Source organism: Providencia sp. PROV109 (assembly GCF_033681625.1).
GTDB lineage: Bacteria > Pseudomonadota > Gammaproteobacteria > Enterobacterales > Enterobacteriaceae > Providencia > Providencia hangzhouensis.
This window is the reverse complement of the sequence record NZ_CP096320.1, coordinates 1,614,803-1,672,473: the sequence shown is the minus strand read 5'-3', so window position 1 is coordinate 1,672,473 and position 57,671 is coordinate 1,614,803. Positions and strand designations below refer to the sequence as shown.

Annotated in this window: 46 protein-coding genes (1 of these 46 cut by a window edge); 24 read left to right on the top strand and 22 right to left on the bottom strand. The window is 39.9% G+C overall.

Annotation, left to right across the window (positions count from 1 at the left end):
• From M1F25_RS07650 to M1F25_RS07630, 5 genes are all read left to right on the top strand, one after another.
• A protein-coding gene (locus tag M1F25_RS07650) for a type I secretion system permease/ATPase (protein WP_140170793.1) crosses the window boundary here: on the top strand, positions 1 to 767 show its final stretch. The gene continues 1,333 nt to the left of window position 1, outside the view; the window shows 767 of its 2,100 coding nt (coding positions 1,334-2,100); its start codon lies off the left edge, out of view; it ends in the stop codon at positions 765 to 767.
• Between the two features lie 169 nt (positions 768 to 936).
• On the top strand, positions 937 to 1,230 hold the full coding sequence (gene ybfE, locus M1F25_RS07645) for a LexA regulated protein (protein ID WP_004256256.1): 294 nt from the start codon (positions 937 to 939) through the stop codon (positions 1,228 to 1,230).
• A gap of 154 nt (positions 1,231 to 1,384) precedes the next feature.
• The gene (gene fldA / locus M1F25_RS07640; RefSeq protein ID WP_004256261.1) at positions 1,385 to 1,912 is read left to right on the top strand and encodes a flavodoxin FldA; all 528 of its coding nucleotides are present in this window, start codon (positions 1,385 to 1,387) and stop codon (positions 1,910 to 1,912) included.
• Between the two features lie 269 nt (positions 1,913 to 2,181).
• Positions 2,182 to 2,631, top strand: a complete 450-nt coding sequence (fur, locus tag M1F25_RS07635; protein WP_004256285.1) for a ferric iron uptake transcriptional regulator — start codon at positions 2,182 to 2,184, stop codon at positions 2,629 to 2,631.
• A 636-nt stretch (positions 2,632 to 3,267) separates the two neighbouring features.
• Positions 3,268 to 3,801, top strand: coding sequence for a bactofilin family protein (locus M1F25_RS07630; RefSeq protein WP_226616972.1), 534 nt, complete (start codon positions 3,268 to 3,270; stop codon positions 3,799 to 3,801).
• Between the two features lie 175 nt (positions 3,802 to 3,976).
• Here the strand turns inward: M1F25_RS07630 and chiP are convergent, their stop codons facing one another.
• Together chiP and ansB are read right to left on the bottom strand one after the other, a co-directional pair.
• The gene (chiP, locus tag M1F25_RS07625; RefSeq protein ID WP_136134456.1) at positions 3,977 to 5,374 is read right to left on the bottom strand and encodes a chitoporin ChiP; all 1,398 of its coding nucleotides are present in this window, start codon (positions 5,372 to 5,374) and stop codon (positions 3,977 to 3,979) included.
• A 537-nt stretch (positions 5,375 to 5,911) separates the two neighbouring features.
• The gene (ansB, locus tag M1F25_RS07620) at positions 5,912 to 6,955 is read right to left on the bottom strand and encodes an L-asparaginase 2 (protein WP_181489553.1); all 1,044 of its coding nucleotides are present in this window, start codon (positions 6,953 to 6,955) and stop codon (positions 5,912 to 5,914) included.
• A gap of 194 nt (positions 6,956 to 7,149) precedes the next feature.
• Here ansB and ycaO point away from each other — a divergent pair, with 194 nt between their 5' ends.
• Positions 7,150 to 8,904 carry a 30S ribosomal protein S12 methylthiotransferase accessory factor YcaO gene (gene ycaO, locus M1F25_RS07615; RefSeq protein WP_181489552.1) on the top strand — a complete coding sequence of 585 codons (1,755 nt, stop codon included), beginning with the start codon at positions 7,150 to 7,152 and terminating at the stop codon, positions 8,902 to 8,904.
• 67 nt (positions 8,905 to 8,971) lie between these two features.
• Here the strand turns inward: ycaO and M1F25_RS07610 are convergent, their stop codons facing one another.
• The 3 genes from M1F25_RS07610 to M1F25_RS07600 are packed head-to-tail and all read right to left on the bottom strand — an operon-like array spanning position 8,972 to position 12,850.
• Positions 8,972 to 10,567, bottom strand: coding sequence for a UxaA family hydrolase (locus M1F25_RS07610; RefSeq protein WP_181489551.1), 1,596 nt, complete (start codon positions 10,565 to 10,567; stop codon positions 8,972 to 8,974).
• Between the two features lie 24 nt (positions 10,568 to 10,591).
• On the bottom strand, positions 10,592 to 11,905 hold the full coding sequence (locus M1F25_RS07605) for an MFS transporter (RefSeq protein WP_181489550.1): 1,314 nt from the start codon (positions 11,903 to 11,905) through the stop codon (positions 10,592 to 10,594).
• A 51-nt stretch (positions 11,906 to 11,956) separates the two neighbouring features.
• Entirely contained in the window at positions 11,957 to 12,850 is an 894-nt protein-coding gene (locus tag M1F25_RS07600) for a dihydrodipicolinate synthase family protein (protein ID WP_181489549.1), read from the bottom strand.
• Positions 12,851 to 13,195: 345 nt separating this feature from the next.
• On the opposite strand from M1F25_RS07600, the gene M1F25_RS07595 reads away from it, so the two are divergent.
• The 4 genes from M1F25_RS07595 (at position 13,196) to pflA (ending at position 18,721) form a co-directional block, all read left to right on the top strand.
• Positions 13,196 to 13,969 (top strand): IclR family transcriptional regulator, encoded by a 774-nt coding sequence (locus tag M1F25_RS07595; protein ID WP_094960677.1) that lies wholly within the window; start codon positions 13,196 to 13,198, stop codon positions 13,967 to 13,969.
• A 462-nt stretch (positions 13,970 to 14,431) separates the two neighbouring features.
• On the top strand, positions 14,432 to 15,289 hold the full coding sequence (focA, locus tag M1F25_RS07590; RefSeq protein ID WP_004256299.1) for a formate transporter FocA: 858 nt from the start codon (positions 14,432 to 14,434) through the stop codon (positions 15,287 to 15,289).
• A gap of 70 nt (positions 15,290 to 15,359) precedes the next feature.
• Positions 15,360 to 17,642: a formate C-acetyltransferase gene (gene pflB / locus M1F25_RS07585; RefSeq protein ID WP_004256301.1), complete on the top strand. Its 2,283-nt coding sequence runs from the start codon at positions 15,360 to 15,362 to the stop codon at positions 17,640 to 17,642.
• A 281-nt stretch (positions 17,643 to 17,923) separates the two neighbouring features.
• A complete protein-coding gene (gene pflA, locus M1F25_RS07580; RefSeq protein ID WP_004256303.1) occupies positions 17,924 to 18,721 on the top strand; it encodes a pyruvate formate lyase 1-activating protein in 798 nt (265 codons plus the stop codon).
• Between the two features lie 47 nt (positions 18,722 to 18,768).
• On the opposite strand, the gene M1F25_RS07575 is transcribed toward pflA, so the two are convergent.
• A complete protein-coding gene (locus M1F25_RS07575) occupies positions 18,769 to 19,191 on the bottom strand; it encodes a DUF2000 domain-containing protein (RefSeq protein WP_004256305.1) in 423 nt (140 codons plus the stop codon).
• Between the two features lie 149 nt (positions 19,192 to 19,340).
• Here M1F25_RS07575 and M1F25_RS07570 point away from each other — a divergent pair, with 149 nt between their 5' ends.
• The 3 genes from M1F25_RS07570 to M1F25_RS07560 all read left to right on the top strand — a co-directional run bounded on the left by M1F25_RS07570 (position 19,341) and on the right by M1F25_RS07560 (position 22,007).
• The gene (locus M1F25_RS07570; RefSeq protein ID WP_004256307.1) at positions 19,341 to 19,808 is read left to right on the top strand and encodes an Lrp/AsnC family transcriptional regulator; all 468 of its coding nucleotides are present in this window, start codon (positions 19,341 to 19,343) and stop codon (positions 19,806 to 19,808) included.
• A gap of 347 nt (positions 19,809 to 20,155) precedes the next feature.
• A complete protein-coding gene (locus tag M1F25_RS07565; RefSeq protein ID WP_004256309.1) occupies positions 20,156 to 20,962 on the top strand; it encodes a BPSS1780 family membrane protein in 807 nt (268 codons plus the stop codon).
• A 151-nt stretch (positions 20,963 to 21,113) separates the two neighbouring features.
• Positions 21,114 to 22,007: a LysR substrate-binding domain-containing protein gene (locus M1F25_RS07560; RefSeq protein WP_004256323.1), complete on the top strand. Its 894-nt coding sequence runs from the start codon at positions 21,114 to 21,116 to the stop codon at positions 22,005 to 22,007.
• On the opposite strand, the gene M1F25_RS07555 is transcribed toward M1F25_RS07560, so the two are convergent.
• From M1F25_RS07555 to lrp, 6 genes are all read right to left on the bottom strand, one after another.
• Positions 21,993 to 22,721, bottom strand: coding sequence for a sulfite exporter TauE/SafE family protein (locus tag M1F25_RS07555; protein WP_181489548.1), 729 nt, complete (start codon positions 22,719 to 22,721; stop codon positions 21,993 to 21,995). The genes M1F25_RS07560 and M1F25_RS07555 overlap by 15 nt on opposite strands.
• Positions 22,722 to 22,904: 183 nt before the next feature.
• Positions 22,905 to 24,197, bottom strand: a complete 1,293-nt coding sequence (serS, locus tag M1F25_RS07550) for a serine--tRNA ligase (protein ID WP_004256329.1) — start codon at positions 24,195 to 24,197, stop codon at positions 22,905 to 22,907.
• Between the two features lie 108 nt (positions 24,198 to 24,305).
• The gene (locus M1F25_RS07545) at positions 24,306 to 25,649 is read right to left on the bottom strand and encodes a replication-associated recombination protein A (protein ID WP_004256330.1); all 1,344 of its coding nucleotides are present in this window, start codon (positions 25,647 to 25,649) and stop codon (positions 24,306 to 24,308) included.
• Between the two features lie 86 nt (positions 25,650 to 25,735).
• The gene (gene lolA / locus M1F25_RS07540; protein WP_004256331.1) at positions 25,736 to 26,356 is read right to left on the bottom strand and encodes an outer membrane lipoprotein chaperone LolA; all 621 of its coding nucleotides are present in this window, start codon (positions 26,354 to 26,356) and stop codon (positions 25,736 to 25,738) included.
• 88 nt (positions 26,357 to 26,444) lie between these two features.
• A complete protein-coding gene (locus M1F25_RS07535; protein ID WP_181489547.1) occupies positions 26,445 to 30,101 on the bottom strand; it encodes a DNA translocase FtsK 4TM domain-containing protein in 3,657 nt (1,218 codons plus the stop codon).
• Positions 30,102 to 30,525: 424 nt separating this feature from the next.
• The gene (gene lrp, locus M1F25_RS07530) at positions 30,526 to 31,020 is read right to left on the bottom strand and encodes a leucine-responsive transcriptional regulator Lrp (RefSeq protein ID WP_004256338.1); all 495 of its coding nucleotides are present in this window, start codon (positions 31,018 to 31,020) and stop codon (positions 30,526 to 30,528) included.
• 535 nt (positions 31,021 to 31,555) lie between these two features.
• Here lrp and trxB point away from each other — a divergent pair.
• The 6 genes from trxB (at position 31,556) to infA (ending at position 39,371) form a co-directional block, all read left to right on the top strand.
• The gene (gene trxB, locus M1F25_RS07525) at positions 31,556 to 32,515 is read left to right on the top strand and encodes a thioredoxin-disulfide reductase (protein ID WP_004256339.1); all 960 of its coding nucleotides are present in this window, start codon (positions 31,556 to 31,558) and stop codon (positions 32,513 to 32,515) included.
• Positions 32,516 to 32,697: 182 nt separating this feature from the next.
• On the top strand, positions 32,698 to 34,377 hold the full coding sequence (locus M1F25_RS07520; RefSeq protein ID WP_181489546.1) for a DUF4153 domain-containing protein: 1,680 nt from the start codon (positions 32,698 to 32,700) through the stop codon (positions 34,375 to 34,377).
• A 413-nt stretch (positions 34,378 to 34,790) separates the two neighbouring features.
• Positions 34,791 to 36,557 (top strand): heme ABC transporter permease/ATP-binding protein CydD, encoded by a 1,767-nt coding sequence (gene cydD / locus M1F25_RS07515; protein WP_181489545.1) that lies wholly within the window; start codon positions 34,791 to 34,793, stop codon positions 36,555 to 36,557.
• 2 nt (positions 36,558 to 36,559) lie between these two features.
• Complete coding sequence (cydC, locus tag M1F25_RS07510; protein ID WP_181489544.1) at positions 36,560 to 38,302, top strand: heme ABC transporter ATP-binding protein/permease CydC; 1,743 nt, start codon at positions 36,560 to 36,562, stop codon at positions 38,300 to 38,302.
• 7 nt (positions 38,303 to 38,309) lie between these two features.
• Entirely contained in the window at positions 38,310 to 39,011 is a 702-nt protein-coding gene (aat, locus tag M1F25_RS07505; RefSeq protein WP_004256353.1) for a leucyl/phenylalanyl-tRNA--protein transferase, read from the top strand.
• A 141-nt stretch (positions 39,012 to 39,152) separates the two neighbouring features.
• Entirely contained in the window at positions 39,153 to 39,371 is a 219-nt protein-coding gene (gene infA, locus M1F25_RS07500) for a translation initiation factor IF-1 (RefSeq protein WP_004244560.1), read from the top strand.
• Positions 39,372 to 39,431: 60 nt separating this feature from the next.
• On the opposite strand, the gene clpA is transcribed toward infA, so the two are convergent.
• Together clpA and clpS are read right to left on the bottom strand one after the other, a co-directional pair.
• Positions 39,432 to 41,714 (bottom strand): ATP-dependent Clp protease ATP-binding subunit ClpA, encoded by a 2,283-nt coding sequence (gene clpA / locus M1F25_RS07495; protein WP_004256354.1) that lies wholly within the window; start codon positions 41,712 to 41,714, stop codon positions 39,432 to 39,434.
• A 31-nt stretch (positions 41,715 to 41,745) separates the two neighbouring features.
• Positions 41,746 to 42,081 carry an ATP-dependent Clp protease adapter ClpS gene (gene clpS / locus M1F25_RS07490; protein ID WP_377145624.1) on the bottom strand — a complete coding sequence of 112 codons (336 nt, stop codon included), beginning with the start codon at positions 42,079 to 42,081 and terminating at the stop codon, positions 41,746 to 41,748.
• A gap of 378 nt (positions 42,082 to 42,459) precedes the next feature.
• Here clpS and cspD point away from each other — a divergent pair, with 378 nt between their 5' ends.
• Complete coding sequence (cspD, locus tag M1F25_RS07485; RefSeq protein WP_004256359.1) at positions 42,460 to 42,705, top strand: cold shock domain-containing protein CspD; 246 nt, start codon at positions 42,460 to 42,462, stop codon at positions 42,703 to 42,705.
• Between the two features lie 73 nt (positions 42,706 to 42,778).
• On the opposite strand, the gene M1F25_RS07480 is transcribed toward cspD, so the two are convergent.
• The 5 genes from M1F25_RS07480 to M1F25_RS07460 form a co-directional block, all read right to left on the bottom strand.
• Entirely contained in the window at positions 42,779 to 43,729 is a 951-nt protein-coding gene (locus M1F25_RS07480) for a DUF1177 domain-containing protein (protein WP_181489543.1), read from the bottom strand.
• A 251-nt stretch (positions 43,730 to 43,980) separates the two neighbouring features.
• Positions 43,981 to 44,733, bottom strand: coding sequence for an IclR family transcriptional regulator (locus M1F25_RS07475; protein WP_172767347.1), 753 nt, complete (start codon positions 44,731 to 44,733; stop codon positions 43,981 to 43,983).
• On the bottom strand, positions 44,730 to 45,563 hold the full coding sequence (locus M1F25_RS07470; RefSeq protein ID WP_004256366.1) for a nitrilase-related carbon-nitrogen hydrolase: 834 nt from the start codon (positions 45,561 to 45,563) through the stop codon (positions 44,730 to 44,732). The genes M1F25_RS07475 and M1F25_RS07470 overlap by 4 nt, the downstream gene beginning before the upstream one ends.
• A 10-nt stretch (positions 45,564 to 45,573) precedes the next feature.
• Positions 45,574 to 46,920, bottom strand: coding sequence for a purine-cytosine permease family protein (locus M1F25_RS07465; protein WP_004256368.1), 1,347 nt, complete (start codon positions 46,918 to 46,920; stop codon positions 45,574 to 45,576).
• 436 nt (positions 46,921 to 47,356) lie between these two features.
• Positions 47,357 to 48,052 carry a FadR/GntR family transcriptional regulator gene (locus M1F25_RS07460; protein WP_036957917.1) on the bottom strand — a complete coding sequence of 232 codons (696 nt, stop codon included), beginning with the start codon at positions 48,050 to 48,052 and terminating at the stop codon, positions 47,357 to 47,359.
• 201 nt (positions 48,053 to 48,253) lie between these two features.
• Between M1F25_RS07460 and M1F25_RS07455 the strand changes: the two genes are divergently transcribed.
• The 3 genes from M1F25_RS07455 to M1F25_RS07445 all read left to right on the top strand — a co-directional run bounded on the left by M1F25_RS07455 (position 48,254) and on the right by M1F25_RS07445 (position 51,359).
• Positions 48,254 to 48,937: an RraA family protein gene (locus M1F25_RS07455; RefSeq protein ID WP_094960666.1), complete on the top strand. Its 684-nt coding sequence runs from the start codon at positions 48,254 to 48,256 to the stop codon at positions 48,935 to 48,937.
• A 65-nt stretch (positions 48,938 to 49,002) separates the two neighbouring features.
• Positions 49,003 to 50,265 carry an MFS transporter gene (locus M1F25_RS07450; RefSeq protein WP_094960665.1) on the top strand — a complete coding sequence of 421 codons (1,263 nt, stop codon included), beginning with the start codon at positions 49,003 to 49,005 and terminating at the stop codon, positions 50,263 to 50,265.
• 29 nt (positions 50,266 to 50,294) lie between these two features.
• The gene (locus tag M1F25_RS07445) at positions 50,295 to 51,359 is read left to right on the top strand and encodes a mannonate dehydratase (RefSeq protein ID WP_181489542.1); all 1,065 of its coding nucleotides are present in this window, start codon (positions 50,295 to 50,297) and stop codon (positions 51,357 to 51,359) included.
• A 63-nt stretch (positions 51,360 to 51,422) separates the two neighbouring features.
• Here M1F25_RS07445 and macB read toward each other — a convergent pair whose 3' ends face one another.
• The 3 genes from macB to M1F25_RS07430 form a co-directional block, all read right to left on the bottom strand.
• Positions 51,423 to 53,366 carry a macrolide ABC transporter ATP-binding protein/permease MacB gene (gene macB / locus M1F25_RS07440; protein ID WP_181489541.1) on the bottom strand — a complete coding sequence of 648 codons (1,944 nt, stop codon included), beginning with the start codon at positions 53,364 to 53,366 and terminating at the stop codon, positions 51,423 to 51,425.
• Between the two features lie 2 nt (positions 53,367 to 53,368).
• On the bottom strand, positions 53,369 to 54,475 hold the full coding sequence (macA, locus tag M1F25_RS07435) for a macrolide transporter subunit MacA (RefSeq protein ID WP_094960663.1): 1,107 nt from the start codon (positions 54,473 to 54,475) through the stop codon (positions 53,369 to 53,371).
• Between the two features lie 214 nt (positions 54,476 to 54,689).
• Positions 54,690 to 56,354: a DUF2813 domain-containing protein gene (locus M1F25_RS07430; RefSeq protein WP_094960662.1), complete on the bottom strand. Its 1,665-nt coding sequence runs from the start codon at positions 56,352 to 56,354 to the stop codon at positions 54,690 to 54,692.
• A gap of 402 nt (positions 56,355 to 56,756) precedes the next feature.
• Here M1F25_RS07430 and M1F25_RS07425 point away from each other — a divergent pair, with 402 nt between their 5' ends.
• Positions 56,757 to 57,656 (top strand): lysine exporter LysO family protein, encoded by a 900-nt coding sequence (locus tag M1F25_RS07425; RefSeq protein ID WP_004256402.1) that lies wholly within the window; start codon positions 56,757 to 56,759, stop codon positions 57,654 to 57,656.
• The last annotated feature ends 15 nt before the right edge of the window (positions 57,657 to 57,671 follow it).

The window sequence follows — 57,671 nt, the reverse complement described above, 5'->3', positions numbered from 1 at the left end:
AAAATGAACGTAAAGGGATTGCAAACACTTCAAATATTCACGGAAAAATAGAGTTTCAAAACATCCGATTTCGTTATCAACCTGATACGCCTGAAGTTATCAATAATTTGTCATTAATGGTTAATTCTGGTGAATTTATTGGGATTACTGGCCCTTCTGGTTCTGGAAAAAGCACCTTAACGAAATTATTACAACGACTTTATGTACCACAACATGGGCAAGTTATTGTTGATGGCATGGATTTAGCTGTCGCAGATACTGTGTCATTACGCCGAAAAATGAGCGTTGTATTACAAGAAAGCACTTTATTCGTCGGTTCTATCGCAGAGAATATCCGTTTAAGCCACCCGCAAGCGACTAACGAACAAGTTATTCACGCAGCAAAATTAGCTGGAGCATATGACTTTATTATGGCATTGCCTGATAATTTTAATTATCCCTTATCAGAAAAAGGCTTGAACCTTTCAGGTGGTCAACGTCAAAGAATTGCACTTGCGCGCGCTTTACTCACCGAACCAGACATTTTAATTCTCGATGAAGCCACTTCTGCGCTCGATTACGAGTCAGAAGCTGCCATTATGGAAAATATGCCTTTAATTACGCAAGGAAGAACAGTCATTAGTATTGCTCACCGACTCAACACGATTATGCATGCTGATAGGATATGTGTTATTTGCCAAGGAGAAGTACACGAAATGGATACACACGAAAACTTGCTCAAATCAAATGGCTTATACGCCAATTTATGGCGCCAACAAACGCAATAACACGGATAAAAAAGCATCACACCTATAGCAAGTGGTGCTTTTTTACTAAAAGCGCTCATTTTACAACCGATTAAACCAAATCATCGTAGATGAAGCTATAGCACAAGGGGATTAGCTAGGGTATCATGGCGCGCTGAATTACTGGCACACCCTTTTAGCAGTTATAGACATGGCAAAAGAACAAACGGATCGAACTACACTAGATTTGTTCGCTGAGGAACGAAGGCCTGGGCGACCTAAAACAAGCCCGCTATCACGGGATGAACAACTGAGGATCAACAAACGCAACCAACTGAAACGAGATAAAGTGAAAGGATTGCGTAGAGTTGAATTGAAACTGAACGAAGAAGCTGTCGTGATATTGAATCAGTTAGCTGAAGATAAAAATATAAGCCGTAGTGAATTGATCGAAGAAATTTTGATGTCACAACTTGAGCATGTTAACACATCAATACTCAAATAACGTTATCTTGATAAATCACACAAATTTGACAGACTTAGCATCATTTTTTCGCCAGAATAAGGCGTAATATTCTATCTATTTTCGTTCTAAATGGGCTCTAGAAGGCGAATTTTCACCTCTAGTCCTCTTAGAAAAACAAGAGGTTAATCACTTTATGGCAGTCATAGGCATTTTCTTCGGAAGTGACACAGGTAACACAGAAAATATTGCCAAAATGATCCAAGAAAGATTGGGCAAAGATGTAGCAGAAGTTCACGATATCGCAAAATGCAGTAAAGAAGATATTGAAGCTTTTGATATTCTACTTCTCGGTATTCCAACTTGGTATTATGGTGAAGCTCAATGTGATTGGGATGATTTCTTCCCTACTCTCGAAGAAATTGATTTCGAAGGTAAACTTGTCGCCTTATTTGGTTGTGGAGACCAGGAAGACTACGCTGAATATTTCTGTGATGCTATGGGTACGATCCGCGATATTATTGAGCCTCGTGGTGCTGTTATTGTTGGTCATTGGCCAACAGAAGGTTATCACTTTGAAGTATCCAAAGGTATGGCAGATGACAACCACTTTATTGGTTTAGCTATTGATGAAGATCGTCAACCTGAGCTAACTGATGAACGTGTTGATGCATGGGTAAAACAAATCTCTGAAGAAATGTCTTTAGCTGAAATTTTAGGCTAATAGGTCATATAAAGAAACCTTACCCATAGATTGCACCACTGTCTTGTACAAAATGAATCACTTAAGCCAGTGGCGTAATCTAAAATAACCGATAAGGTATCCTAATAGGATAGGTTCTCAAGAGATTATCAAAATAATGAGACAATGCATGGTTTCTATTTTTATTTTCCATGCCTATAATTGTAAATCAGTTTAGAAGACAACTGTATTGATGTTAAAAATGTCTCATTATTGTTAAATTTATGATTTAAGATACAGGACAAACCCGCATGACAGACAACAACAAAGCATTGAAAAATGCTGGACTCAAAGTCACTCTTCCAAGATTAAAAATTTTGGAAGTACTTCAAGAGCCTGAGTGCCACCACGTCAGTGCGGAAGATCTCTATAAAAAGCTGATCGATATGGGCGAAGAGATCGGGTTAGCAACCGTATACCGCGTGTTAAACCAATTTGATGATGCAGGTATCGTAACCCGTCACAACTTCGAGGGTGGTAAATCTGTATTCGAGTTAACTCAGCAACATCACCATGACCATTTAATCTGTTTAGATTGTGGAAAAGTGATTGAGTTTACTGACGAATCCATTGAAACTCGCCAAAAAAATATCGCTGCTCGCCATGGCATTAAACTATCTAACCATAGTTTATATCTATATGGCCATTGCGCAGATGGTGATTGCCGTGATAATGCTGACGCACACGAAGCAAAAGAGTAATAGTATTCAACCATCGCTGATAAAACGTAATGGTTAAAAAATACCAAAACCCTGATAATAAACTTTATCAGGGTTTTTTATTTCAAATATCCATATTTTTTCACTCAATTAGTGATAATTTATAATGAGTAACTTAAATTTAACTATTTATCACTACAATTTTTAGTTAATAAAAAATTTTCCTAGAAACTATAATAGTTGCAATTCAAATCAAAACCCTTATATTATTTCACTGATGAATATATTCTATCATCTAGAATTATACTTATATATCAAAGTGATATATAAATAACATTATAGATGTTTTCTAATTTTTCATACTATATAAAAATTATTTTATTTCCTTTCTATTATTTTAACTATAATTTAGAAAGTTGATGATTCAAATGTAGCCATAAAGTTAAAATACACTTTAAATGCACAATTACATTTATTGACTAAACTAATTACGTATTTTAGTAATTTGTAAGAGATTATCTGATGAAAAAAACATATCTTTTTCTCAACACAAGTTTTTTCTTCTGGTTTCTTACTTTAATAGGGTGGTTTTTTAGCTATTTATCTATCACCTTATTTTCGTTCGTATTATCAGTGCTATTCTTGATCTTATACTTCAATCAAAAAAAGGTAAGTAAAATGTTCACCAAAAGACAAAACAAGCCCACGCCTACATCGACGTCCCCTTCTATAAGTAATGAGCCTGAAGTGACTGCAAAGATAGAAGAACAAATTACACTATCAACGCCTACTATTAGTGAAGAAAAATCGAATACGGTTATCTCTAGGGACGTTATTTTTGAAGGGAATATTACCTCTAATGAGCAAGTACATATCTATGGAAAAGTCATTGGAAATATAACAGGAAAAGATAATACTGTTAAAGTCATGTTAAACGGCCAAGTCACGGGAAATATTACCTGTAAAGAGCTGGTAGTTAATGGGCGTATTGAAGGTGAGTGCTTATCTGATACTATTTGTATTGAAAATAATGGCGAAATCCACGGTACTATCCATTACAGTAGCTTATCGATTAAAAAGGGTGGGGTTTTATCTGGCCATGCTCAAATTAAAAATCCTCCTCATCAATCGGAAAAAGTTACCATATTAAAAGATAAGCTAAAACAAGACGCTATCATACCCAATGAAAGTGTAAATAACGCTTCTTTGTAGTCACCATAAAAATAAGGTGAATATACCCACCTTATTTTCAATTTTTATATCAGTATTTACACTTATTAAAACATCTCATTAATATTAAAATATATAGCAAACCTCTTTCCTATCTAGGCAAATGACTGCCATAGTTCCCCTATAGCAGTCATTTGTTACTAAAATATTTTCTACTCTAGAATACAGTAAATGGCATCATTACCATAAACTTAATATCTTTTTCATCTTGGAAAATATTTCCATAACCACCACCATAACTCGGAATATCTGTATGATTATCATATTTGGTAAAATGTAGCTTAAATAGCGTATCTTTTGCTCTACCTGACTGCACGGTATATAAAATATCAAAGTTCCATGCACTTTCTTTTAAGCGTACATCTTGAGCATATTGGCTATTCGTACTTGGTTTAGCATCCCAACCATAAATATATGAGGTTCCGACTTTCCATCCAGCTAAATCCCAATTTTTTAAATCATACATAACACCAGCCATAACGGCTTTTTCATTATTAGCATTCCAGTCTGAACGGCCATCCCACCAAATATCCATGCGGCCATTTGATGTTGCCCAACCAGGGGTCATACGCTGTAGGAAATAACCTTGATTACCTTTAGCTTTTACATAGGTTCCCTCTAATTTAAAATCAAATTCATCGTAGGTGTAACCTAATGTCATCGCTTGCAACCAAGCTAAACCGTCATAAACATCATTAACTCCGCCGTCTGAAACTTTGTCTTTTGCCCCATAAAATTGATAAGACATACGTAAATCACGGTCTACAACAGGAACAGCATAGGAAACCTTGGCAAAATATTGGTCCATATAGCTTTTTGCTTGCCCATATGCCCCTTCAAGAACTAAGTTGTTTTTAAAGTCATATTTGAAACCAATTGATTGTAAATAGCTGATCCCAGTTTTACCATCCGCTTCACGAAAATCATACATACTGCGGTACCAAGGTGCTTTATAGCGGTCGGTCCACATATAGGACATGCTGAGTTCACCATTTTGCTCAAAATCAAACACCCCGCCCACCTCTAATCCACGGTATGTTCCAGGCATATAACTCCAATGGGATGCTAATAGCGTTTGCCCCGTTGGTTGAATATAGCCGCCTCTCCCCCAGAAAGGGCCATATTTCAATTTTGCAGCCGCTTTATAAAAAGTCACACCACTACGATCCCCTGTCCATTTTTCATCCCAACGTGATTTTGCGTCACTAAAACCGATTTCATTTGGTGCAGCAGGCCCACTGTTCGATAGCTCAATAGCTGTAAAACCCGCTAAATCAAGCCCAATAATGTCCTGAAAATAGCCGGATGAGAAATCTAGGCTGGCATTAAACGTTGAGTGTTTAAGATTATCCGCATACTTTTTATATTTATCACTATTAGGGTCTAAATCTTTACGTGAACGATCTCGTTGCCAGTAGTAAAGGCCACCAGTAAGTTTTGAATCTTCAAAAAATTGCTCCGCATGCATGATTGGCTGGTAACCAATAGGTAGCATCGCTATTGCGATTTTTAAGACGAGCAATTTCCTGCCAGTATTGACATTTTTATTAACCATTCTTGTATTCCTCTAATATTTTTTAATTTTATTTTTCGGCCGAAATACGATTTAACTTTCCATTTAAATCTAAATATTCACAATGAGTTATGCCTCTTGCGATGTATTTAGCCTATTTTTTGCAACGCGAATTATCAACACAGATACAGGCTTTGTTGCCAAAATATGATCAACGACACATTAATTTTAATTAATTGCCATTATCACCAGTGATGACCTTGCTAAAAATAAAATGTAATAAATTGATAAATATAAAAAATATATAGAGAATACACATAAGAAAGGGTTTAAGATAAAATCAATAAATTAACTGTTTGTACCTTAATTTTTCCTATTTTGTAGGAATTCTCAAAGTTCTATCACCACATTGACCTAATTGCCTTAAAAAAGCTCAGATTACTGAGTCAAATAATTAGGATAAATGTTGTTGTACTGAAAAATAACATACGTAAGTATAAAATTTCTTAACAAACAATAAAGCTAACGGGGTACAAGCTACTGCACCCCGCTGTATTAAATTAATACTTGTTTTGATAATTAATATTTTTCGAATAATGCCTGAATTTGCTGAGGATCTTTAGTCTGAGTTAAGGCTAACTGAAGCAATACACGCGCTTTTTGCGGGTTCAACCTTTCTGAAGCAACAAAACCATATAAGTTATCATCCACTTCGGCATTTCTTGTCGTATAACCTGTTGGTACACGGCTTGAACGAACAACAACCACGTCTTCTTTCGCTGCTTTTGCTAAAGCGTCAAATACCACTTTATACATATTACCGTTACCCACACCTGCGCTTACAATCCCTTCAACCCCTTCTTCTCTCAAAGCTTTCACCGGAGCCGCTGATGCATTGGCATAATTGTAAACAATGCCTACCGCAGGGAGCTTTTCGAGTTTACTGACATCGAATGCCGCTTTGTCACCACGAGGTTGCGCTGCTTGGAAATAAGTGACTTTACCATCATGAATAAAACCTTCTGCCCCACCATTAACTGCATCAAATGCCTGTACTTCAGTGGTGCTCATTTTCATCACATTACGGCCTTGTACGACTTTATCGTTCATTGCCATCAGAACACCGCGCTCTCCAGCAGACTTATCCGTCGCTAAAACTACTGCATTATACAGGTTCAAAGGACCATCAGCGCCCAAAGCTGTTGAAGGACGCATTGCACCAACCAAAACAATTGGCTTTTTACATTGCGTGGTTAAATCAAGGAAAAATGCCGTTTCTTCTAAAGTATCAGTACCATGAGTGATTACAAAACCATCTGTTTTATCGCAATCTTGGTTAATTTTTTTCGCGAGGCTCAGCCAGACTTGGTCATTCATATCTTGTGAGCCAATATTCACCAATTGCTCACCACTTAAATTGGCAATTTTTTTGGTTTCTGGCACTGCATTAATTAAAGCATCAATCCCTACTTTACCCGCTTGATAACTGGAAGATGTGGCTGAATCACCGCCACCTGCTATCGTTCCCCCTGTCGCCAATACTGTAATATTAGGTTGAGCGATAGCGGATACGGCAAACAGTGAAACCAATGTCGCCAAAAGCGCTTTATTTCTGTTTTTCATCCTATTTTCCTTTCATTAATAAACTTCAGTTATTATGTGGAATTATGCTGAATTTTATGTGACCTATACAATTATTTTAGGATAAATAATGAATTTTAAGATGATTTATCTGTGAATAAATAAAAAGCGTGAGGCTTGCGACAAAAATCCGTATCATAAGCCGTTTGAAACACTCTATTCACAAGTGACTGACAATGAGCCAAACTTTTATTCCCGGCAAAGATGCCGCTCTTGAAGATTCTATCGATGCATTTCAAACCAAATTAAAGAAATTAGGGTTTGATATTGAAGAAGCCTCTTGGTTAAACCCTGTACCCAACGTTTGGTCTGTACATATCCGCGATAAAGCGTGTCCCCTTTGCTTTACTAATGGTAAAGGAGCGAGCAAAAAAGCCGCATTAGCCTCAGCGCTTGGTGAGTATTTTGAGCGTTTATCAACGAATTACTTCTTTGCGGACTTTTACCTTGGTAAATCTATCGCTGAAGGGGATTTTGTTCATTACCCTAATGAAAAATGGTTTCCACTAACCGAAGATGATAGTTTACCTGAAGGGTTATTAGACAATTGTTTGATTAAATTTTATGACCCCGATAACGCCTTAGCCGCCAGCCAATTAATTGACTTACAATCCGGCAATGAAGAACGTGGTATCTGCGCCCTGCCATTTACCCGCCAATCAGACAATCAAACCGTATATATTCCAATGAATATCGTTGGCAACCTATATGTTTCCAACGGAATGTCTGCGGGAAATACCGCCAACGAAGCGCGTGTACAAGGCCTTTCCGAAGTCTTTGAACGCTTTGTTAAAAATAAAATCATTGCTGAAAGTATTAGCTTACCGGCTATCCCTGCTGACGTCATGGCTCGTTATCCTGCGGTAGTTGAAGCCGTTGAAACCTTAGAAAAAGAAGGTTTTCCAATTTTCTGTTATGACGCATCACTAGGCGGCCAATACCCTGTAATTTGTGTGGTTTTGTTCAATCCACAGAACGGGACTTGTTTTGCCTCATTTGGTGCTCATCCTGACTTTGGTGTTGCCCTTGAACGTACAGTCACCGAATTGCTACAAGGCCGTGGCTTAAAAGACCTCGATGTATTTAATGCACCGACCTTTGATGACGAAGAAGTGGCTGAACACACAAACCTTGAAACTCACTTTATTGATTCAAGCGGTTTAATTAGCTGGGATTTATTTAAAGATGATGCCGATTATGCCTTTGCAGATTGGAGCTTTAAAGGCACAACTCAAGAAGAATTTGCAACGCTTATTAGTATTTTCAATACATTAGATGCTGAAGTCTATATTGCAGATTATAACCATTTGGGTGTCTACGCTTGCCGTATTTTAGTCCCAGGTATGTCTGATATTTACCCAGTAGAAGACTTACATATCGCCAATAACGCGATGGGCGCTTATTTACGTGACACGATTATCAACCTACCTGATAGCCAATGGGAAAAACAAGATTATCTTGCACTTATCGAGCAATTAGATGATGACGGTTTAGATGATTTTACCCGTGTTCGTGAATTACTTGGGTTGGCTGTAGGTAAAGACAATGGGTGGAGTAACCTGCGTATTGGCGAACTAAAATCCATGTTGGCACTGGCTGGTGGTGATCTCGAGCAAGCACTTGCTTGGGTTGAATGGACACAAGACTTCAATAGCTCGGTATTTACTGCTGAGCGTGCAAATTATTATCGTTGCTTGCAAACCCTGTTGTTGTTATCCCAAGAAGAAGAACGTGATCCTGCACAATACTACAACGCCTTTGTACGTATGTATGGTCAAGAGGCAGTAAATGCTGCATCAGCCGCTATCGCTGGGGAATCATGCTTCTATGGCTTGTGGTCTATTGACGAAGAACTTAAAGCACTTCCTGCGCATCAAGCCTTGCTGGCTGCTTATGAAAAGCTGCAAAAAGCAAAGCGTGATAATGCATAATGTGAATTAAATCGTTGACGGGGAACTTGCCCCGTCAACATTTTCACAATTTATTGGTTTATATTAATTATAAATCCAATGAACGTTTCCATAATAAGAAATCAAACTGTTCTAATCGGTCCGCTTGAACCTGATAGTCACCGCTTGCCGTTTCAATCACCCGTTCAAATAACCCTTTACTAATTGTTGGTAGTGGAACCCCATCAATAATTGGCCCGCAATCATAATCAATTATGTCTGACAGACGCTCTGCAATGGCACTATTAGTCGATATTTTTAAAACTGGCACAATCGGGTTCCCTGTAGGAGTTCCAAGTCCTGTTGAAAAAATAACCACATTACACCCCGCAGCAACAAGGCCGGTAACCGCATCAACATCATTACCCGGCGTGCAAACTAATGATAACCCGCTGTCAGGCATAGGCTCCGCATAATCACACACCGCACTAATCGGCGACGTTCCGCCTTTTTTAGCCGCTCCAGTCGATTTAATTGCATCTGTTATTAGTCCATCTGCAATATTACCGGGGCTCGGGTTATCGGCAATCGTAGTATTAAAGAAATTCGCTGTCTTTTCATAACGCTCCATCAAGTCCAAGAATTTTTTCTTATCCTCAAAAGACACGCACCGTTTCACCATGTCCCCTTCTGCACCACACAATTCAGGGAATTCAGCTAAACCTGATGCGCCCCCCAAGGTCACTAACCAATCAGAAACTAGCCCCATCGCAGGATTACCCGAAATACCAGAAAAACCGTCAGAAGCGCCACATTTCACACCGAGTTTTAAATGAGACAACGGAACATCCACACGGGACTGTGGTTCGACAGCCTTCATGCACTCATAAGTTTGCTTCAAAGCGGTTTGCATCATTTCTTCTTCGCTATTCCATTCTTGCTGGCGGAAGTAAAGTGCAGGCTTATTAAAATTGGAGTTTCGAGCAGCAAGTGACTCTTTAAACATTTTGCGCTGTGCTTTTTCGCAGCCCAAACTAAACACCGTAATACCAATCACATTAGGGTGATCTGCATAGGCAGCAAGCACATCACACATTGTCTTACTGTCAGAAGTCGCCCCACCACAACCACTCGTGACCGTAATGCAACGCACACCTTCTATATGTGGGAATAATTTAGGTTTTGCGCCTTCCCTTTGCTCGCCTGCGGTTAAATCTAACGCAAAGTTTTTCAAACTATTATTGGTATAACCTAATGCCTCATTTAAGGCATCAGTGAGCTTTGTTACATTGCGGTTTTCACAAAATACTAATGGAAAGATTAACCAATAGTTTGCAGTTCCCACTCGCCCATCTTCACGTATATAGCCTTTAAATGTACGTCCTTGATATGCCGATACATCTGGCGCATTCCACTCATATGGCGCATCTTGCTCTAAAGAAACCGGAGCTGCATAGTGGCGAATATTATCGACTGTGATAACTTCACCTTTTGCGATTGGCTTTGTGGCTTTTCCTACTGCAGTACCATACATCGAAACAATACCATCAACGGGTATCGCTTCCATGGCGAACTTGTGTTTTGCTTTCACATCGGTCACTAGGGTCACTTCTTCACTTCCCCAGTGGTAGATATCGCCTGCTTGCAGGTCTTTCAAAGCAACAATTAAGTTGTCGCTCTCATCAATTTTGAGAATTTTTTGCATGTCACACCTTCCTAAAAATTGTCATTAGTTAGATGACAATGCTTTGAGGTTGTTGTTATGAGTGTTTTTTTTAAGTAATGCGATTAAAACGGCACAACCGACGGTGATCACCGCTAATGTCACGATACCTGCGGTATTGCTATTCATCATTTTATCGACTTCCACGCGAATGATTGGTGCGAGGAATGAACAGAATGCCCCCATGGTGGTACAGAAACCAATTCCTGCTGCTAATGCAGGACCACTTAATAACTGAGGTGGAAACGTCCAAAACACCGGTTGAACGGATAAAAAACCAACAGCGCTTAAACATAACGCCGCAATAGCAAAAACAGGGCTCGCAAATGCTGACAATGCCAAACCTAATGCTGCGGCTAACATACACAGAACTGAGATTTCGATACGACGAGTTGGATGACGGTCGGCAAAACGAGGAATGTAATACACTCCAAATGCAGAACAAGCCCAAGGTATTGCCGCAACTAAGGATTGTTTAAAACCTAAGCTTTCCCCCATTAAGGACGCAACTTGGGAAGGCAGAAAGAACATCAAACCGTATACTGAAATTTGGATCGTGCCGTAAATCAGTGCAAGGTGCCAAACTTTGATATTTTTTAGTGCAGATAATACTGATGTGGTTTCAGTTTTTGCATTTTCTTTAGCTAATTGTTCAGTTAGGGCTTTTTTCTCTTCTTCGGTTAAAAAACGGGCTTTTTCAGGGCTATCATCCAAATAAAAGAAGGCAAAAACACCAATCACAACAGCGGGAAGGCCTTCAATGACAAACATCCAGAACCAACCCGGCCGACCTAACCAACCATGCAATTCCAGTAACGCGCCAGATAATGGCGAGCCCAGAGTCAACGCCAAAGGTACGCCTAAAACAAAGATTCCAATTACAGACCCGCGTACATTATTGGGGAAATAAATGGAAGCTAATAATAGAATACCTGGATAAAAACCGGCTTCCCCCAACCCCAATAAGAAACGTAAAATAATAAATTGCGTCTCATTGGTGACAAAACCTGTCATTGCAGACAGAACGCCCCAGATAACTGTCGTAATACTTAGCCATTTTTGCGCCCCTATTTTGTTTAAAATCAGGTTTGCAGGGATGCCAAACAATGCATAAGCAGCAAAGAAAATCCCTGCGCCGAATGCAAAAGCAGAATCGGATAAACCAATGTCGACTTGCATCGCATCTTTAGCAAAACCGACATTCACACGGTCAATAAATGCAACAAAATACAAAATAAACATCAGAGGTACTAAACGTTTCCACGATTTGGCTATCGCAGAATTTAAAACAGGATTGTTATAAGCTTTCGTTGTCGCCATGATATTTTTCCCTGTTGGTAAGATGTTCTATTGTGTTTGATTCAGGAAAGGTCAGAGCGGTGAATCAGCAAGGGTTAATAACTGCTGAAGTTGCTCAATCTGTATATTGTTCAAGCCAATAAATGGCGCTGTACAATAGTCTGAATAAACCACACCTTTTAGCTGCAATGCTTTTTTAAAGGTTGGGATAAATGGTGCATTGACACCATATATAGCCATCAATTGGTCTACTCGTTGTTGGTGTTTTGCCACTAATGCTAAATCACCCTGGATAAACGCCTGCATCCACGATGCAAAAAACTGTGGAACAATATTTGAAAGCCCACCAATGCAACCATTTCCCCCCGATAAAACCACATGAGCAAAGTTATTATCGTAACCTGCATATACCTCAAAATGAGGTAAGCGGGTTTTCACCGTTTCAATCACTTGGGCGGTATGAGTCGTGTCAGGAATGGTATCTTTCAACCCGATGATATTGGGATATTTATCCGCTAAACGTAGGCAAACATCTGGAGAGACAGAATAACCTGTTCGTTCAGGGAAGTTATAAATGAAAATGTTAGCAGATGTTTTGGCTGCTATCGTGCTGTAAAAACGGAAAACACCTTCATCATCCAGCGGAAAATAATATGGGCTAATGATCATCACCCCATCGATTCCTTTTTCATATGCATAGTTAGCCAATTCAACCGACTCTTGCACATCAAGGCGGCTTGCTCCTGCATAAACACGCATTTCCTCCTTTGGGTAACGACCACATAGGTCGATTAGTGTTTTTGAGCTCTGCATATTAAGTGCAAAAAATTCCCCCGTGCTTCCCATTGTGACAAAACCGGAAACTTTGCCTTTCAATGAATCATAAACACGTATGTTTTGTTCTATATCCACCCGACCTTTGTCATCAAAGATGGTCACTACTGGAGTGATATAACGACTTTCCATACCGGTAATCTCCTTACCCATTAATGTTCATATATACAAACCGTATTCATAAATAAAAACAATAAACAAGAAATCATGAATTATGGATTGAGTCAAATTTATCCAATTTATATATAAATCTCACATAATTATTTGATTAAAAAGAATTTAAAGAAAAGAAATAGCAATTAGACTGGCTAAAAAATGATTTTTTTATTACTAAATTTTGAACAGAATCACGTCTTTATTGCGACTTGAGCCATTAACAGGTATGACCAATTTGAGATTAAACGTATTCCTGAGATGATTTACATAGTGGTATTTTAAACCTAAAATAGCGACAAAATTAATCAGTGAGGTGGTTTAATGTCTACGGGGCACATGCCGACAATTCGGGTATTAGAAATACTGCAAGTTTTATCGGCTGAAAATACTGGGCTTTCTTTGACACAACTTTCTGATAAAACACAAATCTTAAAGGGGACTATTTATCCTATCTTAAAAACGTTGGTTGAACATCGATATATTAATTATGATGACAATAGCCAGCTGTATTATTTAGGTATCGCCTGCTCACTCCTTTCCCGCTCATTTTTCGAAAAATCCTATTGGCTAAAAATGGTTCATCGGGAAATGGTACATATTGTTGATGAATGCAATGAAGTGTGTCAAATGGGGATTTTAGACGGTGCCGATGTACTATACATTGATAAAGTCCAATCAGCCCAAAAGGTCCAATTAATCTCTAATATTGGTACTCGTTTGCCTGCTATTTACTCGGCACTTGGTAAGGCCATGATTTTTAACTACAGTGACCAACAAATTTCCGAGCTTTATCCTTCAGGTTTTACCCCGTTAACCCAATACAGTGTGCAAACTTTGGCTGAACTGCGCCTACAGCTTAACGCAGTTCGTGAAAATAATTATGCCGTTGATAATAAAGAAATAAATGAAGAAACGACCTGCTATGCTGTTGCATTGCGTCAGCGGGATAAAATCATAGCTGCAATTAGTGTGTCTATCCCAACTTTCCGCATTGATGAATCCAAAGTGAACCAAGTCATCAAAACACTTTTAGCAAGTCGTGAACGTATTGAGCAAGAATTGAACACACTCGAAGATATTGAGTTTTATACCTAGCCATAACATTAAAAGCTGTTTGATTAGTTAACATATATCACTTTCATTTGTAGATTCATTTATACGAATCTTTTATTATTTACATTATTGTTAGATAAATATTGCAGAAATAAGGTTTGGTTAAGGAATATATATCGGAATCCCCCCGAATTAAATAGGGTATTATGCAAACATAAGTTAAATTATATGCCAAAAGGATCATATTCATCTTAAATAGTTAACATTTACGCGTATATTTTTACTTATTTTAATGCTCAAAACTGACTTTATAAAAATTTTTAATAAATTTTAAAAAATATTTATACCTTATATATCAACAAGATAGATTTAAATTTAACAATTTACTAACCATTTTCACCGCTCTCTCTAGAGAGTTCATGATCCATATCAAATTTATCAATTCACCCCTTTGTTACTATTATTGCGTGCTATAATTAATCAACTTTGTAAGAGAGTGTTGGTATGAAAGCTGACAACCCTTTTAATTTATTGCCACCTGCTGTAATGGCGCAAGTCGCAGATGATGCCTCTTTTTATAAGGCAAATAAACATCCTGCAATTACTTACTTGTCAGCATTCACTGCCGGTATTTTTATCTCTATCGCGTTTGTATTCTATATCACAGCAACAACCGGGGCAGCTGAAGCGCCTTATGGTTTCACTAAACTTATTGGCGGGATTTGTTTCTCCTTAGGTCTGATGTTAGTGGTTGTATGTGGCGCAGATCTTTTCACCTCCACCGTACTCACTATCGTCTCAAAAGCCACAGGAAGAATTACTTGGGGGCAAATGTTCCGTAACTGGTTTAATGTCTATATTGGTAACTTAATTGGTGCGTTATTCTTTGTTGCACTGATTTGGTTTGCAGGACAATACACCGCAGCCAATGGTCAATGGGGGTTAAATGTATTACAAACCACCAGCCATAAATTACACCATACCTTTATTGAAGCGGTTACATTAGGAATTTTAGCAAACTTAATGGTTTGCCTTGCGGTTTGGATGAGTTACTCCGGCCGTAGTTTAACTGATAAACTGGTCGTTCTAGTGTTACCTGTCGCGATGTTCGTAGCGAGCGGTTTTGAGCATAGTATCGCAAACATGTTCATGATCCCGTTAGGCATTATGATTAAAGAGTTCGCCCCCGCTGAATATTGGTCTCAAATAAATATGTCTCCTGACCAATTTTCACACCTAACGGTTGGTAACTTTATTACAGATAACTTAATTCCAGTCACTATCGGAAATATTATTGGCGGTGCGATTTTAGTCGGCCTCATTTATTGGTTTATGCATTTACGTAGTGGCCAAAAACATTAATAGCCACTGACACACACGAAAAGATTTATTAAGATCCCTAAAAGATCCATTGTTAAAAGGTAAAAGTATCATGTCCGAGTTAAATGAAAAATTCGCTTTAGCATGGCAAGGTTTTAACCAAGGTGACTGGCAGAATAACGTCAACGTACGTGACTTCATCCAGAAAAACTACACTCCATATGAAGGTGATGAATCTTTCTTAGCAGGCTCTACTCCAGCAACTGACACGTTGTGGGATAAAGTCATGGAAGGGATCAAAATCGAAAACCGCACTCATGCGCCAGTTGATTTTGACACTGATGTCGCTTCAACCATCACTTCTCATGATGCAGGTTACATTACTAAAGAATTAGAAAAAGTCGTTGGCTTGCAAACTGACGCACCTCTGAAACGTGGTCTTATCCCATTCGGTGGTATCAAAATGGTTGAAGGCTCATGCAAAGCTTACGACCGTACTTTAGATCCAGAAATCAAAAAAATCTTCACTGAATACCGTAAAACTCACAACCAAGGTGTTTTCGACGTTTACACGCCAGACATCTTAAAATGCCGTAAATCAGGTATCTTAACTGGTCTACCTGATGCATATGGTCGTGGTCGTATCATCGGTGACTACCGTCGTGTTGCACTGTACGGTATTGATTTCCTGATGAAAGACAAATTTAACCAATTCACCTCTTTGCAAGAAAGATTAGAAAAAGGTGAAGACCTACAAATGACTATCCAACTGCGCGAAGAAATTGCTGAACAGCACCGTGCATTGGGTCAAATGAAAGAAATGGCTGCAAAATACGGTTACGATATTTCTGCACCAGCAACAAACGCACAAGAAGCAGTACAGTGGACTTACTTCGGTTACTTAGCCGCTGTTAAATCACAAAACGGTGCTGCAATGTCATTTGGTCGTGTTTCTACCTTCTTAGACGTGTATATCCAACGTGACTTAGAAGCAGGTAAAATCACCGAACAACAAGCGCAAGAATTGATTGACCACTTAGTCATGAAACTGCGTATGGTACGTTTCTTACGTACTCCTGAATACGATGAGCTGTTCTCTGGTGACCCAATCTGGGCAACTGAATCATTAGCAGGTATGGGCCTTGATGGCCGTACTCTGGTAACGAAAAGCACATTCCGTTTCCTGAACACACTGTATACCATGGGCCCATCTCCTGAGCCAAACATGACTATCCTGTGGTCAGAAAAACTGCCAATGAATTTCAAAAAATTCGCAGCTAAAGTGTCTATCGATACCTCATCAGTTCAGTATGAAAATGATGACCTGATGCGTCCAGACTTCAATAACGATGACTACGCAATTGCATGTTGCGTCAGCCCAATGATTGTTGGTAAACAAATGCAGTTCTTCGGTGCTCGCGCAAACTTAGCGAAAACCATGCTGTATACCATCAACGGTGGTGTTGATGAAAAACTGAAAATGCAAGTTGGTCCTAAACATGCACCAATCATGGACGAAGTCTTAGATTTCGATACTGTGATGAACCAAATGGACCACTTCATGGATTGGTTAGCAACTCAGTACGTCACTGCACTGAACTGCATCCACTTCATGCACGATAAATACAGCTATGAAGCTTCGCTGATGGCGTTACATGACCGTGATGTTTATCGCACCATGGCTTGTGGTATTGCGGGTCTATCTGTTGCTGCTGACTCACTGTCTGCAATCAAATATGCGAAAGTTAAACCAATTCGTGATGAAGACGGTATCGCTATCGACTTCGAAATCGAAGGTGAATATCCACAATTTGGTAACAACGACTCTCGTGTAGATGATATCGCGTGTGACTTAGTTGAACGTTTCATGAAGAAAATTCAGAAACTGCCTACTTACCGTAACGCGGTACCAACTCAGTCAATTCTGACCATCACATCTAACGTTGTGTATGGTAAGAAAACAGGTAATACACCAGATGGCCGTCGTGCAGGTGCACCATTCGGACCAGGTGCAAACCCAATGCACGGTCGTGACCAAAAAGGTGCGGTAGCTTCACTGACTTCTGTTGCTAAACTGCCATTTGCTTACGCGAAAGATGGTATTTCTTATACTTTCTCTATCGTACCAAATGCGTTAGGTAAAGATGATGATGTTCGTAAAACGAACTTAGCGGGTCTGATGGATGGTTACTTCCACCACGAAGCGTCTATCGAAGGCGGCCAGCACCTGAACGTTAACGTTATGAACCGTGAAATGCTGTTAGATGCAATGGAAAACCCAGAGAAGTACCCACAACTGACTATCCGTGTATCTGGTTATGCTGTACGTTTCAACTCACTGACTAAAGAACAACAGCAAGACGTTATTACTCGTACTTTCACCAGTACAATGTAATAATTAGCTTATTAAAATAAAGTAAATTAAAGACCCCGCTTTACGGGGTCTGAGGTTGTTGACAAAGCGGGATAAAAGCGTGATTTTTCCCGCTTTGTGTTATCAGCCGAAAATCAATAAATTGATTTTCCTAGTTTATTTTCAAAACCTATTCGACTTGCCGCCAAACATAATATGTTTGTCAGCAGTCTGAGCCCCCTCAAGGGGGCTTTTTATCTATACCAGCAACGATATTTTTGCTCTAAAGTTTGCGGTATGAAGGATATTTTGGAGTGCCTGCTATGTCTATCGATGATACTAAAACCAAAACAATAGCAACGACTAATGTGACAGAAACCCCAACCACACTCGGCCGTATTCATTCGTTTGAATCATGCGGAACCGTTGATGGTCCTGGGATCCGTTTTATTGTGTTTTTCCAAGGCTGCTTAATGCGCTGCCTGTATTGCCATAACCGCGATACTTGGGATACCCACGGTGGCAATATTGTTACCGTTGAAGAATTAATGAAAGAAGCCGTAACCTATCGCCACTTTATGAATGCGACTGGCGGAGGTGTTACCGCCTCAGGCGGAGAAGCTATCTTACAAGCTGAATTTGTACGTGACTGGTTCCGTGCCTGTAAAAAAGAAAATATTCATACTTGCCTTGATACCAATGGATTCGTGCGCCGCTACGACCCAGTGATTGATGAACTGATGGATGTCACTGACTTAGTGATGTTAGATTTAAAGCAAATCGATGATGAAATTCATCAAAAATTAGTGGGTGTTTCTAACCATCGTACTTTGGAATTTGCTCGTTACCTTGCCAAACGCAACCAGAAAACTTGGGTACGCTATGTTGTCGTGCCGGGTTGGAGTGATGATGACCATTCAGTACATTTACTGGGCGAATTTACCAAAGATATGAGCAATATCGAAAAAATCGAATTACTGCCCTACCACGAACTCGGTAAACACAAATGGGAAACCATGGGTGAAGAATACAAACTAGATGGCGTTAGACCACCATCAAAAGAAGTGATGGAACGAGTTAAAAGTATTCTAGAAAGTTATGGTCACAAAGTAATGTACTAACCAATTTGAGGCTCTTTATAGAGCCTCTGCTTTATCTGCCATTATTCCTATCTAAACAAAGGTAAGTGGCCAATAAGCTGCGTTACCGCCTTTTTATTTCCTACCAGCCCAATACCAGCTAACTGAATATTTTTATATTCGTGTTCTAATAATTTTTGCTGATACTCATCATAAGTCCGGCACGATTGTGCCAATAAGCTAAAAGGAATAATGTATATTTCATTTACCTTTAATGCAGCCACTTCAATCTCTTTAATATACTGCTCCGGTGATTTTAAAATCGGTAATGGCGCATAAATCACACCGGGGTAATTGATATTATCCGCACTGTTCAAATCTTCCCCTACTATATTGTTAACTTTATTTCCTAAACTCACGCCAATCACACTAGCGGCATTCATTGCCAACCCGTTAGATAAATCCTGATTAACGACGATAGCACAACGATGCTCAGCTGGATTAAATATCATTCCTGTCCCCTATGATTTTATGTGTATTTAATTTCCCAATAATTATGGCATTTAAAGAAAGAAATAGGCTTTCTAACTCAGTCATTACACGCTAAGATTTAGGTAAATTTATCCCATTTAAAGCATTTTTAAGATAGAGATTTTCATTTATGGCAATAGATAAGACAGAAATAAAAATACTAAAGTTACTACAAGATGATGCTCGAATAACTAACCAAGTGCTTGCCGAAAAAGTAGGCATGTCAGCCTCTCCCTGTTGGCGAAGGGTTAAAAAATTAGAAGAAGAAAATATTATTCAAGGATATCGCGCCATTCTCAATCGTAAAAAGATTGGCTTAGGTGTGATGGTTTTTGTTCGCGTCATTATTGATAGTGATAGCGAGGCTGAAGCACAAAAATTTGAACAAGAAGTGACTGAGCTAGAAAATGTCGTCGCTTGCTACAGTATTGGTGGTGATACTGACTTTTTATTACAGGTTGTATCCCATGATTTAGACTCCTATGCCGACTTTGCTATGACGGTTATTCGCCGGTTACCGGGAATCAAAGAAATGCAAAGTATGTTTGTACTTAAAGAAATTAAGCCGTTGGATGCTTACCCAATATCACTTATTTAGCTTTTAAATTAAATAAAATCTTACTTAATTATTATGAATCGTGATTATTTAATTGACGATTTTAACCTTGTTGATAGAACCAAAAAATAGCTTTTTTCACTAAATATACTAAATATTCGTATTTTATTCAGTACATTAAGGAATAGATAACCGTCTTATTTCGATAGAAAATATTTTATACAAGAAAATTTTAATCAAAAATACCTTACCAGAATAGTCTGCTTTATAATAAGCTAACTTATCTGCATACTACTGCCGATAAGTTACAAGAATGAGTATAAGCTCAAAAAACTTATTAATAATAATATATCGCTAATTCACTACGACTAACAGGTTCCTTTTTTATCATGAATAATGAAAACTTCAGTGCAGATAACAATCCTGCACCTACAATTAACGCACAAACTCAAGCCGATACATTCGTTTTTCACGCAGAACCTCGCGCAGTAGATGCAGGTGAAGGTGTTAACTGGATCAGCCAATCATGGTCTCTCGTTAAAGAAAAACTGGGAATGTGGATCCTAATTAACATCGTTCTGTTTGCGGTGATCTTTATCATTTCAATGATCCCATTCTTGAACTTACTGATTACTTTTATTACACCTATTTTTATCGGTGGTATTATTGCTATCAGTGAAAATCAACGTAAAACAGGCCAAGCAGAAATCGGCTTATTATTTGCAGGCTTCCAAAATAAATTTGGTACCCTATTTGCCGTTGGAGCCATCAACTTTGCTGCTAACTTAGTAGGAATGATCATCGCATTTATTATCGGTGGTTCTGCAATGTTCGGTTTACTGATGGAAAGCAACCAATACGGTTCGCCATCTGACGCGGCTATCCTTGCGTCTTCAGGTACATTCTTCTTTGCAATCATCATAATGGCCATTGCAGCATTAGTGGGTACAGCCTTAACTTGGTTTGCTCCTGCATTAGTGATGAACCATGATTTCACTGTTGGCGCTGCAATCTCAGCAAGCTTACAAGCTGTTAAGAAAAACCTCCTACCAGGTATCCTGTTCTTTATCGTTTTATCAATCTTAATGATAATTTCAGTTATCCCATTAGGTTTAGGTTTATTAGTTTCTATGCCAATTATGTATGTTTGCTATTACAGCAGTTATCGCAGCCTGTTTTTCTCACAAGTAAAATAAACCAAAATCTAATGATTTGACGACTTTGTTAAATCATTAAATCTAAAAAAAGGAAAGCAATTGCTTTCCTTTTTGCTATCCCGAAAAAATTCACATATATTCCTTTAAATGATAATTTCCCTCTTCTTTTCATAATTTGGAGTTGTTTTCCATGTATTTCGATACCACTGATTTAAAACTGTGTGTTAATGTCGCCAATGCAGGAAGCATCACCCAAGGAGCGAAACTAACTTATCTTACACTGCAATCTGCAAGTGAACGAATACGTGGGTTAGAAAATGAATTAAACATCGATATATTTATTCGTTCAGTGAAAGGGGTTTCATTATCGAATGCAGGTCATGCATTTATTGAGCATGCGAAAACAATTTTGCAGCAAATTGAATTAATGCAAGATGAACTGCGAAAATATAGTCGACACCTGCGTGGGCATATTAATATTCTTTGTAATACTTCAGCTCAAATGGAATTTTTACCCGCCCGTGTTAGCGCTTATTTACGACAACAACCCACTATGTCTGTATCCGTGAAAGAAATGCCAAGTGCTAATATCGTCACTGCCATCAAAAATAAAATTGCAGATATTGGTATTATCGCAGATTCTACTGACCTCACTGGTCTGGATATTCGTCCATTCAGCTCAGATGAATTAGTCGTTTTTGCCCATAAAGATAGCCTTTGGGTAAGCCAAAAAAGCGTTCTATTTTCTGATATTATTGATGCTGAATTTATTGGTTTAATGGAAGATAACCCATTACAAAAGCATATTGATAATAACGCCAAACAGCAAGGCAAGCGGCTCAACTACCGGGTACGCATGCCAACACTAGATGCGGTAATGCAAGGGGTTAACGATGGAATTGGCATTGCTATTATTCCCAAACAAGCGGCACAGCGTAGTCAATTTTCTACTAGTAAAATACTGCAATTGACTGAAGATTGGGCATGCCGAAAATTAGTTATCTGCGCACGAGATTTCAGCCAATTACCTGATTATACCAACGAGTTTATTCATTTTTTAATTAAATGGTCATCTGAAAGCTAGTTTTGCCGTCATGTAAATCCCTAATCCGATTAACCCAATAAAAAAGCAACGACGGAATAATTTCTCGCTAATAATCTTGCGTAAATATTGACCAAGGTACATTCCACCAATAGCAGGTATTAAGGCAAAGGCAGATAAACTCCAATTAATATCATATTGTTGATGGCCAATGGATAACTTAATGGCTAATGCAACTGTTGATGCGGTAAATGCTAACCCTAGAGCCTGAATAAGCTCATCTTTATTTAATTTTAAGGTTTGCAAATAAGGCACTGCTGGAATAACAAATACTCCTGTAGCTGCTGTAATTACACCTGTAATATAACCCACTGTTGGCGAAAGCCATGTTTCATGTTTCTCGAAAGATGGCGTTTTTTTAGCAATTAAGCCCCAAATTCCATAGATAATAAGCACGATACCCAGTGCAGGTAGTGTCCAACGAGATGCCGAGGTTAAAGAAGGTAAAAAACTGAATAATGTGCCAAGCATGACCCCAATAATAAAACCACTGAGCCGTTTGATTAGTGCCATAAATTGTGGGCCAATCAATAATTGCCATATATTAGTAATTAATGACGGAATAATTAATAAGCTCGCAGCTGCAGCAGGCTCCATTGATGTGCTTAATAACCCCATCGCGATTGTTGGTAGGCCTAGCCCGATCACCCCTTTTACAATACCTGCCAATAAGAAAACACCAATAATTACACCCATCAATATCACCCCGATAAATTTACTTTACCGTAGATTAATGTCATGCATTGAATGCTGCTATTTGGAAAATATTGAGGGGGGATCAGGTTTAACCTGAGGATGCTTTTTCCAGAACACTTTAAATTTACACAAAAAAACGCGACTGTCGTCAGTCGCGCTTTATGTTTGAAAGAGTAACGGAAATTAACCGATGAACTCTAGCCCTTTCATATATGGGCGCAATACTTCTGGAACTTCAATACGGCCATCAGCTAATTGGTAGTTTTCTAAAATCGCCACCAATGTACGACCAACAGCTAAACCAGAACCATTCAGGGTATGAACAAGTTGTGTTTTCTTATCACTCTTACCGCGGAAACGCGCTTGCATACGACGCGCTTGGAAGTCCCACATGTTTGAACAAGATGAAATTTCACGATAAGTATTTTGCGCTGGTAACCACACTTCTAAGTCATAGGTTTTACGTGAACCAAAACCAATATCACCGGTGCACAAAATCACTTTACGATAAGGCAAGTTCAGTAATTGTAATACTTTTTCTGCATGACCAGTCAGCTCTTCCAATGCATCCATAGATTTTTCTGGATGAACGATTTGTACTAACTCAACTTTGTCGAACTGATGCATACGGATCAAACCGCGTGTATCACGGCCATAAGACCCTGCTTCAGAACGGAAACAAGGCGTATGTGCCGTCATTTTCAGAGGAAGTGAGTCTTCATCTAAAATTTCATCACGAACCAAGTTAGTCACTGGAACTTCTGCGGTTGGGATCAACGCATAAGTACTGCTGTCTGCTTCTTCTTCCAGTGGTTTAGTATGGAACAAATCTTCACCAAACTTTGGTAATTGGCCAGTTCCGTACAGTGTGTCATGGTTGACTAAATATGGAACATACAACTCTTGGTAACCATGTTGTTCAGTATGTAAGTCAAGCATAAATTGAGCCAAGGCACGATGCATGCGAGCAATTTGCCCTTTCATGACAACAAAACGTGCTCCTGTCAGTTTTACCGCAGCAGGGAAGTCTAAGCCACCAGATAACTCACCAAGGCTAACATGGTCTTTAACTTCGAAGTCATACTGGCGAGGTTCACCCCAACGAGCAACTTCAACGTTGTCAGAATCATCTTTACCATCAGGTACTTGGTCATCAGGGATGTTCGGGATACTCAAGGCAATATCACGGATTTCTTGTTGCAGCTTATCTAGCTCTGCTTTTGCAGAATCCAATTTTTCGCCTAATTGGTTAACTTCCAGACGTAATGGTTCGATATCTTCACCACGTGCCTTCGCCGCACCAATAGTTTTCGATCGCGAGTTACGGTCTGCTTGCAGGGTTTCAGTTTCAACTTGTAAAACTTTGCGGCGTTCTTCTAATTCACGCAGCTTTTCCACATCAAGGGTAAAACCCCTGCGAGCCAGTTTTTCAGCAACCGCGTCTAGCTCCGTACGCAGTAAATTGGGATCGAGCATGCTTATCCTGTGATTATTGTTAGTAATTAATGATACTTTTTGAGGTGCATTCCAGCACAACAAATAAAGTAAAGTATTTCGCTATATAACCTTACCGCATTGCCTAGTTTAGCGATAGCGTTTTGTAGTGCTAATTTGATCCTGTTGGGCTAACCAGTCTAATTTTTCAGCAAACTTGCCTTCTTGGCCCCGTTTCGTAGGGTAGTAATAACGTGTTGTTTGCATAGGTTCAGGAAAATAATTTTCTCCCGCAGCATATGCGTTAGGTTCATCATGCGCATAACGATATTCTTTCCCTGCCCCCATTTCTTTTAATAGTTTAGTTGGGGCATTTCGAAGATGTTCTGGCACATCGTAGTCCGGTTGCATTTGTGCATCTTTAATCGCTGCTTTATAGGCGGTATAAACCGCGTTACTTTTCGGCGCACAAGCTAAATAAACAATCGCTTGGGCAATTGCACGCTCGCCTTCGGCTGGCCCCACTCGCGTGAAGCAATCCCAAGCTGAAATGGCGACTTGCATCGCACGAGGATCCGCATTACCCACATCTTCTGATGCAATTGCAAGTAGCCGACGGGCAACATACAGAGGGTCACCACCCGCAGTAATAATCCTTGCAAACCAATACAGTGCAGCATCTGGTGCTGAGCCTCTAATCGACTTATGCAGAGCAGAGATTAAGTCGTAATAACGGTCGCCTTTGTTATCAAACCGTGCAGTACGTTCACCGCTAACTTCTTTTAACAGATCAGCGGTTAAAATACGCTGCCCTTGGCTATCAGCCTCTGCCATATCTGCCATCATTTCCAGGAGATTTAATGAACGCCTAGCATCCCCATTAACCAACTGAGCGACCATTTTGCGCGTGTTATCAGGCAGAACAATATTTTGCCCACCAAGGCCACGAGATGAATCTGCCAGTGCTTGTAACAAGACCTGTTCAATATCATTTTCTTCAAGGGATTTAAGCAAATACACCCTAGCACGTGATAATAACGCGGAATTTAATTCAAATGATGGGTTTTCAGTTGTTGCACCAATAAATGTAATCGTGCCATCTTCTATATGCGGTAAAAATGCATCTTGCTGGCTTTTATTAAAACGATGAACCTCATCGACAAATAAAATGGTTCTCCGCCCCGCACTGCGATTTTGCCGGGCTTTTTCGATGGATTCTCGAATTTCCTTAATACCAGAAGTAACTGCTGAAATACGTTCGATATCGGCTTGTGCATAATTACCAATAATTTCGGCAAGGGTTGTTTTACCTGTTCCAGGGGGCCCCCATAAAATCATGGAGTGCAGATGACCCGCTTTAATCGCACGTGGCAACGGCTTCCCCTCAGCCAATAAATGCTTTTGGCCAATATACTGTTCAAGGGTTTCAGGCCGCATTCTTGCTGCTAAAGGTTGAAATTCATTCTGCGAAAAATCAAGAGACAGGTTACCCACTATATCCTCTTTTTTACTTCTTAAAATATCTTATATATTAACCAGCAAGTATGAATACTGCTGGCTAATATTTTCTCTAATCAAGCTTATTTAGCATTTGAACGCTGGTCATCTAAAGTGACGCCTTTTGGTACTGTAAACTTGAATTTACTCGCATCAACGCGACCATTTTTTTGCTCTTTTAATTGATAAGCACTGGTTTGGCCATCTTGTTCAACCGCTGAAAACTGCTCAATCGTCCCTTCGGGAGAAACCGTAATGGAGAAACGTTTTAAAGTCCCATTAGTTTGTTTTGGTTTTAAATCAAACGTATTTCCCTGCTGAATGATTGAGTACTGTTTCCAATCTTTCGGGTCGTTACGTGTAATTAGTAGAAATGGCGTATCCTGCGTAGCATCTGCTAAATTAGTCACCGTCACTTGTTCTACGAACGGGTTATAAAACCACAAATCTTTACCATCTGACACCAATACGCTTTCATCAGGTGATGTCATGTTCCAATTAAATAAATTTGGGCGCTCAAGCCATAAATCCCCAACACCTTCTTGAACCAAATCCCCTTCAGGACTCGTCACCTTTTGCGAGAAGCTAGCTTGGAAGCTATTGACCTTATTCAAACGTTCTTGAAGGTCTTGGCTTGCGTCCGCCAATACTTGGCCAATATGTAAACTCAGGGCTAACGCACCCAATAACATCATTTTTTTCATCGATGAGAGACCTTAAAATTATTACCATAAGAGGTGTTACGTCTTTATACACCCCTTAAATTAAACCAGCAATTAGCACACTAAATTATTAATGCCCCATTGACGGAGGAGCAAGAACTTCACGGTTACCATTGTGCCCTTGCTCACTGACAATACCTTGGAGCTCCATTTGCTCAACAATCCTTGCAGCACGGTTATAACCTATCCTAAATTGGCGTTGAACCCCAGAAATGGAAACTCGTTGTTTCTCAACAACAAACTCTACAGCTTGGTCAAACAGCGGATCGAGCTCTTCGCCACCACTATCATAACCACCACCTTCGCTATCATCACTACAGGTTGTAATGCTATCAATATATTGTGGTTTACCGCGAGCTTTCCAATCATTCACAACGGCATGAACTTCTTGGTCACGGACAAAGGCGCCGTGCACCCGCACTGGAATTGAAGAGTTTGGTGGTAAATACAGCATATCCCCCATGCCTAGTAAAGATTCCGCGCCGCCTTGGTCAAGGATCGTGCGCGAGTCAATTTTACTGGATACCGTAAATGCAATCCGCGTTGGAATATTTGCTTTGATTAGTCCAGTAATGATATCAACCGATGGCCGTTGAGTTGCCAATACTAAATGAATGCCCGCGGCACGTGCTTTTTGTGCCAACCGTGCAATTAACTCTTCCACTTTTTTACCAGCTGTCATCATTAAGTCGGCAAATTCATCAACCATGACAACAATGTAAGGTTCTTTTTTCAGCATTGGGTGTTCTACATCCATGCTATCACCGGGTTTCCAATGTGGATCAGGAATTGGCCGCCCCATTTCTTCTGCTGCTTTAATGCGGTCGTTATAACCCGCTAGGTTACGTACCCCTAATGCAGACATGAGTTTATAACGGCGTTCCATTTCATTCACGCACCAGCGCAAGGCATTCGCCGCATCTTTCATGTCAGTAACCACTTCAGTCAATAGATGCGGAATACCTTCATAAATGGATAACTCCAGCATTTTCGGGTCAATCATGATAAAGCGAACATCTTCGGGTTTGGCTTTATACAAGATACTGAGGATCATTGCATTCACCCCAACCGACTTACCAGAGCCGGTTGTCCCCGCAACGAGTAAATGAGGCATTTTCGCTAAATCCGCAACAACAGGGTCACCTTCAATATCTTTACCCAATACAATAGTGAGAGGAGATGGGTTTTTGCGGAAATCATCGCAGTCTAAGACTTCACTTAGGTAAACGGTTTGCCGTTTCTCATTAGGGAGTTCGAGGCCTACATAAGGTTTACCCGGTATCACTTCTACAACACGTACGGCTACGGTTGATAACGAACGAGCAAGGTCACGTGACAATGTGGATATCCGTGCAGCTTTTACTCCCGGTGCGAGGTCAAGTTCAAACCGAGTAATGACAGGGCCTGGAGAAAAACCAACCACTTCAGCTTTAACGCGGTAATCATTAAGCCTTGCTTCAATCAACCTTGCTGTTTGTTCTAGTTTGAACATATCCACTGGCTCTTCTTGTGCTGGCGGACTTGCCAGCAAATCAAGAGACGGCATTGGCGTTGTTGGTTTTGGTAATGGTTGGTCATTACGCACTAAGAACGGGTGGAATAAGCTATCTTGCTGTGGCTGCTGTGGCTGCTGTGGCTGCTGTGGCTGCTGTGGCTGCTGTGGCTGCTGTGGCTGCTGTGGCTGCTGTGGCTGCTGTGGCTGCTGTGGCTGCTGTGGCTGCTGTGGCTGCTGTGGCTGCTGTGGCTGCCCAAAAGTTTGTGTTACTGATGGTGAGCTAGCAAGCCCTTCAGCGATATTATTTTGTGGGGTACCTGCTGTAACAGTAGTCGCGCTAAATGATGGCATAAATAATGGATCAGCTGGCTCGTTGTCAACCAAATCATCAACAGGGGTAAAACTATCCAGCACAGAGAACTCTTTTCTTAAATCAATTTTGGGCTCAAAGTCTTCTTGCTCTTGTGTAAACTGAGGTTGATAGCCATTATCCACGACTGGCACGGCCTCATCAGGCTCTGGAATTGTATGCGTATTATTGGATTGTTGTGAAGCTGACGCCCAACGGTGTTCAATTTCTGGCTGCGTAAATGCGCTGACTCTATTTTCAGTCATTGGCTCATTTTGTAATTGCTCATCATGCGAGTGCAGGCTATTAAGCGGTACATCATAATCAGTTTCATCAACTTCACCATAACGTTCACGTTGCTGTTCTAAGAACTGCGCTCGTAATAATTCGTCTTGTTGTGCCTCATCATCAGTTTCAGGTTGGTCAGACTCACTCGTAGACCACTGCTGATATATTTGTTCACGTTTAGAAGCCTCTTCTTCACGCCGCTGTAGTTCCGCATCACGTAACGATGGAATGCGAATACCATATAACTCACGACGAGTCGGTAAACGAACAGGATTTGGCCGTGGAAGCTCCGGCTCCATATTTTGTTTAACCTGAGCATGGCGCTCCAGTGCAGCGACTGAAATACCCGCAGCCGCTAATGCAGCTGGATTAGAGACCCTTTCAGTAACTGATGATGGAATAAAACTTTCTGTTGTACTTGAAGAGTCAAGTGGGAGCACTGATGTTGCTTGAGCTTCAAACGCAGCTTGATTAACAGGTGTTTCTTGTTTATCCGAATATTCTTGATAAGCGGTATTATCTTGTTTTTGTTGTTCTATTTGTTGATTATGCTGAACACTTAACATCGGTTCTTCTGGTGCAACATACGGTGACGCTTGAACTAACGGCTCATTAACGGTATCTGATGTTGAATCAAAACTTGCACCGAGCTTAGGCTGGTAATCTTCTGGTACTTCAAAATGATATGTGCTCGGCTCATCCACTGCAGAGAAAGCAGGTACCGAATCTTGCTCTGATGTGTTTTGATTCACTGAAGGAATTGGGTTTTCTATAGTAGCAACCGCTTCACCCGTATTTTTTTCCGTTGTTGGAGCGACTTCAGTGACTAATTCAGCCACAGTGGGTGCGGAAAACAAAACATCATCCGCATCAATATTTTCTAGGCTGTCATTGGCTCTGTGCTCAGCTTCTTGCGCACGCTGTAAAGCTCCTTCAGTTTCTTCAACGTCGTAATCATAGTTATCTAAATCGTCTCCCCTCGCTCGATTTGTTAGCAAAGTAATAGGGAGAAGTACCGCTGCACCAATTTTTTCTGCGATTGTAAGCCATGACCATCCCGTAAACAGCGTAAAGCTTATCGCCCATAAAAACAGCAATGCTAACGTAGCACCTAATGAATTGAACCACGGCATAATTGCATTACTAAATACACTGCCAATCACACCACCAGAGGCGAAATTAGGTAAGTCGTCAAAATTGAGAGCCGCAAGCCCACAAGAAGATAAAATAAGTGCTAAACCACCTATTAATCTTAACGATAAAGAGAAAAAATCAATATATCGGCGCCGACTTTCATATTGGAAAATCGCCCAGCAGCCTAGGAGTAATAGTGCAGGAATGGCAAATGCAAGAATACCAAAAGCAGAGAAAAGAATATCTGCACTCCATGAACCTACACTACCCCCTAAATTCTTCACTGGGGCATTCCAAGTGGTCTGTGACCAGCTTGGATCTGAAGGGCTGAAGCTCAATAAAGCCACCATTAAGAAGAGTGCGCTCAAGCATATTGCGAGCAAAATAACCTCTAATAGCCGTCTTCCGCTACTTAGTTTTTTAAATTTGATATGTTTATCTTCTGTATATTCTTGGCTCATTATTATTTCTTTGCTAACTGATGTTCTTGACTAACCTAGGTTTATTCTACCATTAAACGCCTGACTCTGCCTGTTTTACAGCGACTAAGAGATATCAAGGCTTCACAAAAGCACTAAGGTGCAGTATTCCATCTAATGTATGATGATTCAATTTCTATTTCTCGTCAAAAATCCTAAATATTTATAGCTTTAGAATCAATAAATTGGAAATAAAACTTATCAGTTGCTAAGTAATTTACGTAAAACAAAGTAGAAAGGCATGGATAGCAGCCAGTTGAAGCTGTGAAACAGCAAAATATTACGTTTTTATAAAGCAACAAATGAGGTGAGAAAAACGGAACAACGCTGAGTAAACTCAGCGTTGAAACTGCAGTGCGGCAACAAAGCTGAAATGCTGTGCTGAAGCGAGGTTAAAAAGCACTAATTAGCGAGTTTTGATCACTAAACGGTTGCTTTGTTTAACTTCTTCCATAACTACATAGGTGCGAGTGTCGTTTACGCCTGGTAAACGTAACAGAGTTTCACCTAACAGTTTACGATATGCGGACATATCTGGCACACGCGTTTTCAACAGGTAGTCAAAGTCACCAGAAACCAAGTGGCATTCCTGAATTTCTTCCAGTTTTTGAACTGCTGTATTGAATTGCTCAAATACATCCGCAGCACCACGGTTAAGTGTGATTTCAACAAACACGAGCAAAGATGCATCTAAGTAGTGTGGATTTAGTAACGCAGTATAGCCAGAGATAAATCCTTGTCTCTCAAGGCGACGTACACGCTCTAAACAAGGTGTTGGAGATAAACCAACTCGTTTAGATAACTCTACGTTAGAAATTCGCCCGTCTTTTTGTAGTTCGTTTAATATATTCCTGTCGATACGGTCAAGGTCTTTGCCAGGACGCTTTTTATTGTCAATCATCTCTTTATCTCTCTTTCTCTAATTGTTATTTTCTACATCTAAAAATAAGCACCTTAGCCACCACCTTTTTTATTTAGGAATTCGTGTTCAGGAGCAAATTTTATTCATAATGCTGAAGTTAGTGTGAATGTAATTATCACCCACAATGTTTACTTGTATTTTAAATTTGTAAGTAGTGTAAAGTTAATTTTCCAGCAAGAACAAAAATGCGCCATTTCCATTGATCAGCTAGATAATTAACTCTTACACTGATGTTTTCGCAAATGCGCAGCCGATTGTCAAAGCAAATGAATAAAAATCAGTACAAGATTTCGCTTTTTTTTCTAGTAAAACGTTTCGCAGCCTTAATTCAAGATAATTCCTAAAAATTGTGATGCGTGACACAAGCAACTTTTTGTCATATTTTTTTACATTTTGTCGGTATTACCTATTGATGAAATAAGCCAAATGAAACTAAGTCGCACTTAAACCACTTTTGTTAACCTCTTATTTCTCCTACAATCTGATAAATGCTTTTTAGATTAAAGAGGAATTCATGAGCACAACAACACATCGCAAGTTAATCATTCTTGGTTCTGGCCCTGCGGGCTATACTGCGGCTGTCTATGCTGCACGTGCAAACTTAAACCCAGCATTGATTACTGGGGTGGAAAAAGGCGGTCAATTGACCACCACAACTGAAGTTGAAAACTGGCCTGGTGACCCAGAAGGTTTAACCGGTCCAGGGCTTATGGAACGCATGCATGAGCACGCGTCAAAATTTGACACCGAAATCATATCTGACCATATCCAAAAAGTGGACTTAAAACAACGTCCTTTCCGTTTAATTGGCGATGAAAATGAATATACCTGCGATGCATTAATTATTGCAACAGGGGCTTCCGCTCGTTATATCGGCCTACCTTCAGAAGAAGCGTTCAAAGGCCGTGGCGTTTCAGCTTGTGCAACCTGTGACGGTTTCTTCTATCGTAACCAAAAAGTCGCTGTCGTTGGTGGCGGAAACACTGCGGTAGAAGAAGCATTGTACCTTTCTAATATTGCTTCAGAAGTTCATTTAATTCATCGTCGTGATAGTTTCCGTGCAGAAAAAATCCTGATTAATCGTTTAATGGATAAAGTTGAGAACGGTAATATTATTCTGCATACCGACCGCACATTAAATGAAGTATTAGGTGATGATATGGGCGTGACGGGTGTGCGCTTAGAATGTACTAAAACACATGCAACAGAAGATATCCCTGTTATGGGGGCATTTATTGCCATCGGCCACAGCCCAAATACAGCTATTTTTGAAGGCCAATTAGATTTAGACAACGGTTATATTAAAGTGCAATCTGGCACCCAAGGCAATGCAACTCAAACTTCTGTTGAAGGTGTGTTCGCGGCTGGTGATGTCATGGACCATATATACCGCCAAGCAATTACCTCTGCGGGCACAGGTTGTATGGCAGCCTTAGATGCAGAACGTTATCTTGATGGCTTAGCATCAAAATAATCAATAAGTGATTGTAATTTAGATAGGCTTCAATTTTTCCTCAATTGAAGCCTTTTTTATTACTTATACTCCCCATCCTAACTATTGGTTTTGCATATATTTTTAAGACCAAGTTTATATTGTACTTTTTTAATACTGCCTATACTGTTTTTACATAACATTAATTAATATAAGGTGTAGGTATGGGGCAACAATTAGAACGTGATGCCATTCGCGGTTATTCTTATTTTATTATTGTCATACTTGCCGTGATTCAAGGCATCGTCATCACAGCCACTACTGATTACTCTATCCGCCTAGAAAGCCAACTAAGCGCCACCACCCTATATCTGCCTATTTTGCTCGCCATTTTTGTTCCTTCAGCAATCAGTTACCTAATTACCAATGCAAAATCCGCTATTTTTTATCTCAACATTGCGGTCATTATTGGGTTAATTTTCTGGCTCAATTACTGGCATGCCCAAGACTTTCTAAATTCTTCAGATACAGACCCATTCTTCGCCTTTATCACCCTCACCGTCCTGCTCTTTTTTATACTTCCTTGGATGCAATCGTGGCAAACCACAAGAACATGGAAAATTGATTACGGTTGCTTAATGGGGCTATATATTAAAAATACCTTTCTGGGTATTCTCGCTTCTATAATCGGTGGGTTGCTAACATTAATCGTAAAAATAGCCAGTTTTTTATTTGGCATTGTTAACCTAACTTTTTTGAGTGAAGCTCTTGATAACGACGTTATCTATTGGGTGAGCTTTGCCCTTGGGTTCAACGTGAGTTTAGCTTTTTTACGCACAGCACTGAATGTACAACTCAGTAATTTTGTTAGCTTTATTGCGCGTTTTTTCTTACCTCTATTGAATATTGTTGCTGTTATTTTCTTAGGCGGTTTCGTTGTTTCATACTTTTCAGGTTTAACCTCTGCAGGCTTAGGCTCCGCAGTAATGCTGTGGTTTTTAATTTTAAACCTTATTTTTATCAATTTCGTGTATGGCGATGGCACAACTCAATATCAATTCCGTGCGGGTCTCAACGGTTTTGTCTTAATTAGCATTATGTTACTTAATGCATTTTCAGTGCTTTCGCTCTATGGAATTTTAGTACGAGTTAACCAGTATAGTTGGAGTGTTGAGCGCCTATACGCCTTTACTATTGCCCTATTCCTATTTGTATTGATTTTTGCTTATAGCATCGCAATTATCTATAAAAAATCAGCCTGGATGTCCTATTTAGGCCCTATCAATAAAGCGGGAATTTTGTCTCTAATTGCCATTATATTGGTCATTAACAGCCCTATTGCTGATTTTAAACGCATCACACTAAACAGTATTCTTGCCGGCGTTGAAAATGGCAAAATTAAAGTCAATAGCTCGCTTGCTTATGACTTAAAACAATTAGGTGAGAAAGGGCAACAAGCTTTTGAAAAACTCAATAACAACCCTGAATATCAAAAACTATTCCAAACCAGCCCTTATGAAGAAGAACAGCGCAGATCGCTAAAATCAGTATTAATTCAAGCTCAAAATAGCCCTGCAATACCGAAGAGTTGGTTCGACCTCGGGGAAAACCTTAGTAGTGCTTGGTATTGTACCTCACAATACGACCCATACCCGTGTGTAGGCTTTATGGCCGATGTTAACCAAAACAATCAAGATGATGTGGTTATGTGCTATTCCTATCCAAGTAGCTCTAGTATTGATTGTAATATATGGCAACAAACGGAACAAACCTGGGAGTTAATGGATACGCAAACTCGCTCATTTAATACCATGAAAGAAAAAGATCAGGCTTGGGATAATTTATTAAAAGGAAACTATGAATTAAAACCCAAAGAATGGTTAATGATAGACCCCACATTCTAATTGTAGTGAAAAATGCCGATGGCTTAACATTTCTTTGTTAAGCCACCTTTTTATTACGTAGAAATACAGTAATATCCCAATATCATTACATCTAAAAATTTACTGAAATATTAAATTTACCTTTATAAAACAATTTAATAACAAAGCACAACTCACTTTAAATAACCCACTTTTATTAGGTAACATATCGTGATGAAGCTGTTATGATGTACTCTAATACTCGAATTTATGGGTAAGATCAAAAACGCAGATTTTCTTATAATCACCAATTGCGTTACCAGATCAAAAGTTATCGTTCTCATGCTGTTTAAAACAGGTCAACTGCAATATCACGCATGATAAAAACAACGTTAGGGTGATATTTCCTAACTATACTCAATGACATTAAAACTACACCTGCTAACTAAATCATTATGGATAAATCAAGACAGACTGAATTGGTACGTTGGTTAAAACAATACAGTGCCCCTGCCAAGCGCTGGTTGCGGATCTCTATGTTACTAGGCATTTTGAGTGGATTACTGATTATTGCTCAAGCTTGGTTCTTAGCTGTTATCTTACAAGCATTGATTATGGATAACGTTCCTCGAGAACAGTTATTAACCCCTTTTGTTCTTCTGCTTTGCGTTTTTATCTTACGCGCAATTGTCACTTATGTACGAGAACGCGTTGGCTTTCGTTGTGGCCAAGTGGTGCGCCAAGAAATACGTACCATGGTACTCGATAAACTTCAAGAACTCGGCCCTGTGTGGGTTAAAGGTAAGCCAGCGGGTAACTGGGCTACAATTATTCTTGAACAAATTGAAGATATGCAAGACTACTATTCGCGCTATCTTCCTCAAATGTATTTAGCTGGGATCATCCCCATTATGATCCTGATTGCTATTTTCCCCTTTAACTGGGCTGCAGCACTCATTTTATTCGTCACTGCCCCGCTGATTCCTATCTTTATGGCATTAGTCGGATTAGGCGCTGCGGATGCTAACCGTCGTAACTTTATTGCCTTAGGTCGTTTAAGCGGGAGTTTTCTCGATAGATTACGAGGCCTTGATACCTTACGGTTATTTTTTCGTGAAAAAGCAGAGATTAAGCAAATTCGTGAATCAACAGAAGATTTTCGTTCCAGAACGATGGAAGTATTGAGGATGGCATTTCTGTCTTCTGGCGTACTTGAATTTTTTGCATCGATTTCTATTGCTGTTGTTGCTGTCTATTTTGGTTTTTCCTACCTGGGCGAAATGAACTTCGGTAGCTATGGTTTACCTGTCACGCTATTTGCAGGTTTTCTTGCCCTGATACTTTCGCCAGAGTTTTTCCAACCATTACGTGACCTTGGCACATACTACCACGCCAAAGCGCAAGCTGTTGGTGCCGCTGAAACACTCGAAACACTATTAAACAGTGAGGGCGAACAAAAAGCTCAACAAGGAACCCAAACACTGAGTGATGAGGCTATCTATATTCAGGCTAAACAATTAGAAATTTTATCCCATGATGGTGTGCGCCTTGCTGGGCCATTAGATTTCAATATTGAGCCACAACAACGTATTGCAATTGTTGGTCAAAGTGGTGCGGGAAAAAGCTCATTACTGAATTTATTGTTAGGCTTTTTGCCTTATCGCGGTTCCATCACCATAAATGGTGTTGAACTTCGTGAATTATGCCCTGATAAATGGCGTGAATTACTCGGTTGGGTTGGGCAAAACCCTCACCTTCCAGAGCAAACACTGGTTGAAAACATCTGTTTAGGCAAGCCAAATGCTACAGAAGCGGAAATTCAACAGGCGATTGATAATGCATATGTTTCCGAATTCTTAGCCCATTTGCCTGATGGCCTAAATACCAAGCTGGGTGACTATGCCGCTCGCCTTTCGGTCGGGCAAGCTCAGCGAGTTGCCGTTGCACGAACCCTGTTGAAACCCTCTCGTATGCTCCTTCTAGATGAGCCTGCTGCGAGCTTAGACTCCCACAGCGAACAACGTGTTATGCAAACACTTAACCAGCTATCAAGTCAGCAAACGACCCTTTTAGTCACCCATTTACTGGAAGAAACCCTTGATTATGACCAAATTTGGGTAATGGCTAACGGGCAAATCATTCAACAAGGTAATTACACACAGTTAAGCAAGTCAGAAGGCGCTTTTGCCCAGTTACTTGCCCATCGCAGTGAGGAGCTTTGATAATGAAAATTTTATTACCTTTCTTAGCCCTTTACCGCCGCCATTGGTTTTTAATTACATTAGGCATTATCTTGGCGATTGTGACCTTACTGGCAAGTATTGGCTTACTTACCCTTTCTGGTTGGTTTTTAGCCGGAACCGCCATTGCTGGTTTTCCGGGTCTTTACTATTTTAATTACATGTTACCCGCTGCGGGTGTCCGTGGTGCCGCTATTTTTCGTACCGCTGGCCGCTATGGAGAACGCCTAGTTAGCCACGATGCTACTTTTAAAGTACTTGCTCATTTACGGGTTTTTGCTTTTAGTAAAGTATTGCCCCTTTCGCCGGGTGGTATCAGTCGTTTTCGTCAAGGGGAGTTACTCAATCGTCTGGTCGCTGACGTAGAGACCCTAGATCACCTCTATTTGCGTGTTTTATCGCCGATCATTACTGCATTTTTTGTTACCTTTGTCCTTATTTTTGGTTTAAGTTATCTCGACCCTCGTCTTGCTTGGACACTGGGTGGCATCATGCTGTTCTTGCTATTTACAATGCCATTTATATTCTATCGTGCAGGAAAACCCATTGGCCGTGAGCTAACCGAATTACGTGGAAGTTATCGCACTATTTTAACCTCCGCACTGCAAGGACAAGCTGAGTTAACATTATTTGGCGCCACTGAACGTTTTCGCCAAAACTTGCTTAATATCGAAAATAAGTGGCAAGTGCGTCAACAACAGCAAGCGGCACTCACTGGGTTATCTCAAGCCATTATTTTATTTGCCTCTGGTGTTACAGCAACACTGCTTCTTTGGATGGCTGCCGACCATGTAGGAGGCGATACAAAACCGGGAGCACTGATTGCTTTATTTGTATTCTGTGCGCTAGCGGCTTTCGAAGCATTAGGCCCTGTTGCTGTTGCCTTCCAACATATGGGTCAAGTGATTGCATCTGCTACTCGCGTTTCCCAATTAATGACCGCAAAACCAGAGGTAACTTTCCCAAGTGAAAGCCCTTCAATCGCAACATTGGAAAATCTGACTGTCGATAATATTTCATTTACCTATCCAGAACAGCCATTTGCCGTTCTTCAAAATGTGTCTTTAACATTAAATAAAGGCCAACACCTTGCTTTATTAGGTAAAACAGGTTGTGGTAAATCCACTCTTCTGCAGTTATTAACCCGTGCTTGGGATGTTGATAGCGGAACCATCTACTTAAATGGCACGCCTATTAACGAATTTAGCGAAAAATCGTTACGTAATATGATGTCTGTAGTACCACAACGGGTTCATGTCTTTAGTGATACATTGCGCAATAATCTGTTGCTCGCCAATGAACAAGCGACGGATACCGAATTAAGCGAAGTATTACAGCAAGTTGGTCTAGGTAATTTATTAGAAAACGAATTAAAGCTTAATGCGTGGATGGGTGAAGGCGGCCGACAACTTTCTGGAGGGGAACAACGCCGCTTAGGTATTGCCCGTGCTTTATTACATAACACACCATTAATTCTAATGGATGAACCAACGGAAGGGCTTGATACACAAACTGAACAGCAGATTTTAGCACTGTTAAAAGAAAAATGTGCCGATAAGACGTTAATTGTCATTACTCACCGTATGCAGGGCTTAGAGGAAATGGATAACATTTGTGTGATGGACAATGGTAAAATCATCGAACAAGGTACCCATCAAGCGCTGTTAGGTATGCAAGGCCAGTATTATCAGTTCCGCCAGCGCCACTGGGCACAGCAACCGCTCTGAGGCGTATATGTACCAATTAGATGATGACTCCTATTTATTCCCTCCCGTGTCTGAAGCCATGCGGGAGCCCAATGGCTTATTAGCGATTGGCGGAGATCTTTCATCAAAAAGGCTGCAAGCTGCCTATTATGATGGTATCTTTCCTTGGTTTAATCCTGGAGAGATGCCTTTATGGTGGTCTCCGGACCCTAGAGCAGTACTCATGGTTGGTGAACTCCATATTAGCCGGTCAATGAAAAAAGTTTTAAAAAAGCAGACTTATCGCATTACTGTTAACCATGCATTCAAGCAAGTTATTGAAGCTTGTTCTGTACGCCAAGAAGGCACATGGATTTTACCCGAAGTTCAAGCTGGGTATTTAGCGCTACACCAAGCAGGTATGGCGCATTCCATTGAAGCTTGGTATGGCGATAAACTCGTTGGAGGCCTGTATGGCGTGAACATGGGGCACCTATTTTGTGGGGAATCTATGTTCAGTAGAATGAATGATGCATCCAAATTTGCTTTTATTACATTCTATTTTCATTTTTTGCGCTATAATGGGCAACTTTTTGATTGTCAGGTACTTAACCACCATACCGCCTCAATGGGCGCAAAAGAGATATCCCGTAGGGATTTTTTACATATTCTTTATCGGTGGCGTGACAAAGCGATTGACCCCGCCTGCTGGATACCGCAATCGATTGAAATACCGCCAATTTTCGATTAATGAATTTTGGTTTTACATTAATTTTATTCCTTCACTTAAAAATAAAGATCGCGTTAAAATGCGACACTTCTTTACTTAGTGCGGGTTTTTGGGCATTATCTTGCCCGTTAAAAATCACGGTTATTAAACTTAGAGGATTAGATGGCCAAAGAAGACAATATTGAAATGCAGGGCACAGTTTTAGATACCCTGCCAAACACAATGTTCCGTGTTGAACTGGAAAACGGTCACGTGGTGACTGCTCATATTTCTGGAAAAATGCGTAAAAACTATATCCGTATCCTGACAGGCGACAAGGTAACTGTAGAGTTAACACCTTATGACCTGAGCAAAGGCCGAATCATTTTCCGTAGCCGTTGATATTCTCTTCAGGCAAGGCCTGACAACCACAGGTGCATTGATACACCTGTGGTCTATTCGTCAGAATACCGCATCCTCCGGAGAGGCCTTGTGCACGCTACTGAAGCTGTATGTCAGTGTGTTACTTTTTTCATCAAGCCCGATACTTACAGAGCCACCATTGGTTAGTGAACCAAATAACAACTCGTTTGCTAATGGTTTTTTCAGGTTATCCTGAATGGTGCGAGCCATAGGTCGGGCACCCATCGCTTTATCATAACCTTTTTCACACAACCAGCGGCGAGCCGCGGCGCTAACTTCAATTGATACACCCTTTTCATCAAGCTGAACTTGTAATTCCACAATAAACTTATCAACGACTTGCGTAATAATTTCTGGAGTTAATGAGTTAAACCAAATGATACCATCAAGGCGGTTGCGAAATTCTGGTGAGAACGCCTTTTTGATTTCAGACATCGCATCAGTGCTATTATCTTGCTCAGCAAAACCAATAGAACGGCGCTGAGTTTCTTGCACCCCAGCGTTGGTTGTCATTACCACAACAACATTACGGAAATCCGCCTTACGACCGTTATTGTCTGTTAACGTTCCGTGGTCCATTACCTGTAAAAGAATATTAAACACATCTGGATGCGCTTTTTCGATTTCATCTAACAGCACCACTGAATGCGGATGTTTGATAACCGCATCGGTCAGTAAACCACCTTGGTCAAAGCCGACATAGCCAGGAGGCGCACCAATTAAGCGGCTAACCGTGTGGCGCTCCATATATTCAGACATATCAAATCGCAGCAATTTGATATCCAACGCTTTCGCTAACTGGACAGTCACTTCAGTTTTACCCACCCCTGTTGGACCGGCAAATAAGAAAGAACCCACAGGTTTATTTTCTAACCCTAAACCTGCCCGATTCATTTTGATTGCCTCAGACAATGAATCTATCGCTTTGTCTTGTCCAAACACTAACATTTTCAAACGAGAGTCGAGTGTCTTGAGTTTATCTTTATCGCTTGAGGAAACCGTTTTTTCAGGAATACGGGCGATACGCGCCACAACTGTTTCAATTTCAGGCACACCAATGGTTTTTTTACGCTTACTTGGTGCAACCAGTCGCGTTCGCGCCCCGGCCTCATCAATCACGTCAATGGCTTTATCTGGCAAATGCCTGTCGGTAATATATTTAATGGATAAATCCACCGCCGCTTGGATCGCTTTTGCGGTATAACGAACATCATGATGAGCTTCATACTTAGGCTTCAACCCATTGATGATACGAATTGTTTCTTCGGGAGTTGGTTCTACAATATCAATTTTCTGGAAACGACGAGCCAACGCTCTATCTTTCTCAAAAATACTGCCAAATTCTTGGTATGTTGTTGAACCAATAACACGAATTCGACCACTTGATAGCAACGGTTTAATTAAGTTCGCTGCGTCAACTTGCCCACCAGACGCGGCTCCTGCACCGATGATAGTGTGAATTTCATCAATAAATAAAATGCTCTTCGGATCTTTTTCCAGCATTTTTAATAATGCTTTGAAACGTTTCTCAAAGTCACCACGGTATTTGGTTCCAGCCAATAATGAACCAATATCTAATGAAAAAATTGTGCAGCCTTTCATTACGTCAGGTACATCATCTTGCTCAATACGCCATGCTAGCCCTTCAGCAATCGCGGTTTTACCGACACCTGACTCACCGACTAATAGTGGATTATTTTTACGACGGCGGCACAATACTTGAATCGTACGCTCTAATTCAGCCTGACGTCCAACCAGAGGGTCGATATTCCCTTTCTTGGCCTGCTGGTTCAAGTTGGTCGTAAAGTTGTCCATATGGTCTTCTGGGACCGGCTGCTCTTCGTTTTGCACACTATTAGAGGAGATATCTTGTTCTGATGACGACTCTTCGCCTTTTATCGTGCCATGAGAAATATAATTAACTACATCTAAACGGCTTACATCATGCTTGCGTAATAAGTACGCAGCTTGGGACTCTTGCTCACTAAAAATCGCGACCAATACGTTTGCACCGCTGACTTCGTTGCGCCCAGATGATTGCACATGAAAAACAGCGCGCTGTAATACACGCTGAAAACTCAGCGTAGGCTGGGTGTCTCTGCTATCATTTTCGGGTAACAAAGGTGTAGTTTGCGCGATGAAGTGTTCAAGTTCTTGACGTAATGCAACAAGATCAACCTTACAAGCATCTAAAGCTTCGCGAGCAGAGATATTACTCAGTAACGCTAGCAATAGGTGCTCTACAGTCATAAACTCATGGCGACTGTCTTTCGCTTTCGTAAAAGCTACGTTTAAACTAAGCTCCAGTTCTTGATTGAGCATAAGCACCTCCCAAAATTGATATTAAGCCAAATTAGACTTTCTCTATAGTGCAAAGCAAAGGGTACTCATGTTCACGAGCAAAAGTATTGACTTGCGCCGCTTTAGTTTCAGCAACCTCTGCAGTAAAAATTCCACAAACTCCCTTTCCTTGAATATGGACATCTAACATTATCTGTGTAGCGCGTTCTTCATCAAAAGAAAAGTATTTTTGTAACACTTCGACAACAAAATCCATCGGGGTGTAATCGTCATTATTTAATAGCACCTTATACATCGATGGTGGCTGTAAGGTTTGTTCTATTTCATCTTTAAAAATGACGTCAGTTTTAAATGTGCCCAGAAAATCACTCATTGCTTTCTTGCTCAGTGTTTAACTTCAATTTAAGCATAGTCTTTATTATCAACGATTTCTATCAATCATATTGATAACATCATAAAACTATACCATTTAGTTACTATGCTGTTTTTTGTCTATATTGCATCAAGCGACAGTGTATCATGGGAATCACCTTTGCTTCCATGGTTAGCAATCTGTGAGCCATATCAAATATTATAGAAAATGAGCGCTATTGATTAGCGAATTCTTAACACTTTCCAGCAATTCCTGAACCGTACCTCTTGACCTTAGAAGGTAATTTATTACAGTATATTTTACGAACAAATAACATCGTATTTATACTTATTTTGTATGTGTTTTTTATACATCGTTCTAAATGCAAATACTGGTAAATTTGAAGGATAAAATATGGAGACGGGTATCGTTAAGTGGTTCAATAACGCAAAAGGCTTTGGTTTTATTTGCCCGGCTGATGGCGGAGAAGATATTTTTGCTCATTATTCCTGTATCCAAATGGACGGTTACAGGACACTAAAAGCAGGCCAGAAAGTTCAATTTAGTGTGACTATTGGCCCAAAAGGTAATCATGCAGACCTCATTGTTCCTATTGAAAATGAGGATGTTCCAGACAACACAACAGAATCGAATTTATAGCTCACCAATAGAGCACAGTTAATTATTTTAATAACACTGACAACGCTAATAATTAACTGTGACTATTTATAAATTAATCATTTTTTGCTGCATTATTACCTGCTGTTTGCAGGTGTGACATATCACCATACAATGATGTCAATAAATCATATTGTTCAACATCATAAAACGCACATTGTTTTCCTGTGAATGCTTTAGCCACTTCTATCATAAATTTTACAGTAGCCGCAATATCAACCTCATGGCTAGCCCCTGTAGAGCAACCTGGTACTATCGTTTCTGAGCAAATAGCGACACCAACCACTGGTACAGATGTTGATACCGCAGGTTGTAATATACTGTTGATATGATGTAGACCATTACCATATGGCGTAATGTCTTGAATTGATAATGGAAATGTCACCGCTTTTTGGCCACTACTCCATTCCATCAAACGAATTAAATCCTCTGACACGGGTAAAATATAACCATTTTTTACTGTTGGAGACAGTGCATACCCTTTATGATTGAGTAAACGATTTCCCTTCGTGGTATCTACGGACAAAATAGCATCCGCTTCAGGGATCGCCTCATGTTGATTCATCGTGGCATCTTCAAGGGGCGAGTCCATAAAATCAACAGGTGTATGCGGACGTGTTGGCGCATTTGGGCAAATATGGGTCGTGACCACGACATCACCGAGTAACTGGTCACCCTTTTCATGCATTTGTGCCAGTTTAAGCGCTGCTGCAAGTGCGGCAATCGCACCATCTGCATCAGACACAACACCTATTCGAGAAGGCCTAGCACCAATTCCACCTAAACGCCCGATGATTCCCAGTGTTGGCGCATCTTTATGCTGTGATTTACCTTGTGTTCCTGGAATAAGAATGCGAACAAAGTCACTTTGTCCTTTGTGATCCTTAACCGTTTTAGACATGACTTCAATGTGTGGGAAATCTTGGAACAATGCAACAATGTCTTCACCTTTAACACTAGCGCAATCGATTAGATCATATACGCAAAGAGTTTGTTTTAGACTCATTGTACTTCCTTTAATTTTAATTATTTTTTATGAGAGTAAAGAGCTACTTTGAGATTAACTCGCATAGAATAGCGAGTTAATCTCATTTCACTCTAGATGGAATCTCACGTAATAGAGGTTCCATTTTTCCTGATGAAGGCGTATTCACGCACTTAAAATGCTAATAATATTAAATATTTATAATTCACTATTTACTTCAACTACTTACTTCAACTACTTACTACTTTTTGCTTTTATAACATGAAATAATCTCATGGCTTATTCATGCTTTTTTGCAACCAATACGGGTCACCCACCATACACCCAAGATAAGCGGCTTTATGACAAAGGCTCTTGGATAACTGCACCATAACCTCATCATTCATTTGTGCAGCAGGCAAACTTAAACACAAGGCATATAACGTATTTTGTGCAGGGTCGAACACCGTGCTGGATATGGAAGCGACTCCAGCAACGGATTCATCCATCGAAAATTCCCAGCCACGATCTGCCACTAAGTCCAAGCGCTCAACTAATTTACCCCGTTCTTCTTTTGGTTCACGGTCGATAATTTTTGACCGCTCATTTAGCGGTAACCTTGCTAATAGTGCACGCCCCGTTGACGTTCCCAGTATGGGTAAGCGGGTACCCGGTTGAGTGATCACTTGCAGCATGCTATTACCAAAACGTGCATGAACAACACGAACCATATCATCATCAAGTGCTGAGACATAACTGGTAAACCCGCTATCTTTCGCAAGTTCATCAAGTGCTTCAAGCATCATATCGATTAGCGGGTTCATCCCCCTAGCCCGATGAGCTAATTCCATAATCAGCAAACCAGGTCGATATATCGGTGCATTGTTTTTCTTTTCCAGCAATCCGAGTTCAGCCATTTGCTTTAAAAGACGGGAGGCCGAGCTTTTTGGCATACCTAATTCATTAACCAACGTTGTCACCGTCAGTTCATTACCTGAACGTAAGAACAATTGGTAAACATCAACCACGCTAGATAAAATACTCATGACCCTAAACCTTGGGTTAATACACTGTAGCTTTGTGGCTTTCTGTCTCTCAGATAAGGCACTTTTAAACGTGTATGGGCTTGGTTTAAAAAATCAACCTCACCGATTAATAGCTCTTCGCCCTCACAGCTCGCTTCACAAAGTACTTGGCCGCGAGGACCTAAAACCTTGCTACCACCAAATAAATGCAGATCTTCTTCATGACCCCAACGGTTCACTGCAAGTAAGTGGGTTCCATTTTCTAGTGCTCGACAGGCGCTATTAATATCCCACACATCTCGGTCTTGAACACACCAAGCTGAAGGGGCTAATAACAATTCCGCGCCTTGTAATGTTAAAATTCGTGCGACTTCTGGAAAACCCATGTCATAGCAAATCATGATACCGATTTTACCGATCGGCGTTTCAAACACAGGGAAACTATCACCTCGTCCAAACCATTGTTTTTCTATGCCGAAAGCATGAACTTTACGAAAAACACCACTAATACCCTCACACCCCGGGTTCCAAACACCGACAGAGTTATAGATATCGCCTAAATATTCACCGCGCTCAACAAAACCGCTAACAATAGTGATATTTAAACGAGTAGCAAGTTCGCTAAATAGCGTATAAGTTTCACTTCCGATGGAATCGCTTAAATCCCACAACTTAGTGGTCAGTAAGTCACCACGATAACCCGTTGTCGCCAGCTCAGGGAAACAAATCAGTTTTGCCCCTGAATCTGCGGCTTGTTGGCACAACTGTGCCATGCGTTGTAAATTATTGGTTTTATTGCCAAGTTCTGAATCAAACTGAGCCAGAGCAACTTTAACTTTTGTACCTGACATTGTTTAATCCTTAATCTAAATGAGAGACTTTGCGAAAGTGTACCGTTTCAACACCTCTCGCTTTCGCCTGCCAGCGCATGCCTATCCAATAAGCAACTGCACCAGTAATCAAAGAGTTAAGCGCTGGGATACCGTAGTCTGCATGCAGCGGACCTAACTCTGATGTCCCCCAGCCAACCAGTACTGCGATCACCCACACCACGAGTGTTACTGGGTTATATGCTTCACAACTCGGTGGTAATATGCCTTGCTCTCGAGTGATATCTAGTTCTTTGCGATCACGTTTTAACAAGTAATAGTCAACAACCATAATCCCTGCGACAGGAGGAATGGCTATTCCTAAGTAAATTAAGAAACCGATAAAGTTATCTAAGATCCCTAACATTGAAGCGATTGTGCCAAAGATACCAATCACCCACGTTAAATAACGACGGTCAAAACGCTTATTAAATATGGCATTTAACAGTGTTGAAAAACCTAACGATGATGAATACAAATTGATATCATTCATTTTTATTGTTGAGAAGATAACAATCGATGCACCTAATAGCCCTGTCAGCGCCATCATTAAATCAAATACTTGGCTTGTACGTAATGACAGCGCCATTAGTACCGCTATCATATTGACCAGTAACTCACCAAAAAATGTGCCGATAAGCGTCATCCAAAACACATCTTTAGGCCCTTTCATGAAACGGCTGATATCGGGTGTTGTCACTGCTGCAATAATAAAACCACCAGCAACCATTGTGATGGCCGCAGGCATAGTCATTAATGGCCCGGCGGGTTCAGTGTCATTAATAAGCGTACCAATATCTTGACCTGATAATAAATTATATGTCGCCCAGCCTAACGCGAATAAAAATAGCGGCGTTGAGATATTGGCAGTAATAGATAAAAATCGATACCCATATACTGTTATAACCGTCACCGCAATACCTGTAATAAGTGACCAAGTCCCTGGTGTTAGCACATTAGTCGCTTTATACATTCCATCCGCAAAGAAACCATTTTGGACGCCAAACCAGCCCATTAAGGAGATAGCAATTGCACCACCAATGAGTGCTGAGCCTAACTTACCAAAACCCGCCCACCGAGACAGTAGGCTGATTGACATTCCTTCGCGGCACGCAGCCGCTCCAAGCCCCCAGCTGACAACCTGTAAAATTACAGATCCAAGCATCGTTGCCCAAAACGCCTGCCAAAAAGTTAACCCATACCCAAGAGCCGCACCTAACATAACTTGTGAAACACAAGCTAGTGCGCCAATTCGTAGAATTAACACTTCATAGAACGGCCTACGAGCACTTTGGGGTACCCGAGCCAAAGAATAATCTTCACCTGCTTTATTCGCCATATCGCACCTGCTGTGTGGTTGTCTTTGCTTAGTTTTTTACTGGCTTTATTATAAGTTCCATTATATGGAACTAGGTTTCATTTATTCTACAAGGCAAATCATATCCATGATCGATACCAATTCGCAAGTAGAATTTATCTTTTCAGACAGTTTTTTATTATGAAATATTTTAAGAAACGAGGGAATATACAGACTGAAAAAAATATTATCGGGAAATGAAGGAGTTAAAAATAACGCATTTAATTAGCAGAATTTAATTGAGGAACTTGGTTCCGAAAAATGGGACTATCCCTAAATCAAATTATTTACAAGCAGATGATTCACATATTGATAATTGACCTTAAAGCTGAGTTACACAGAAAGTAGAGCGAAGGAATTTAGCTTATCCTTCGCCACTCAAAAATCTCACTAAGAAAAATTATTATGGGTGGCTGATCTAAAAACTATCCATGGTTAACTTAAAGTGAGTATCCATCTTTAACCCAGTTGCCACAAAGTCTTGTTTTTCAATTGACTCTAAAATATCAAAATGAATATCAATGATCTTTTTATGTTCATCATGGTTGTTTTGGTTTAATAAACCAGCTGAAATAGAACCACCTAATGCGCCTCTTAATGCTTTTAGCATCAATGCATATAACGGATTTTGTGACATTTCAGCTAATGTTAAGTGGAAATCAATATCACTCTCAATGAACAAATCCCAATCATTAGAACTCAACAAGGATTTCCTCATTTTATCTGCAATTTTTCTTAACTTGATATAATCATTTTTATTTCCATGCATTGCAGCCAACACTGCAGAATCAACTTCAATCGCACGTCGAAGGCCTAAGATTTGCTGATAATTAACCTGCTGAGTCACAATGGCATGGTTAAAAATAGTTTCTAACGGGTTTGAGTTAATTTTTTGTATTTTAGGTTTTTTGCCACTACTAATATCTAAAATACCTAATATAGAAAGGCTTTGAAAAGCCTCTCTAACCACCCCCCTGCTCACCCCTAAACGTTCAATAATCTCTTTTTCACTTGGTATTTCATCACCTGGATTTAGATTTGATTGAGATATTAAAGATAGAACATAGCTTCTAACTTGTTCTGAAAGTGTTTGTTTTTCAATTAAAGGATGCAATCTAACCCCCAAAATTAGCAATATCCATTTGATTTAAAATCAAAAAAATAATCTTCCTGTGATTAAAACAATAATAAAACTAGAGTCGTATCACAAAACCTATATTAACCCTCTTTTAATATTAAGGCTAGACTGTTAGCCTGTATGACAGGTTGACAGCTAAACAGTAAGATTAAGACCTTAGATACATAGGAATATGAAATGAATAAAGATAATGATTTGTTTGACAAGATTAAAAAGGAATTACCCGTAGCTCTTCTAGGGGATATTTTAGATGAAATAGGATTACACCATCAGTTCTTACCTCCTATACTCAAACCTTTATCTGAGGATATGAAGATTGTAGGTCGAGCAATGCCTGTACTAGAAGCTGATTACATGTTACCGCCTGACGTTACATCTAATGGGCCATTAGGAAATAAAGATTTCGGTATTATGTTTGAAGCACTAGATAGCTTAAAGGAAGGTGAAGTTTATATCGCTTCAGGTTCCTCGCATAATTACGCCCTGTGGGGTGGATTAATGTCGACAAGAGCTAAAAAACTTAACGCTGCGGGCGCTATTATTTATGGCTATTCAAGAGATAAGAGAGAAATACTAGAACTTGATTTCCCTGTATTTTCATTAGGTAGTTATGCTCAAGATCAAAAAATAAGAGGTAAAGTATTAGATTATCGAGTTCCAATCAAAATCAATAATATTTTAATTGAACCAGGTGATTTAATTGTTGCCGATGAAGAAGGCGTATTAATTATTCCTAAAAATGTAGAGTCTTACGTTATTGAACATGCATTTGAAAAACAAAAAATGGAGAATAAAGTACAAAAAGAAATAGCAAATGGAATGGGTGCTGTAGAAGCATATAATAAATTTGGCGTCATGTGATAAACATAAAATAGATATGTCTATTAAATTGAATAATAAACATATCATTATATCAAAGGTGATTTATGTTTAAAAAAATAAGATGGAATTTAGTTTTATTTATTTCTCTAGGAGGAATGATAAACTATATGGATCGCTCTGCATTTGCTATTGCAGCTCCTGTTTTTTCTAAAGATTTAAACTTAACACCAAGTGAAATGGGTATACTTTTCAGTAGTTTTTCTATTGGATATGCTTTATTTAATTTCATTGGCGGATACGCATCAGATAAATATGGTCCCAAAAAGGTTTTTGCCGTAAGTATGGCTCTTTGGTCTATCTTTTGCGGCATGATCGGGGTAACTGTTGGTTTTATCTCTATGCTTATTATCCGAACTTTATTTGGTGCAGCTGAAGGCCCCTTTGCAGCAACACTCAATAAAATGGTTAATAACTGGTTCCCTAAAAAAGAAGTTGCTACTGCTATAGGTATAGCAACTGCTGGTAATCCAATAGGTGGAGCTATTGCTGGCCCTATAATGGGAATATTAATAATTACAACTGGTTGGCGTGTTGCATTTTTTATACTTGCTGCAATAGGCTTTATATGGCTAATTGGGTGGTTAAAAATAGCTAAAGATAAACCGGAACAACATAAAAAAATATCAAAAGAAGAATTAGAATATATTTTATCTGACGATAATAATGTAGAATCAAAAACCACAAATACTATATCTAAACCATTATCTTTTTATATAAAGAGTCCGACTATATTAGCAACAACTCTTGCATTCTTCAGTTTGAATTATATTTTATTTTTCTTTTTATCATGGTTTCCGAGTTACTTATCTAATGTTCAAAATCTCAGTATAAAAGATATGAGTATAGTAAGTATTATACCTTGGCTATTAGGTGCTATTGGAATGGCTCTAGGGGGAATACTTTGTGACTTTGTTTTAAAGAAAACAAATAAACCATTATTCTCCAGAAAAATCGTGTTGGTTAGTTGTCTAGGAATATCGGCAATCCTTGTCTTTCTTGTCGGTAATGTTACTCGTGTTGAAAGTGCCGTAGCACTCATGGCATTCGGAATATTTTTCTTATATTTATCTGCTACAACCTATTGGGCAATTCTACAAGATACCGTTGCAAAAAATAATATTGGTGCAGTTGGTGGATTTGTACACGCAATGGCAAATGTTGCCGGAATTTTAGGCCCTATTATTACAGGCTATATCATTGAATGGTCTGGAATGTATAGCATCGCATTTTTTGTGGCAGGTGGAATCGGTATTGTTGGCGCAATCAGTGTCGCATTATATGTAAAACCACTAAATCTCACTAACTAAGAAATTTTCAAATTAAAAGGTTAATAATTATGAAACTAGGATTTGGTTTATATCGACATATGCTTAATGATGAACATTATGCTTTTGCAAAACAATGTGGAGCAACTCATATCGTTGTTCATATGGTCGACTACTTTAACAGTAATGAACGATTTTCACGTAGCGACCAGCCAATTGGCGATAATGATGGCTGGGGAACGGCTGTTGGTGATGTCTGGACAGTAGATGAACTAATAAAAATCCGTGACCGGATGCAAGAGTTTGGCTTAACATTTTATGCAATTGAAAATTTCGACCCTTGCCACTGGGATGATATTTTGTTTGACGGTCCTAAAAAATTAGAACAGCTTGAAGTCGTCAAAAACATTATTAGAAATGTAGGGAAAGCAGGTATTCCTGTCTTTGGATATAATTTCAGTCTGGCAGGAGTCGCAGGGCGAGTTATCGAAAACAAAGCACGAGGAGGTGCTCAAACTGTTGGTTTATCTGGCATCAACGAAGACATTCTAGAGCCAATGCCGGATAATATGGCATGGAATATGAAAATCAATAACCATAGTGCTGGTTATCGTCCTGAAACAACAACAGAGCAACTCTGGGAAAGGTTAACCTGGTTCTTAAACCATATTATCCCTGTCGCTGAAGAAGCAGGCGTTCGCCTAGCTGCTCATCCAGACGATCCTCCACTAGAGTTTGTCAGAGGTCAACCAAGGCTCGTCAATCAACCTCACTTATATCAAAAATTACTAGATATAAAACCAAGTAAATCAAATGCGCTAGAGTTTTGTCTTGGAACCATTGCCGAAATGTCTGAGGGCAACGTTTACAAAGCAGTACAACAATATGCAAGTCAAGATGCGATGGCATACGTCCATTTTAGGAACGTTAAAGGTAAAGTGCCACACTATCATGAAACCTTCATTGATGAGGGCGATATTGATATGTTGAAGGTATTAACAATATTAAAAGAAAATAATTATACAGGTGTATTAATCCCTGACCATACGCCACAAATGTCATGTGATGCGCCATGGCACGCAGGTATGGCTTATGCGATGGGATATATGCAAGCATTACTTAAAGTACTGAAATAATATATAAATAATGCTCCATGCACTATTTTGATAAATGTGCATGGAGAGCTTTATACGAACAATTTATTCCCTCGCCAACGCATCAATTGGGTTCAAGCGAGCTGCATTTCGAGCAGGTAAAAAACCAAAAATAATGCCAATGGCGGTTGAACAAACAAAGGCACTGACTAATGCCACCGGGTCAAAAGAAAAAGTCCAGCCTGGTAGTGCCATTTGAGCCAATAAACTAATCCCATACGATAGGCCAATCCCCATCAATCCGCCCATTAAACAGACTAGTACGGCTTCGATAAGAAATTGCTGCATCACATCGCTAGTCCTAGCCCCTACCGCCATGCGAATACCAATTTCTCGCGTCCTTTCGGTAACAGAAACCAGCATAATATTCATCACACCAATACCACCAACCACCAGCGAAATAACCGCGACTAATGTTAGAAACAGTTGCATAGTCTGGGTGGTTTTTTCCGCTGTTTTTACAAAAGTATCAAGGTTATAGGTGAAAATATCCTTTTTACCATGGCGCAACGTGAGTAAGCGGGTCAGTTGCTGTTCTACCGTTTTCGCATCGTAACCGTCTTTCACCCTAACAACAAAGCTCTCATAGTATGGACGGTTCAGAATTTTACTATTCACCGTAGTATCCGGTAACCAAACCGATAGCGACTTACTCGAACCAAAAGTCGATTTTTTCTCTTCAAGCACACCGATAATCGTTACAGGCATATTACCAATGAGCAAAGTTTCGCCAATAACATGTTCTTGTTTAGGGAAAAAGCGGCGTTTAGTATTGGCATCAATAACCACCACTTGTGCGCGCTTATCCACCATATCTTGCGTGAAACTCATACCTTCTGAAAATTTAGAGGCATAAACATTAAAATAATCCCGCCCAACACCAGTGAGCTGTGCCGAAGCGTCAACATTCCCTTTTCTTAAGCGTGTTGAGTGGTTGAGCTCGCCAGAAATCGCGTACACATAAGGCTGTTTTGCTAATGCATCAATATCTGAGGCTCTTAAGGACTGACGATTTTTTGCATCATCGTACCCAAAGTCTTCCCCTGGATAAATTGAAATGGTATTCGTCCCGATTGATTTTATATCATTAAGGACCATACCTTGAGCAGCATCACCGATCACCATTATTGATACCACCGACGCAATGCCAATGATAATCCCCAGCATAGTCAGCAATGTACGCATCTTATTAACGACCATGGCACGCCAAGCCATTAATAAGGCCTCACTAAACCGACCATACGCCTGAGCTAAAGAGAATTTTCGTGGGGGAGCTTTTGGTAATGAATTTGTTCGTTTCGTGGCTTTACTACCCGAGTCATTCAAAATCTCGCCATCTTTAATTTCGATAATACGTTCCGCTTGTTGAGCAATTTCAGGGTCATGCGTGACAATAATTACGGTATGCCCTTGGGCACAGAGGTCTTTTAAAATATTCATGACCTCTTCCCCCGAATGGCTATCCAGTGCTCCTGTTGGCTCATCTGCGAGAATTATCTGCCCACCATTCATAAGAGCGCGAGCAATACTCACGCGCTGTTGTTGCCCACCAGACAACTGACTTGGACGATAATCAACTCGCTCCCCTAACCCTAGACGCTGTAATAGCTGGGCTGCTCGCTCACGACGTTGGTTTTTACCCGCCCCTGCATACACCGCAGGCACCTCAACATTTTGTTCCGCACTTAAATGACTCAGTAAATGGTAACGTTGAAAAATAAAGCCAAAATGCTCTCGGCGCAGTTCTGCCAATTGGTCGTTATCTAACGTTGCAACGCTTTGACCATCAATGCAATAATTCCCTTCAGTTGGTTTATCTAAGCACCCAATAATATTCATGAGCGTGGATTTACCTGAACCAGAAGCACCAATAATCGCCACCATCTCACTTGCATTAATTTGCAGTGAAACATTTTTTAAGACCGTAACTTGGTTTTCGCCTTCCCCGTAGCGACGAGTGATCCCTTGAAGATCAATTAATGCAGACATAGTTAGTATTCCGTCTCGCTATGGCCAATGACCACTTTGTCACCTTCATTTAGGCCTTTGGTAATTTCCACATACACATCATTTCGACCACCAATTTCAACATGTTTTTTCTCGACTTTATTGCCTTGAAGGATATCCACTTCATAGGTTTGTGGTGAAATTTCATTGCCTAATGCAGATAGCGGTAGTAACAGAACATTTTTACGTGACTCTAATTCAATAGTGACCTGAGCGGTCATTTGTAATTTCAATAAATGTTGCGGATTGGGTACCTCAAAGCGCGCATAATAGAAAATGGCATCATTGATTTTTTCAGGTGTTGGTAAAATATCTTTTAGTTGCCCTGAGAATTTTTTATCTGGAGCGCCTAAGACGGTAAACGAGGCATCTTGCCCAGGCTCCAAATAAATCACATCGGCTTCAGAAACTTCCGCTTTTACTAGCATCGTGTCTAAATCCGCAAGTGTTAAAATCGTTGGTGCTTCCTGAGCAGCAATAACCGTCTGCCCTTGTAATGTTTTAATAAAGGTGACAATGCCATCCATTGGAGCCGTAATTTGAGTGTATTTCAAATTTGTTTTTGCCGAATCTAAAGTGGCTTGGTTACGCTTAATTTGCGCTTGATAAGTGGCAACTTGCGCTTTTTTCACTTCTACATCAGTTTTGGCTTTATCAAGCTCTTGTTGGGAAACGGCTTGCTGTTTCGCTAGGCTTAAATGACGTTGATAAGTCAGTTGAGCAAGGCGAAGTTCCGCTTGAACTAATGATAGATTCGCTTCAAGTTCACGAGTCATCGCTTCAGACTCAGTCACATCATTTTGGGCTTTTTTCGGGTCAATAACGGCTAATAAATCACCTTTTTTAACATAATCACCCTCTTTAACATACAGAGTTTGTAGTTGCCCACTCACTTGAGCCCCCACATCGACTTTACGTACAGCGTCAAGTTTTCCCGTTGCCAGCACTTGTTTATCTAAATCGCCTCGAGTGACATCTACGGTTTGAAAAACCTCTTCTTCCTCACGATTAAAAAGAAACCCAGCAGTGACTAGGGCAACAATAATGATTGCCAAATAAATCGGCCACTTTTTCTTAGGCTTTGCCTTCATGTTTATTCGCTTCCTATGAACAAAAAGAGGGCATTGCCCTCTAAGATCGCTGACAACTTGTAAAAGGAGGTGACTTTCCAATTTGTTGCCAGCTAAAAACTAATGATCAAATTATATATCACTTAAGTTATCAATTGATTCAACATGAGATAAACCTAAGAGTGGGATTTCTCAATAATCCATCAACAACCCGTAAAATTTATCGATATCACCATTAATTTGCTTTACCCCTTGCCAACCATGCCACACGAGAAAACATACTTTTCAACTGTAGAGGGATACTATCTGGACCTAACTCAGCCGCCCGATTAACAGTTGCTAACGCTAAATCTGGCTTCGATGTACGAGAGATCGCCTTAATAATCACTCGCCTTGTTGAAACTTTCGCATTATCTGGAATATCAGCAATTTCATGATAAAGTTTTCGAAACCCTTCACGATATAGGAAATGTTCCATATCTGGTGCGGGTAGCATCGTTAGCCTATCCCTATCTGAGGAATTAATTTTATTAGCATAATGCGTCGCTGTTGCCGCATATTTACGCCCTGCCTCATCACCATCAGTTAAAACATGCCATTCAATTCCCATTTTATTGGCAAACTTTAGCAGTGGTTTCAAACCACTTTGCGCAAATGCAATAACTTTTATTCCTTCTGTTTCAAAGTAATAGTTACACTGGCGCGAGAATTCATTCATCAGCCAAATTTCAGTTTCCCCTTCAACTAATAACCAACAGCGAGCGAACAAGGCTGACGGACGATTAAAGCGAATATGGAAAGAAATTTTACGTAATTCTTCAGCACTCAAATCATTTTCATTTAAACGATAAGCTGAAACCTTATTCGTATTACGAACCAAACGACATAAATCCTCCAAAGGCGCTAATGAAAGTAGCTCCCCTGAATTCGTCGTGGTGATCCTCTGTAGAGAAAATAAGCTAAATAAGCCCCATGCAATGGAGAGCATAATTGGGTGCAAACGCGTTTCAGGGTCTTCAACAATAATCAATGGCCGAGCGTATTTATCTAAATGAATATTGCCCTTTGATTGTAATAAAGAAGAAAACATCCCTAAAATGATTAACCGAATATTACGTTGATTTGGTTTGGCAATTAACCGGTTAATATTATCAAGCGCTTTCCAACCGCGTTTACGCGGTTCTATTTTAACCATTGAATTATCTGAACGAATAATATGGGAGCTTTGCCCAGAGAAGTAATGGCTAAGCAACTGTTGCATGGCATCAACCCCATCACAGAGATCTTCATCACTTAAGCGTTCAGGGTTGTTGACCAATGCGCTAGTGAGTTCCTTAATACGAGCATTAAATAAGTCACGTACCTCTTTTTGCCCTGAAACAATCGTTTCTGGATTAAGTGAGTGTAAAAAACGCGCATCACGAAGGCGAATAACAGGATACAACCGAATAATTTCTTTAATATATTTACCGACGTTGTCCAATGAAAGTTTATTACCACCTGCATTTAAAAAGCTTTTATCGACAACTATCGTGTCATCATCTTTAAGCTCTGCACTAACACGATAAAAAATATGTTTAAGGTCATCACCGTTATCTACCCAAACTGAGGCTAAGTTATGAAAACGATAGGATTGATGACGCCCTTTGCGGCGTTCACAAAATTTTAAGACTATCTGCAATGAACGGTAACGTGACTCATCATTCCCTGCGGGATAGTGAAAATCATGAAGACTGAACTGGTAATCTATATGTTCAGGAGAAAGAAGAAGGTCAAGAGCATCAAGTAAGCTCGACTTTCCCCATGAATTCTCGCCAACTAAAACTGTACTGTTATTCAGTTCTAATGAAAGGCGGTTAATCCCTCTAAATCCGTATATTTCCACACGTTCCAGGTACATATCACTCTCCTTGGAATATTTTTAGTTCACCCTAAATATTATTAGTTTTCATTACATATCGGGTGATTCCGTCAATTGGATATACTAAAGAACAATATTTAGAGCTTACCGATTAACCTTCTTTATTACTATAACTATGTATGTAAAATAAAAATTCTTCATAGCAAAATAGCAAACTATGTTGAGCATCTAATTGCAGTGTTATAAAATAGTAAAACTTTTATTTTTAGTGTTTTTGACCTATTTTTTATTAGTTAGCCAATAAAAACATTTTATAACAAAAAGAACTTTTAGCACGGGGCGTTAAATCGGATTTGTACTTCAATAACCTAAATAAATAAAATTGTATAACCCTTTGTTTATATTTAGCTAGTCGATGAGATAACCTCTAAGGATGCGGCCATGTATTCAGGACTCTTAATTATTCTTCTACCATTAACGCTTGGTTATCTTATTCCTATTAAAAACAAGCAAATTCTCCATCGAGTACACCAATCCTTGAATTCAATGGTGTATGTTATTTTATTTTTAATGGGAATTACTCTTGCACTTCTTGAAAATTTAAGTGTTCACTTATTTTCTATTTTAATTTATGCAGTTACCTTTTTTGGTTGCATATTTTCATTGAATGTAATCTCACTGTTATTGCTGGATAAATTTGATCCTTGGAAAATTCCGCAACATAAACAAGAAAAACCACCTTCACGAATCAAAATGGTGCTCGAATCCTTACAACTATGCGGAGTGTTACTACTCGGATTTGTCGTTGGCCTAACTCATTTTGATTTTCTGCACTATGCCGACAAAGGGAGCCAATTGGCGTTAATGCTACTGCTATTACTCGTCGGTATCCAGCTACGTAACAGCGGCATGAGCATCAAGCAAATTTTAATCAACCGCCGCGGTACAACCATTGCGTTTGTCATGGCGGTCAGTGCATTAGCGGGTGGTGCGTTAGCCGCGTTCTTACTAGACCTTCCCGTGAAAATGGGGTTAGCGCTGGCTTCTGGCTTTGGCTGGTACTCATTAACAGGGATTGTCCTCACCGATGCTTATGGCCCAGTCATGGGGAGCGCTGCTTTTTTCAATGATTTAGCAAGGGAACTTGCTGCAATCATGCTTATCCCAATTATTATTAACCGTTACCGCTCAACCGCTCTTGGCATTTGTGGTTCAACATCAATGGATTTTACACTGCCTGTTTTACAACGCAGTGGTGGGGTTTCAATTGTCCCTGCTGCTATTGTTCACGGCTTCGTACTGAGTCTTATTACGCCAATTCTCATGGCCTTCTTTACATAGGTAAAATTTCAGTCA

What these genes read in the sequence shown, in the direction of transcription:
- cspD (WP_004256359.1), top strand. Translation starts at nt 42,460, where the DNA reads ATGGAGACGGGTATCGTTAAGTGGTTCAATAACGCAAAAGGCTTTGGT.
- M1F25_RS07470 (WP_004256366.1), bottom strand. Translation starts at nt 45,563, where the DNA reads ATGTCAGGTACAAAAGTTAAAGTTGCTCTGGCTCAGTTTGATTCAGAA.
- M1F25_RS07535 (WP_181489547.1), bottom strand. Translation starts at nt 30,101, where the DNA reads ATGAGCCAAGAATATACAGAAGATAAACATATCAAATTTAAAAAACTA.
- M1F25_RS07600 (WP_181489549.1), bottom strand. Translation starts at nt 12,850, where the DNA reads ATGGAAAGTCGTTATATCACTCCAGTAGTGACCATCTTTGATGACAAA.
- serS (WP_004256329.1), bottom strand. Translation starts at nt 24,197, where the DNA reads ATGCTCGATCCCAATTTACTGCGTACGGAGCTAGACGCGGTTGCTGAA.
- pflB (WP_004256301.1), top strand. Translation starts at nt 15,360, where the DNA reads ATGTCCGAGTTAAATGAAAAATTCGCTTTAGCATGGCAAGGTTTTAAC.
- M1F25_RS07480 (WP_181489543.1), bottom strand. Translation starts at nt 43,729, where the DNA reads ATGAGTCTAAAACAAACTCTTTGCGTATATGATCTAATCGATTGCGCT.
- ycaO (WP_181489552.1), top strand. Translation starts at nt 7,150, where the DNA reads ATGAGCCAAACTTTTATTCCCGGCAAAGATGCCGCTCTTGAAGATTCT.
- lrp (WP_004256338.1), bottom strand. Translation starts at nt 31,020, where the DNA reads ATGATTGACAATAAAAAGCGTCCTGGCAAAGACCTTGACCGTATCGAC.
- M1F25_RS07555 (WP_181489548.1), bottom strand. Translation starts at nt 22,721, where the DNA reads ATGGGTGTAATTATTGGTGTTTTCTTATTGGCAGGTATTGTAAAAGGG.
- M1F25_RS07610 (WP_181489551.1), bottom strand. Translation starts at nt 10,567, where the DNA reads ATGCAAAAAATTCTCAAAATTGATGAGAGCGACAACTTAATTGTTGCT.
- M1F25_RS07465 (WP_004256368.1), bottom strand. Translation starts at nt 46,920, where the DNA reads ATGGCGAATAAAGCAGGTGAAGATTATTCTTTGGCTCGGGTACCCCAA.
- macA (WP_094960663.1), bottom strand. Translation starts at nt 54,475, where the DNA reads ATGAAGGCAAAGCCTAAGAAAAAGTGGCCGATTTATTTGGCAATCATT.
- fldA (WP_004256261.1), top strand. Translation starts at nt 1,385, where the DNA reads ATGGCAGTCATAGGCATTTTCTTCGGAAGTGACACAGGTAACACAGAA.
- ybfE (WP_004256256.1), top strand. Translation starts at nt 937, where the DNA reads ATGGCAAAAGAACAAACGGATCGAACTACACTAGATTTGTTCGCTGAG.
- clpA (WP_004256354.1), bottom strand. Translation starts at nt 41,714, where the DNA reads ATGCTCAATCAAGAACTGGAGCTTAGTTTAAACGTAGCTTTTACGAAA.
- trxB (WP_004256339.1), top strand. Translation starts at nt 31,556, where the DNA reads ATGAGCACAACAACACATCGCAAGTTAATCATTCTTGGTTCTGGCCCT.
- ansB (WP_181489553.1), bottom strand. Translation starts at nt 6,955, where the DNA reads ATGAAAAACAGAAATAAAGCGCTTTTGGCGACATTGGTTTCACTGTTT.
- focA (WP_004256299.1), top strand. Translation starts at nt 14,432, where the DNA reads ATGAAAGCTGACAACCCTTTTAATTTATTGCCACCTGCTGTAATGGCG.
- lolA (WP_004256331.1), bottom strand. Translation starts at nt 26,356, where the DNA reads ATGAAAAAAATGATGTTATTGGGTGCGTTAGCCCTGAGTTTACATATT.
- M1F25_RS07475 (WP_172767347.1), bottom strand. Translation starts at nt 44,733, where the DNA reads ATGAGTATTTTATCTAGCGTGGTTGATGTTTACCAATTGTTCTTACGT.
- aat (WP_004256353.1), top strand. Translation starts at nt 38,310, where the DNA reads ATGTACCAATTAGATGATGACTCCTATTTATTCCCTCCCGTGTCTGAA.
- M1F25_RS07575 (WP_004256305.1), bottom strand. Translation starts at nt 19,191, where the DNA reads ATGATATTTAATCCAGCTGAGCATCGTTGTGCTATCGTCGTTAATCAG.
- macB (WP_181489541.1), bottom strand. Translation starts at nt 53,366, where the DNA reads ATGTCTGCATTAATTGATCTTCAAGGGATCACTCGTCGCTACGGGGAA.
- cydC (WP_181489544.1), top strand. Translation starts at nt 36,560, where the DNA reads ATGAAAATTTTATTACCTTTCTTAGCCCTTTACCGCCGCCATTGGTTT.
- M1F25_RS07595 (WP_094960677.1), top strand. Translation starts at nt 13,196, where the DNA reads ATGTCTACGGGGCACATGCCGACAATTCGGGTATTAGAAATACTGCAA.
- cydD (WP_181489545.1), top strand. Translation starts at nt 34,791, where the DNA reads ATGGATAAATCAAGACAGACTGAATTGGTACGTTGGTTAAAACAATAC.
- fur (WP_004256285.1), top strand. Translation starts at nt 2,182, where the DNA reads ATGACAGACAACAACAAAGCATTGAAAAATGCTGGACTCAAAGTCACT.
- infA (WP_004244560.1), top strand. Translation starts at nt 39,153, where the DNA reads ATGGCCAAAGAAGACAATATTGAAATGCAGGGCACAGTTTTAGATACC.
- M1F25_RS07630 (WP_226616972.1), top strand. Translation starts at nt 3,268, where the DNA reads ATGTTCACCAAAAGACAAAACAAGCCCACGCCTACATCGACGTCCCCT.
- M1F25_RS07450 (WP_094960665.1), top strand. Translation starts at nt 49,003, where the DNA reads ATGTTTAAAAAAATAAGATGGAATTTAGTTTTATTTATTTCTCTAGGA.
- M1F25_RS07430 (WP_094960662.1), bottom strand. Translation starts at nt 56,354, where the DNA reads ATGTACCTGGAACGTGTGGAAATATACGGATTTAGAGGGATTAACCGC.
- M1F25_RS07570 (WP_004256307.1), top strand. Translation starts at nt 19,341, where the DNA reads ATGGCAATAGATAAGACAGAAATAAAAATACTAAAGTTACTACAAGAT.
- M1F25_RS07445 (WP_181489542.1), top strand. Translation starts at nt 50,295, where the DNA reads ATGAAACTAGGATTTGGTTTATATCGACATATGCTTAATGATGAACAT.
- pflA (WP_004256303.1), top strand. Translation starts at nt 17,924, where the DNA reads ATGTCTATCGATGATACTAAAACCAAAACAATAGCAACGACTAATGTG.
- M1F25_RS07565 (WP_004256309.1), top strand. Translation starts at nt 20,156, where the DNA reads ATGAATAATGAAAACTTCAGTGCAGATAACAATCCTGCACCTACAATT.
- M1F25_RS07560 (WP_004256323.1), top strand. Translation starts at nt 21,114, where the DNA reads ATGTATTTCGATACCACTGATTTAAAACTGTGTGTTAATGTCGCCAAT.
- M1F25_RS07605 (WP_181489550.1), bottom strand. Translation starts at nt 11,905, where the DNA reads ATGGCGACAACGAAAGCTTATAACAATCCTGTTTTAAATTCTGCGATA.
- M1F25_RS07455 (WP_094960666.1), top strand. Translation starts at nt 48,254, where the DNA reads ATGAATAAAGATAATGATTTGTTTGACAAGATTAAAAAGGAATTACCC.
- M1F25_RS07520 (WP_181489546.1), top strand. Translation starts at nt 32,698, where the DNA reads ATGGGGCAACAATTAGAACGTGATGCCATTCGCGGTTATTCTTATTTT.
- chiP (WP_136134456.1), bottom strand. Translation starts at nt 5,374, where the DNA reads ATGGTTAATAAAAATGTCAATACTGGCAGGAAATTGCTCGTCTTAAAA.
- M1F25_RS07425 (WP_004256402.1), top strand. Translation starts at nt 56,757, where the DNA reads ATGTATTCAGGACTCTTAATTATTCTTCTACCATTAACGCTTGGTTAT.